This window comes from Streptomyces sp. SID13726 (genome assembly GCF_010548375.1).
Classification (GTDB): domain Bacteria; phylum Actinomycetota; class Actinomycetes; order Streptomycetales; family Streptomycetaceae; genus Streptomyces.
In genome coordinates this window covers 1-57322 of the sequence record NZ_JAAGLY010000027.1, presented here as the reverse complement: position 1 = coordinate 57322, position 57322 = coordinate 1, and the positions used below count along the sequence as shown (strand labels likewise).

The window sequence follows — 57322 nt, the reverse complement described above, 5'->3', positions numbered from 1 at the left end:
TCCGTCGCGCACGCGCCGGGCCATACCAAGGGGTCGGTGACCTTCCGGATGCCGGAGCAGGCCGACATCCCGTCGGTCTTCTTCTCCGGGGATCTGCTCTTCGCCGGCTCCATCGGACGCACCGACCTGCCCGGCGGTGACATGGCCGAGATGCTCGACTCGCTGGCCCGCGTGTGCCTGCCGCTCGACGACTCGACCGTGGTGCTGTCCGGCCACGGCCCCCAGACGACCATCGGCCAGGAGCGCGCCACCAACCCGTATCTGCGGGAGGTGGCCGCAGGCCAGGGAGCGGGTTCGCAGACCCCTCCCCGACGAGGAATGTGACGAGAGACTTCGTGAGCACCTTTCAGGCCCCCAAGGGCACGTACGACCTGATCCCGCCGGACAGTGCCACGTACCTGGCCGTCCGTGAGGCGATCGCCGCGCCGCTGCGCAACTCCGGCTACGGCTACATCGAGACGCCCGGCTTCGAGAGCGTCGAGCTGTTCGCGCGCGGTGTCGGCGAGTCGACCGACATCGTGACCAAGGAGATGTACGCCTTCGAGACCAAGGGCGGCGACAAGCTCGCCCTGCGCCCCGAGGGCACGGCCTCCGTCCTGCGCGCCGCGCTGGAGGCCAACCTGCACAAGCTGGGCAACCTCCCCGTCAAGCTCTGGTACTCCGGCTCGTACTACCGTTACGAGCGCCCCCAGAAGGGCCGTTACCGCCACTTCTCGCAGGTCGGCGCCGAGGCGATCGGTGCGGAGGACCCGGCGCTGGACGCCGAGCTGATCATCCTGGCCGACCAGGCGTACCGCTCGCTGGGCCTCAGGAACTTCCGGATCCTGCTCAACAGCCTGGGCGACAAGGAGTGCCGTCCGGTGTACCGGGAGGCGCTCCAGACCTTCCTGCGCGGCCTCGACCTCGACGAGGAGACCCTGCGCCGCGCGGACATCAACCCGCTGCGCGTCCTCGACGACAAGCGCCCGGACGTCCAGAAGCAGCTCGCCGACGCCCCGCTGCTGCGCGACTACCTCTGCGACGCCTGCAAGGCGTACCACGAGGAGGTCCGTGAGCTGATCACCGCGGCGGGCGTGGCCTTCGAGGACGACCCCAAGCTGGTGCGCGGCCTCGACTACTACACCCGTACGACCTTCGAGTTCGTCCACGACGGTCTGGGCTCCCAGTCCGCGGTGGGCGGCGGCGGCCGCTACGACGGCCTGTCGGAGATGATCGGCGGCCCCGCCCTCCCGTCCGTGGGCTGGGCCCTCGGCGTCGACCGCACGGTCCTCGCGCTGGAGGCGGAGGGAGTCGAGCTCGAACTCCCCTCCACCACCAGCGTGTTCGCGGTGCCGCTGGGCGAGGAGGCCCGCCGGATCCTGTTCGCCAAGGTCACCGAACTGCGCAAGGTCGGCATCGCGGCGGACTTCTCCTACGGCGCCAAGGGCCTCAAGGGCGCCATGAAGAACGCCAACCGCAGCGGAGCGCGCTACACCGTCGTGGCCGGTGAACGCGACCTCGCCGAGGGCGTCGTACAGCTGAAGGACATGGAGTCCGGGGAGCAGACGGCGATCGGGGTCAACGAGATCGTGGCGGAGCTGGAGTCGAGGCTGGGCTGAGGTCGGTCCAGGAGGTCGTACCGCATGGCGCTGGTGACGGCTGCCGTGCGGTCGGCCACGCTCAACTCGGCGAAGAACCGCGGGAGATGGGTATTCACCGTCGACTCCCCGATGCTGTCTCGACATGCGGCGGGTTCGGTCAGGGGTCGAGCAGGCCGTGCCGCATGGCGTGGGTCACCGCGGCGGTTCGGTCATCGACGTCGAGTTTCCCGAAGATGCGTAGCAAGTGGGTCTTGACCGTCGACTCCCCGATGAAGAGCCGACGTCCGATCTCCGCGTTGGTGCAGCCCTCGGCCACCAGCCGGAGCACCGCCGTCTCGCGGGACGACAGACGGGGCCGCTCCGGCTTGACGCGCAGCTGGTCGACCAGGCGTGCCGCGACCGACGGGGCCAGCACCGTCTCACCGCGCGCCGCCCGGCGTATCGCCTCCGCCAGCTGGCCGCGGGGCAGGTCCTTCAGGAGATAGCCCGCCGCCCCCGCCTCCACGGCCCGCAGGATGTCCCGGTCCGTCTCGTACGTCGTCAGGACGATCACCCGGCAGGGCAGGCCGGCCTCCGACATCCGCACGATCGACTCCACGCCCCCGCCACCCGGCATCCGCAGGTCCATCAGCACGATGTCCGGCCGGAGTTCGGCCGCCAGGGCCTCGGCCCGCGGGCCGTTCGACGCGTCGGCGACCACGTCGAGATCGGGCTCGGCGCTCAGCATCGCCCGCAGGCCCTCGCGTACGACGGGATGGTCGTCGGCAAGGATGATCCGGATCATGGTGGGCAGCTCCTCGGGGGTGGGACGGGCAGCCGTAGGGTGATCGTCGTGCCCTCGCCCGGCACGCTGCCGACCTCGGCCGTCCCGCCGCCCTCGGTGACGCGGGCCCGCAGCCCCGGCAGACCGTAGCCGCCGCGCACGGCCTCCGGGTCGAAGCCGCAGCCGTCGTCCTGCACGGACAGCGTGAGGGCCTGGTCGGAGTACGCGAGGGCGATGTGCACGGTCGCCGAACTCCCGGCGTGCTTACGGCAGTTGGACAGTGCCTCCTGGCAGGCGCGCAGTGCCGCCACCTCCGGCCCGGCGGGCAGCGGCCGTACCGAGCCGGTCACCTCCAGCGACGCGGACTGCCGGGCCGCCAGCCGGCGCAGCGCGTCCGGCAGCGTCGCACCGTCCAGGTCGGCGGGCGTGCCGTCGGCGACCAGGGCCCGTGCCTCGGCGAGGTTCAGGCGGGCCGTCTCGTCCATCAGGGCCAGATGACGGCGGGCCTGCGGCAGATCGTGGTCCAGCTCGGCCTCGACGGCCTGGACCAGCATCAGCAGACTGGTGAAGCCCTGCGCGAGGGTGTCGTGGATCTCCCGGGCCATCCGCTCCCGCTCCGCCAGCGCCCCGTGCGCCGCCGACAGCCGCCACACCTCGTGCCGGCTCGCGTCCAGCTCCGCGATCAACGCGGCCCGCTCCTGGCTCTGTTCGATGATCCGGACCACCCAGGTGCCCAAGGCCACCGAGAAGACGAGGGTGACGACGGCGAACATGCCGTTGAAGAAGACGTCCTGGTCGCCCGGCCGCCACAGCAGCGCCCAGCCCACGACCGGCGCCAGGTTGATCACCGCCACCGTGGTGATCGCCCAGCGCATCCGCAGGGTCATGAAGCACTGGGGCACGAGCGCGAAGGCCATCAGCCGGGTCTCGCCGACCAGGATCGCCGACGGCAGGAACAGGGCGGTCACGGTGCCGAGATAGCCGAGGGACCGGCGCTCGGGCGGCGGATCGCCCTTCAGCAGCGGACGTCCCACCCACACGAACAGCGGGATCAGCGGCACCAGCAGCGCCGCCGCGGTGACCCGGACCGGCCACCCCGGCCGGCCCGTGCCGAGCACGAACGCCAGGGTGACCAGCCAGATCAGCGCGAAGTAGGTGTCCCAGATCCGGAACGAGCGGTCCCAGGTGTAGGCGCCGCCCGCGTTGGCCGGACCGCTCATCCGTCGCGCCGGTTCTTCCACCGGAAGGTCAGCAGACACAGCAGCAATCCTCCGACGCACCACGCCCCCAGCACCAGGGCGATACGCCCGAACTCCCAGTCGCCCGCCTGCTCCAGGACCCGCGCCGAGTCCGGCAGGAACACCCCGCGCAGCCCCTGGCACATCCACTTCAGCGGGAACAGCGCGCCGATGTTCAGCATCCAGCCCGGGATGGTGTCGATCGCGATGTACACCCCGGAGATGAACTGCAGGACCAGGAACGGCAGGACGACCACGGAACTCGCGCTCTTGCTGGACTTGGGCACCGAGCTGATCGCGATGCCGAGCAGCGCGCACGCCGTCAGACCGAGCACGAAGATCCAGGCGAAGGCGAACCACTTGCCGGGCTCCGACGGCAGGTCGACGTCGTACAGGGTCGTCCCGACGAGCAGCAAGATCGCCGTCTCCATGAGCCCGGTGACCAGAACCAGCCAGATCTTCCCGAGAAAGTACGACGCCGGCGGCATCGGCGTGCCGCGCAGCCGGCGCAGCACCTTCTCGTCCCGCTCGATGGCGATCGAGATGCCGAGCGACTGGAAGCTCGTCGACATGATGCCGGCGGCCATCATCGCCGGGACGTACAGCTGCGAGGCCTTGATGCCGGCCCCCTCCACGTCGTCCCTGAAGATCGACGCGAACAGGAACAGGAAGACCACCGGGAAGGCGAAGGTGAACACCACCTGGTCGCGCTGCCGGAAGAACTGCCGGATCTCCAGGGCGCCCCGCCGCAGGCCGAGCCCCCAGGCACCGGGCAGCCGCTCGGCGCGGGCGCCGGTCCGGGTCCGTACCGCGGTCGTCGTCATCGCGCGTCCTCCTGTCCGGTGAGCCGGAGGTAGACGTCCTCCAGCGTGGGGCGGGTGACCTGGAGCCCCGGGATCTCGCCGTCGAAGCGGCGCATCAGCTCGGCGACCGTCCTGGTCGGGGTGTCCGTGTGCTCCGCGCGCGGGGCGCCGTCCGGCTCGGTCCACTCGACGGTGGCGCCCGTGCCGTACCGCTCCCGCAGCGCGGCCGGCTCGTCCTCGGCGACGACGCGGCCCCGGGAGATCACGGCGAGCCGGTCGGCCAGCGCCTCGGCCTCCTCCAGGTAGTGCGTGGTGAGCAGGATCGTCGTGCCCTCGTCGGACAGCTTGCGGATCAGGTCCCAGAACTGGCGCCGGGCCGCCGGGTCGAAACCGGTCGTCGGCTCGTCCAGGAGCAGCAGCTCGGGGCCGCCGATCACCCCTAGCGCCACGTCCAGACGCCGTCGCTGACCGCCCGAGAGCGCCTTGATCCGGCTGTCCTTCTTGGCCCGGAGACCCACCAGGCCGATGACCTCCTCCGGGTCCCGCGGCCTCGGGTAGTAGCGGGCGAAATGACGTACGGTCTCCGCGACCGTCAACTCCGCGGGCGCGGATTCGTCCTGCCAGACGATCCCTACACGGGATCGCCACGCGCGCGTGCCCTTCGCCGGGTCCGAACCGAGCACGGACACCTCGCCCGCGTCCCGGTCGCGGTTGCCCTGGAGGATCTCCACGGTGGTGCTCTTGCCCGCGCCATTGGGCCCGAGCAGGCCGAAGACCTCGCCCCGGCGGATTCCGAGATCGATTCCGTCGACCGCGGTCACGTCCCCGTACTGCTTGCGCAGCCCTCGAACGTCCACCGCGAGTTCGTTCGCGTGTGTGGTCATGCCCCCGAGCCTCGGCCGGAACCGAACGCTCAGGGACGACCGTGCGTACTTCCTTATGTCCACCGAACGGTGGACAGACCCCGGTGTACGGCACAATGGCCCTGCCCGAAGAAGGTCCAACTCTCAAGCAGACGGAATCGGCGTGATGAGCAAGACCACTGTCAAAGACGTCTCCACCGAACCCGAGTCCTCGTCGGCGGATGCCGGCGGCGCTCCCCGGTCGGTGGGAGGCAGCCGTGCCTTCGCCCTGATGCTGGTGATCACCGGCGCGGCCGGACTGCTCGCCGCGTGGGTCATCACGATCGACAAGTTCAAGATCCTCGAGGGCAAGGTGAGCGGCAAGACGTTCACCCCGAGCTGCTCCCTCAACCCGATCGTCTCCTGCGGCAGCGTGATGGAGAGCAAGCAGGCCGCCGCCTTCGGGTTCCCCAACCCGATGCTCGGTCTCGTCTGCTACGGCATCGTCATCTGCGTCGGCATGAGCCTGCTGACCCGCGCCACCTTCCCGCGCTGGTACTGGCTCACCTTCAACTTCGGCACGCTCTTCGGCGTGTGCTTCGTCACCTGGCTGCAGTTCCAGTCGCTGTACCGGATCAACGCGCTGTGCCTGTGGTGCTCGCTGGCCTGGGTCGCCACGATCACCATGTTCTGGTACGTCACCTCGTTCAACATCCGCAACGACTTCCTGCCGTCGCCGGGCTGGCTCAAGCGGTTCCTCTCCGAGTTCACCTGGGTCCTGCCGGTCACCCACTGCGGTGTCATCGCGATGCTGATCCTGACCCGCTGGGGCTCCAGCCTCTGGGCCTGACGGCGTTGTCAGTGCCGTGAACTAGGGTTTCCACCGTGGAGCCCGATCTGTTCACCGCCGCGGCGGAAGAGCGCCAGGAGAAGGACCCGGCCGGCAGCCCCCTGGCGGTCCGGATGCGCCCGCGCACCCTCGACGAGGTGGTGGGCCAGCAGCACCTGCTCAAACCGGGCTCGCCGCTGCGCCGACTGGTCGGCGAGGGCAGCGGCGGCCCCGCCGGGCCCTCCTCGGTGATCCTCTGGGGCCCGCCCGGCACCGGCAAGACCACCCTGGCGTACGTCGTCTCCAAGGCGACGAACAAGCGCTTCGTGGAGCTCTCCGCGATCACCGCGGGCGTCAAGGAGGTCCGCGCGGTCATCGACGGCGCCCGCCGCGCCACCGGAGGCTTCGGCAAGGAGACCGTCCTCTTCCTCGACGAGATCCACCGCTTCAGCAAGGCCCAGCAGGACTCCCTGCTGCCCGCGGTCGAGAACCGCTGGGTGACCCTGATCGCGGCCACCACCGAGAACCCGTACTTCTCGGTGATCTCCCCGCTGCTGTCCCGCTCCCTGCTGCTGACCCTGGAACCCCTCACGGACGACGACCTCAGAGGGCTCCTGAAGCGGGCGCTGAGCGACGAGCGCGGCCTGAAGGACGCCGTCACCCTCCCCGAGGACACCGAGGCCCACCTCCTGCGGATCGCCGGCGGAGACGCCCGCCGCGCCCTGACCGCCCTGGAGGCCGCCGCCGGGGCCGCGCTCGACAAGGGCGAGTCGGAGATCTCCCTCACCACCCTGGAGGAGACGGTCGACCGCGCGGCCGTGAAGTACGACCGCGACGGCGACCAGCACTACGACGTCGCCAGCGCCCTCATCAAGTCGATCAGGGGCTCGGACGTCGACGCGGCCCTGCACTACCTGGCCCGCATGATCGAGGCCGGCGAGGACCCCCGCTTCATCGCCCGCCGCCTGATGATCTCCGCCAGCGAGGACATCGGCCTCGCGGACCCGAACGCGCTGCCCATAGCCGTCGCCGCCGCCCAGGCCGTCGCCATGATCGGCTTCCCCGAGGCCGCGCTGACGCTCAGCCACGCCACCATCGCCCTCGCCCTGGCACCGAAGTCCAACGCCGCGACCACGGCGATCGGCGCCGCCATGGAGGACGTACGCAAGGGACACGCGGGACCCGTGCCGATGCACCTGCGGGACGGGCACTACAAGGGCGCGGCCAAGCTCGGGCACGCACAGGGGTACGTCTACCCGCACGACCTGCCCGAAGGCATCGCCGCCCAGCAGTACGCCCCGGAGGAGCTCAAGGACCGGGAGTACTACACACCCACCCGGCACGGCGCCGAGGCGCGGTACGCGGACGCGGTGGAGTGGACCCGGCAGCACCTCGGTCGTAAGCGGTCCTGAGCAGCCTGTAGAATCCCTCGAAGTGCTGTGTCCCGTGCAGTCAGAACGGGACGGTCAGCCGGAACCCCTCAGGGGGTTCCAGGAGCGTCGCGCACCGTTCGCACGGTGTCGCGGGCAACCCACCACCACTCGCCCCAGGGGGAGACCGGTCGGTGGGTCACTCGCGTGCTGCACATATGTGCCCAGACCAGGGGAGCGGCTGCCCACCAGGTCCCTCGCGGACCCGGAGGGTTTCCCCGGCTGCGGATGCGACCTCCCTCAACACCCTGACGAGCCGACAACCAGGAAATGAGAAGCAGTGGCGAACCAGTCCCGCCCCAAGGTCAAGAAGTCGCGTGCCCTCGGCATCGCGCTGACCCCGAAGGCCGTCAAGTACTTCGAGGCCCGTCCCTACCCGCCGGGTGAGCACGGCCGTGGCCGCAAGCAGAACTCGGACTACAAGGTCCGTCTGCTCGAGAAGCAGCGTCTGCGTGCGCAGTACGACGTGTCCGAGCGTCAGCTCGTCCGCGCCTACGAGCGTGCCTCCAAGGTCCAGGGCAAGACCGGTGAGGCCCTGATCATCGAGCTCGAGCGCCGTCTCGACGCGCTGGTCCTGCGTTCGGGCATCGCCCGCACGATCTACCAGGCCCGCCAGATGGTCGTCCACGGCCACATCGAGGTCAACGGCCAGAAGGTCGACAAGCCGTCCTTCCGCGTCAAGCCCGACGACGTCGTGATGGTCCGCGAGCGCAGCCGCAGCAAGCCGCTGTTCGAGGTCTCCCGCGCCGGTGGCTTCGCCCCCGACGGCGAGACCCCGCGCTACCTCCAGGTGAACCTCGGCGCCCTGGCGTTCCGCCTGGACCGTGAGCCGAACCGCAAGGAGATCCCGGTGATCTGCGACGAGCAGCTCGTCGTCGAGTACTACGCCCGCTGATCACCAGCAGGCGGTAGCACCACTCAGCCCGCCGTCTCCCCGCCCTTCCGGGTGGGCGAGGCGGCGGGTTCGTGCATGTCAGGGGGCAGACTCGCGGTCGTGCGCCGCACCGGCCCCCGCGGCGCGGGCAGCGCCTCAGGAGCCTGCGTCCGCCCCGCCCGCCCCGGCGCCCGGGACACCGCCGCGTCCCGGCCCAGCCGGGCCCCGTGTCGTACGGCGTCCTCGTACCGCTCGTCGCCCAGCCGCTCCCGGGCCCGCTCCTCGCACCGCTCGTGCGGGGCGTTGTAGTACGCCGAGCCGAACAGCGGCAGACCCACCGAGGGCCACATCGAGGCCGCCGCGCCCTGGAGCACCGCCGCCTCGTCCGCGTCCCCCTCGGTCACCGTGACCAGGGCGAGCAACTCGATCGACAGGACCGAGCCGAGCAGGTCGTGGAAGGCGTGCGCGCAGGTCAGCGCGTCGGTGAGGAGAACGCGCGCGCGTGCCGGATCGCCCTCGCTCCAGGCCGCGTAGGCAAGGACGTACAGCGCGTACGAGCGGGCCCAGCGCTCGCCGTGGTCCTCGCACACCCGGCGCACGTCCTCGCACAGCCGCACCGCGTCCGGCAGTTCGCCGAGGAACGCCCGGGCCATCGCCAGCTCGACCTGGCCCATCAGCACATTGCTGTTGAGCTCGCCGATCTCCTGGTAGCGCGACAGTGCCGAGCGCAGCAGTCTCTCCGCGCGGGGCATGTCGTCCGAGACGAGCGCGAGACAGCCGGTGCGGTGCTCGGCGTAGGCCACCGCCGTCGGGTTCGCGGACCGCTCCGCCTCCTCCCGGCACTCCTGGAGCGCCGCCAGCGCGGGCACCGTGTCGCCCTGGAGGACCGCCACATAGCCGAGCACCCACAGGGCCTTGAGCCGCGAGTGCTCGTCGCCGGGCTCCAGCTCCACACTGCGCTCCAGCCAGTGCCGGCCCTCGGCGAGACGCCCGCAGCCGACCCAGCAGAACCAGAGGGAGCCCGCGAGATGCCGGGCGAGGTCGGCGCCGTCCGGTTCGGTGAGGCAGTACTCCAGGGCGCAGCGCAGGTTCGGCAGCTCGGCCTCCACGCGTGCGGCCACCTCGTTCTGGCGCGGCGAGAACCAGTCCAGCTCGCACCAGGTCGCCAGGCCGACGTACCAGTCGCGGTGCCGTCGGCGCAGCCGGACCGCGTCGCCGGCCGCCTCCAGCCAGTCGGCGCCGTACGCCCGGACCGTGTCGAGCATCCGGTAGCGCACACCGGTCGCGGTCTCCTCGCGGGCCACCACGGACTGGGCGAGCAGCGCGGACAGCACGTCGAGGACGTCGTCGGAGTGCAGCCCCTCGCCGCCGCACACGTATTCGGCGGCCTCCAGGTCGAACGGCCCGGCGAACACGGACAGCCGTGCCCACAGCAACCGCTCCTCGGGCGTGCACAGTTCATGGCTCCAGCCGATCGCCGTGCGCAGCGTCCGGTGCCGGGGGAGCGCGTCCCGCCCGCCGCCGGTCAGCAGCCGGAACCGGTCGTCGAGCCGCTCCAGCAGCTGCCCGGGCGACAGCGCCCCCAGCCGCCCCGCGGCCAGCTCGATCGCCAGCGGGATGCCGTCCAGGCGCCGGCACAACTCCCGTACGTGCGGATCGTCCCCGAGCGTCACCCCGTGCCGCCCGGCCCGCTCCTCGAACAGTTCCACGGCCTCGCCCTCACCGAGCGGCCCCAGCGCGAACACCCGCTCGCCCGCCACGGACAGCGCCCTGCGCCCGACCGCCAGCACCACGAGACCCGGAACCCGCCCCAGCAGGTCGACGACCAGCGGAGCGCACGCGTCCACCAGGTGCTCGAAACCGTCGAGCACCAACAGCGTCCGGCGCCCGGCGAGACGCGCGAGCAGTGTCTCGCGCGGCGGCCTCGCGGTGTGGTCCGTCAGCCCCAGCGACTCCACCAGCGCGTGGTCGACGAACTCCGGATCGCGTACGGCGGCCAGCTCCACGCGCCACACCCCGTCGGGCGGCGCGCACCGGCCGCCGGCCACCCGTGCCGCCAGCCGCGACTTGCCGATCCCGCCGGGCCCGGTCACCGTCACCAGCCGCGCGGTGTCCAGCGCCCGCGCGAGGCCGGAGAGTTCGGCGCGGCGACCCACGAACCCGTCGAGTTCCAGGGGGAGATTGCCGTTCGCCTCGGTGCCGCCCGGCTGATGACTGCGCATGGGACACGGAGCGTACTGAAGCGTGTTCAGTCCGTACAATCGGAGCGGACGGCCCGGGTGCGCGCGGGGCTAATCCGGTGCGGAGCGCCGTCCCCGGCGCGATAGGCTCGGCACCGATATCAACAGGTGTTTATGAGAGCAGGTGTCAGGTGTCCGGTGGAGAGGTTGCCGGGATCCTGGTGGCCGTCTTCTGGGCGATCCTGGTCTCCTTCCTCGCCGTCGCGCTGGCGAGGCTGGCCCAGACGCTCAAGGCGACCACCAAGCTCGTCGCGGACGTGACCGACCAGGCCGTGCCGCTGCTGGCCGACGCCTCCACCGCGGTGCGCTCGGCGCAGACGCAGATCGAGCGGGTCGACGCGATCGCCTCGGACGTCCAGGAGGTCACGTCGAACGCCTCCGCGCTGTCCACGACCGTCGCCTCCACCTTCGGCGGCCCCCTGGTCAAGGTCGCGGCCTTCGGCTACGGCGTGCGCCGCGCACTCGGCGGCCGCAAGGACGACGTGCCCGCGAAGGCCTCCCGACGTACCGTGATCGTGGGCCGGGCGGTTTCCCGGGGCCGCGGGAAGAGGGACTGAGGCTCACAGATGTTCCGCCGTACTTTCTGGTTCAGCACGGGCGTGGCCGCCGGTGTCTGGGCCACCACCAAGGTCAATCGCAAGCTCAGGCAGCTGACCCCCGAGAACCTCGCCGTCGCCGCGGCCAACAAGGCGATCGAGTCGGGTGCCCGCCTGAAGGACCGCGCGGTCGGCTTCGCGCTCGACGTCCGCGACAACATGGCCCAGCGGGAGGCCGAGCTGACGGACGCCCTCGGTATCGACGAGAGCCCCGAACTGCCCGCACCCCGGCGCATCGCCGCCATCGAGAACACGACGTACACGACGAAGTCGTACAAGACGCACCCGTACAACCGGAATGAGGACCACTGATGGAGTCGGCCGAGATTCGCCGCCGCTGGCTGAGCTTCTTCGAGGAGCGCGGGCACACCGTCGTCCCTTCGGCGTCGCTCATCGCGGACGACCCGACTCTGCTCCTGGTCCCGGCCGGCATGGTGCCCTTCAAGCCCTACTTCCTGGGTGAGGTCAAGCCGCCCTTCGACCGCGCCACCAGCGTCCAGAAGTGCGTGCGCACGCCGGACATCGAAGAGGTCGGCAAGACCACGCGGCACGGCACGTTCTTCCAGATGTGCGGCAACTTCTCCTTCGGCGACTACTTCAAGGAAGGCGCCATCAAATACGCCTGGGAGCTGCTCACCAGCCCCCAGGACAAGGGCGGTTACGGCCTGGAGGCCGACCGTCTGTGGATCACCGTCTACAAGGACGACGACGAGGCCGAGCGCATCTGGCACGACGTCGTCGGCGTGCCGAAGGAGCGCATCCAGCGCCTCGGCATGAAGGACAACTACTGGTCCATGGGCGTCCCCGGACCCTGCGGCCCCTGTTCCGAGATCAACTACGACCGCGGCCCCGAGTTCGGTGTCGAGGGCGGCCCCGCCGTCAACGACGAGCGGTACGTGGAGATCTGGAACCTCGTCTTCATGCAGTACGAGCGCGGCGAGGGCATCGGCAAGGACAACTTCGAGATCCTCGGCGAGCTCCCCAGCAAGAACATCGACACCGGCCTCGGTCTCGAGCGCCTCGCGATGATCCTGCAGGGCGTGCAGAACATGTACGAGATCGACACCTCGATGGCCGTCATCAAGAAGGCCACCGAGCTGACCGGGGTCCACTACGGCGCGGCCCACGGCTCGGATGTCTCGCTGCGGGTCGTCACCGACCACATGCGCACCTCGGTGATGCTCATCGGTGACGGCGTCACCCCCGGCAACGAGGGCCGCGGTTATGTCCTGCGCCGCATCATGCGCCGCGCCATCCGCAACATGCGCCTGCTCGGTGCCACCGGTCCGGTCGTCCTCGACCTGATCGACACCGTGATCGCGATGATGGGCCAGCAGTACCCGGAGCTGGTCACCGACCGCGAGCGCATCGAGAAGGTCGCCGTCGCCGAGGAGAACGCCTTCCTCAAGGCCCTCAAGGGCGGCACCAACATCCTCGACACCGCCGTCACCGAGACCAAGGCCGCCGGTGGCACGGTCCTCGCCGGCGACAAGGCGTTCCTGCTCCACGACACCTGGGGCTTCCCGATCGACCTCACCCTGGAGATGGCCGCCGAGCAGGGCCTCTCCGTGGACGAGGACGGCTTCCGCCGTCTGATGAAGGAGCAGCGGGAGCGCGCCAAGGCGGACGCCCAGGCCAAGAAGACCGGGCACGCCGGCGCCGGTGCCTACCGGGAGATCGCCGACCGGACCGGCGAGACCGAGTTCATCGGCTACAGCGACACCGAGGGCGAGTCCACGATCGTCGGCATCCTCGTCGACGGCGCCTCATCCCCGGCCGCCACCGAGGGCGACGAGGTAGAGATCGTCCTGGACCGCACGCCGTTCTACGCCGAGGGCGGCGGCCAGATCGGCGACACCGGCAAGATCAAGGTCGACTCCGGTGCCGTCATCGAGATCCGCGACTGCCAGAAGCCGGTCCCGGGCGTCTACGTCCACAAGGGCGTCGTCCAGTTCGGCGAGGTGACGGTCGGGGCCAAGGCCCACGCCTCGATCGACGGCCGCCGACGCACCGCCATCGCCCGCGCCCACTCGGCCACCCACCTCACCCACCAGGCGCTGCGGGACGCGCTCGGCCCGACGGCGGCCCAGGCCGGTTCCGAGAACCAGCCCGGCCGGTTCCGCTTCGACTTCGGCTCCCCGTCCGCCGTTCCCACGGCCGTGATGACCGACGTCGAGCAGAAGATCAACGAGGTGCTCGCCCGCGACCTCGACGTCCGCGCCGATGTCATGGGCATCGACGAGGCCAAGAAGCAGGGCGCCATCGCCGAGTTCGGCGAGAAGTACGGCGAGCGGGTCCGCGTGGTGACCATCGGCGACTTCTCCAAGGAGCTGTGCGGCGGCACCCACGTGCACAACACCTCGCAGCTCGGCCTGGTCAAGCTGCTCGGCGAGTCGTCGATCGGCTCCGGTGTCCGCCGTATCGAGGCGCTCGTCGGTGTCGACGCCTACAACTTCCTCGCCCGTGAGCACACCGTGGTCGCCCAGCTCCAGGAGCTGATCAAGGGCCGCCCCGAGGAGCTTCCGGAGAAGGTCTCCGCCATGCTCGGCAAGCTGAAGGACGCCGAGAAGGAGATCGAGAAGTTCCGTGCGGAGAAGGTCCTGCAGGCTGCCGCCGGTCTGGTGGAGTCCGCCAAGGACGTCCGCGGTGTCGCCGTCGTCACCGGTCAGGTGCCGGACGGTACGACCCCGGACGACCTGCGCAAGCTGGTCCTCGACGTGCGCGGCCGGATCCAGGGCGGGCGCGCCGCCGTGGTCGCCCTCTTCACCGTCAACAACGGCAAGCCGCTGACGGTCATCGCCACCAACGAGGCCGCCCGCGAGCGCGGTCTCAAGGCGGGCGACCTGGTTCGCACCGCCGCCAAGACCCTCGGCGGCGGCGGTGGCGGCAAGCCGGACGTCGCCCAGGGCGGCGGCCAGAACCCGGCCGCGGTCGGCGAGGCCGTGGACGCGGTGGAGCGCCTGGTCGGGGAGACGGCAAAGTAATGCGCAGAGGCCGTCGACTCGCGATCGACGTCGGGGACGCCCGGATCGGGGTCGCCTCGTGCGACCCCGACGGGATCCTCGCCACTCCGGTGGAGACGGTTCCTGGACGGGACGTTCCCGCAGCTCAGCGCCGGTTGAAGCAGCTGGTCGAGGAGTACGAACCGATCGAGGTCGTCGTCGGCCTCCCGCGCTCCCTCAAGGGGGGCGAGGGGCCGGCCGCGGTCAAGGTCCGCGGTTTCGCCCAGGAACTCGCCCGGGGGATCGCACCGGTACCGGTCCGGCTCGTCGACGAACGGATGACGACGGTGACGGCCAGTCAGGGACTGCGCGCGTCGGGAGTGAAATCAAAAAAGGGCAGATCGGTCATTGACCAGGCAGCCGCTGTGATCATCCTTCAGCAGGCACTGGAATCCGAACGGGTGTCAGGTAAAGCACCCGGCGAGGGCGTCGAAGTGGTCATCTGATCGCGATACGGTAACGTTCCGCGCGATGCGGCGACATTCGAACAGTCACCGCACAGAAAGAGGCGGACCGGAAGCCGGGTCGTGAACATGGCGACCACCACCTCGCGGCTCTAGGGGATCGATGACTGAGTATGGCCGGGGCCAAGGCTCCGAACCGTGGCATCCCGAGGACCCGTTGTACGGGGACGGTGGATGGGAAGGACAGCAGGCCCACGCGGGCCAGCAGTCCCCCTACGGCGGCCAGCCGCAGCACTATCCGCAGCAGCCGCAGCAGCAGTACGACAACGGCGGCTGGGGCGACGGCCAGCAGGTCGCCTATGGCCAGGGCCAGCAGCAGTACCCCCAGCACGACGGTCAGTACGACCAGCACCAGCAGTACAACCACCAGTACGACCAGCAGCAGCAACAGCAGTACGACCAGCAGGCCTACCAAGGCCAGCCGCAGCAGTCGTACGACAACAACGGCTGGGCGAACGGCGCGCAGGCCCAGTACCCCGTCGACCCGTCGGACCCCTACGGTCAGCAGGCCGCCGCGTACGGCGCCGGGCAGGCGGACTACTACGGTGCCCCGGACGCCTACCCGCCACCGGAGCCGCCGAGCCGGCGGCGCGCCGAACCCGAGCCGCAGACCGACTGGGATCCCGGCCCCGACCAGGGCGAACACGCCTTCTTCGCGAGCGGTGACGACGCCGAGGACGAGTCGGACGATCCTCAGGGCGGCCGTGGCGACCGGCGGGGGCGCGGTGGCAAAGGCGCCAAGAAACGCCGGAGCGGATGTGCCTGCCTGGTCGTGGTGCTGGTGTTCGGCGGCGGTATCGCCGGGGTCGGCTACTTCGGCTACCAGTTCTACCAAAATCGTTTCGGCACAGCCCCGGACTATGCCGGGGAGGGCACCGGCCAGACGGTCACCGTCCAGGTCCCCAAGGGCGCGGGCGGGTACGCGATCGGGCGGCTGCTGAAGGACGCGGGGGTCGTCAAGAGCGTCGACGCGTTCGTCTCCGCCCAGCAGCAGAACTCCAAGGGGAACACCATCCAGGCCGGCGCCTATCTCCTGAAGAAGGAGATGTCCGCCGAGAGCGCCGTCGCGATGATGCTCGACCCGAAGAGCCAGAACAACGTCCTGGTGTCACCGGGTCTGCGGAACCTCGCCGTCTACAAGAGGATCGACGAGAAACTCGATCTCAGTTCCGGCACCACCAAGAAGGTCGCCAAGGAGAAATACAAGAGTCTCGGACTGCCGAGCTGGGCGAACGACAACAGCAAGATCAAGGATCCGCTGGAAGGCTTCCTTCTGCCCGGCACCTATCCCGCGGCCAAGGGAATGAAGCCCGAGACGGTGCTCAAGGCCATGGTCACCCAGGCCGCCCAGCAGTACGGTCAGTACGACCTGGAGGCGAAGGCCAAGGCACTCAAGCTGGACGGTCCGTTGCAGGTCATCACGGTCGCGAGCCTTGTTCAGGCCGAAGGCAAGACCGAGGACGACTACCGCAAGATGGCCGAAGTCGTCTACAACCGCCTCGACCTCGCCAACCCCCAGACCTATGGAGCCCTCCAGTTCGACTCGACCTTCAACTACGCGGTGGGCCAGAGCAACATCAGGATCAGCGAGTCGGAGATCAAGAGCAACAAGGACCCGTACAACACGTACACCAACAAGGGTCTGCCGCCCGGCCCGATCGACAATCCGGGCCCGGTCGCACTGAAGGCGGCCCTGAATCCGACGGACGACGGCTGGTACTACTTCGTCGCGACCGACGGTGTGAACAAGACCGAATTCGCCAAGACCCACGACGAATTCCTGCGGCTCAAGGACAAGTTCAATGAGAGCACGGGCAACTGAAGCCCGCCGGGCCGCCGTCCTCGGCAAGCCCATCGCCCACTCCCTCTCCCCGGTGCTGCACCGCGCCGCCTACGAGGAGCTGGGACTCACGGACTGGTCGTACGACCGGTTCGAGCTCGACGAGCCGGCCCTTGCCGGGTTCGTCGAAGGGCTCGGCCCCGAATGGGCCGGGCTGTCGCTGACGATGCCGCTCAAGCGGGCCGTCATACCGCTGCTCGACGAGATCAGCGAGACGGCCGCCTCCGTCGAGGCGGTCAACACCGTGGTGTTCACCGAGGACGGCCGCCGACTCGGCGACAACACCGACATCCCCGGAATGGTCGCCGCCCTCCGCGAACGCGGCATCGAACAGGTCGACTCGGCGGCGGTCCTCGGCGCCGGCGCCACCGCCTCCTCCGCGCTCGCCGCCCTCGCCCGGATCTGCACCGGCGAGGTCGTCGCCTACGTCCGCAGCGCGGCCCGGGCCGCCGAGATGCGGCAGTGGGGCGAGCGCCTGGACATCGAGGTCCGTACGGCGGACTGGGCGGACGCGGCCGACGCGCTGCGCGCCCCCCTCGTGATCGCGACCACCCCCGCCGGAGCGACGGACGCCCTCGCCCACGCCGTACCCGAGCGCCCCGCCGCCCTCTTCGACGTGCTCTACGACCCCTGGCCCACCGAACTCGCGGCCCGCTGGTCGATGATCGGCGGAGCCGTCGTCAGCGGCCTCGACCTGCTGGTGCACCAGGCGGTGCTCCAGGTCGAGCAGATGACCGGGCTGCGGCCCGCGCCCGTGGAGGCCATGCGCAAGGCGGGCGAGCACGCGCTGGCGGCCCGCTGAGGTTTCCGGCCGCGTTCGGAGGCACGGCGGGCGTCCGTCTGCTGGACCTGTGACCGGCTCTCATCGCCGGACGTGGGAGGATCGGAGGCGGCGGGCCGGGGCCGCGCACCTGGTCGCGCCGTTGCCGTACGCGAGGACGCGCGTAAGCAGGGCAGTACCAGGGCGCGAGCACTGAGGAGCACCGTTGAGCAGGTTGCGCTGGCTGACCGCGGGGGAGTCCCACGGTCCCGCACTCGTGGCGACGCTGGAGGGCCTTCCGGCCGGCGTGCCGATCACCACGGAGATGGTGGCGGACCACCTGGCGAGGCGCCGGCTGGGCTATGGCCGCGGTGCGCGGATGAAGTTCGAGCGTGACGAGATCACCTTCCTCGGCGGTGTGCGGCACGGTCTGTCCCTGGGCTCCCCGGTCGCGATCATGGTGGGGAACACCGAGTGGCCCAAGTGGGAGCAGGTCATGGCGGCCGACCCCATCGACCCTGAGGTCCTCGCCGGCCTCGCGCGCAACGCCCCGCTGACCCGCCCGCGTCCCGGCCACGCCGATCTCGCGGGCATGCAGAAGTACGGCTTCGACGAGGCCCGGCCGATCCTGGAGCGTGCCTCCGCGCGGGAGACCGCGGCCCGGGTGGCGCTCGGTGCGGTCGCGCGGTCGTACCTGAAGGAGACGGCCGGGATCGAGATCGTCTCGCACGTCGTCGAGCTGTGCTCCGTGAAGGCCCCGGCCGGGGTGTACCCGACGCCGGCCGACGTGGAGAAGCTGGACGCGGACCCGCTGCGCTGCCTGGACGCGGACACGTCGAAGGCGATGGTCGCCGAGGTCGACCAGGCGCACAAGGACGGCGACACGCTGGGCGGGGTCGTCGAGATCCTGGCCTACGGCGTGCCGGTGGGCCTGGGCTCGCACGTGCACTGGGACCGCAAGCTGGACGCCCGTCTCGCCGGTGCGCTGATGGGCATCCAGGCGATCAAGGGCGTCGAGCTCGGCGACGGCTTCGAGCTGGCGCGGGTGCCGGGCTCCAAGGCGCACGACGAGATCGTGAACACCCCCGAGGGCATCCGGCGCGTCTCCGGCCGCTCGGGCGGCACCGAGGGCGGGCTGTCCACCGGTGAGCTGCTGCGGGTGCGGGCGGCGATGAAGCCGATCGCGACCGTGCCGCGCGCGTTGCAGACCGTGGACGTGACCACCGGCGAGGCCACGCAGGCCCACCACCAGCGCTCGGACGTGTCCGCGGTCCCGGCCGCCGGCATCGTGGCCGAGGCCATGGTCGCGCTGGTGCTGGCGGACGCGGTGGCCGAGAAGTTCGGCGGCGACAATGTCGTGGAGACCCGCCGCAACGTCCGGTCCTACCTCGACAACCTGGCCATCCGATGAGCCCGGTGGTCGTCCTCGTCGGGCCGATGGGCGTGGGCAAGTCCACCGTCGGGCAGCTGCTGGCGGACCGGCTCGGCGTGGGCTACCGGGACACCGACGACGACATCGTCGCCGAGCAGGGCCGCAGCATCGCCGAGATCTTCGTCGACGAGGGCGAGCCCGTCTTCCGGGCCGTCGAGAAGGCCGCCGTGGAGCGGGCGCTCGCCGAGCACGACGGTGTTCTCGCGCTGGGCGGCGGCTCGATCCTGGACGAGGACACCCGCGCGTCGCTGGCGGGGCAGCGGGTCGTCTACCTCTCGATGGACGTCGAGGAGGCCGTCAAGCGCACCGGGCTGAACACCGCGCGTCCGCTGCTCGCGGTCAACCCGCGCAAGCAGTGGCGCGAGCTGATGGAGGCGCGCCGGCACCTGTACGAGTCGATCGCCACGGCGGTGGTGGCCACCGACGGCCGCAGCCCCGAAGAAGTCACCGAGATCGCGCTGGACGCACTGGAGTTGAAGCAAGCATGAGCGAGGCAGTGACGCGGATCCAGGTCGGCGGCAGTGCGGGCAGCGAGCCGTACGAGGTCCTGGTGGGCCGTCAGCTCCTCGGCGAACTGGCCGGGCTGGTCGGTGAGAAGGCCCAGCGGGTCGCCGTGATCCATCCCGAGGCGCTCGCGGACACCGGGGACGCGCTGCGCGCCGACCTCGCGGGGCAGGGCTACGAAGCCGTCGCCATCCAGGTGCCGAACGCGGAGGAGGCCAAGACCGCCGAGGTCGCCGCCTACTGCTGGAAGGCGCTCGGCCAGTCCGGCTTCACCCGCTCCGACGTCGTGATCGGTGTCGGCGGCGGCGCGACCACCGACCTCGCCGGGTTCGTGGCGGCGACCTGGCTGCGCGGGGTGCGCTGGATCGCCGTCCCGACCACCGTGCTCGCCATGGTCGACGCGGCCGTCGGCGGCAAGACCGGCATCAACACCGCCGAGGGCAAGAACCTCGTCGGCGCCTTCCACCCGCCCGCCGGTGTCCTGTGCGACCTGGCCGCGCTGGACTCCCTGCCGGTCAACGACTACGTCTCCGGGCTCGCCGAGATCATCAAGGCCGGATTCATCGCCGACCCGCAGATCCTGGAGCTCATCGAGTCCGACCCGCAGGCCGCGCGCACCCCGGCGGGACCGCACACCGCCGAGCTCATCGAGCGCTCGATCCGGGTCAAGGCCGAGGTCGTCTCCTCCGACCTCAAGGAGTCGGGCCTGCGGGAGATCCTCAACTACGGCCACACGCTCGCCCACGCCATCGAGAAGAACGAGCGGTACAAGTGGCGCCACGGCGCCGCCGTCGCCGTAGGCATGCACTTCGCCGCCGAACTGGGCCGGCTCGCGGGCCGTCTGGACGACGCGACCGCCGACCGTCACCGCACGGTCCTGGAGGCGGTCGGCCTGCCGCTGCACTACCGCTACGACCAGTGGCCCAAGCTGTTGGAGACCATGAAGGTCGACAAGAAGTCCCGCGGCAGTCTGCTGCGCTTCATCGTCCTGGACGGACTGGGCAAGCCCACCGTCCTGGAGGGCCCGGACCCGGCCGTGCTGCTCGCCGCGTACGGCGAGGTGGGGCAGTAGATCCCTTCCGTCGGATTCGCCTTGCGACAGGGGCACTTCGGGCCGCCCCCGGCCGTTTCACCAAACGACGGCCGGGGGCGGTACCGTTCGGTAGGGAGCGGGGTATGTGCCCCGCGGCCAGCGCCAATTGCCTGTAGCGAGGGAGCCTGAGGGGCGCGTCGGGGACGAGAGGACGAGCGCGCGGGCCCGAGGGCCGAGCACGGTCGGGCTCCCGGCCGACGCGAGCGCCCCGGCGGCGATCGAGCCGAAGAAGACGAGACGGAGTGGCACCGGATGCAGCACGCAGTGGGTTCTCCGCTGCCGCCGCCCCATCAGCCGGGGCACGGACCGGCCAACGGCTGGACGCCGGCCGCACACCACCCGGGTCCGCACCAGGGCTCAGCCCCGGTGCCCCCGCCGCCCCCGGCACCGGGCTTCGCCCCGCCTCCGGTCCCGCCCGCGCCGCAGCACTCACCGGCGCCGGTACCGGACACCACCGGCCATGTGCCGCTGCCGCCCGGCGCCCCCGTCGCACCGGCCGCCACCACCACGCCCGACCCCGCGGGCACCACCCTCGCCGTGCTGCTCATCGGTCCGGCGGGCGCCGGTAAGACCAGCGTCGCCAAGTACTGGGCCGACCACCGCCGGGTCCCCACCGCCCACATCAGCCTGGACGACGTGCGCGAGTGGGTCCGCTCGGGCTTCGCCGACCCGCAGTCCGGCTGGAACGACCACTCCGAGGCCCAGTACCGCCTCGCCCGCCGCACCTGCGGATTCGCCGCCCGCAACTTCCTCGCCAACGGCATCTCCTGCATCCTCGACGACGCGGTCTTCCCCGACCGCCCGGTCGTCGGCCTCGGCGGCTGGAAGCGGCACGTGGGCCCGGGACTGCTGCCGGTGGTGCTGCTGCCGGGCCTGGAGATCGTCCTGGAGCGCAACGCCGAACGCTCGGGCAACCGCCGGCTGACCGACGAGGAGGTCGCGCGGATCCACGGGCGGATGGCGGGCTGGTACGGCTCAGGACTGCCGATCATCGACAACTCCCAGCTCGACGTCCCACAGACGGCGAGGGTCCTGGACGACGTCCTGGCGAGGTCGATCGCCAGCCCGCCTAGCTGGTAGCGGGCTGGGCGGGGGCCCGGTAGGCGGTGGGCTCAGTGGGGGAGCGGCGGTCCTGGTGGGTGGTGGGCTCAGCGGGGAAGTGGGCTTGTCGGGTGGTGGGCTCAGCAGGGGGGAGCGGTCTTGACGGGTGGTGGGCTCAGCGAGGGAAGCGGTCTCGGTGGGTGGTGGGCTCAGCGAGGCAAGCCGTCCTGGTGGGTGGCGTGCTCAGCGGATGCGCCGCCGCCGCTGACCCCCACTCGGCCTTCCCCGAACGGCGCCGCACCCGCGGGGCTCCTACGCTCAAGTCATGTCAGAGGTGTACGCCACCCGCAGAGCCCGCCTGAGAGACCGCTGCCAGGCCGGCGGCAGCGAAGCCGCGCTGATCGCGCGCCCCGCCAACGTCCGCTACCTCGCGGGCGCGGCCCCGAGCGGCTCGGTGCTGCTGCTGGGTCCGCGCCAGGACCTGGTGGTCTGCTCCGGCCCACCGGACGACCGCACCTCCCCGTGGCGGCCCGACGAGGCACTCGCACTGCACAACCTGGCCGCGCCGGGCGGTGATCCGGCCGTCGCCGCGGCCGATCTCGCCACCGGGCAGGGCATCGGCTCGCTGGCCGTGGAGGAGCACCACCTCACCGTGGCCCGGCACCGCGCGCTCGCGTCCGTCGCGCCCCGGCTGCGCGTCGCCGACCTCGGCGGCGCCGCCGAGCAGCTCAGAGTGATCAAGGACGAGGAGGAGATCTCCTGCCTCCGCATCGGTGCCGAGATCGCCGACCAGGCCCTGGGCGAACTCCTGGAGTCCATCCTCGTCGGCCGCACCGAGCGGCACCTCGCCCTCGAACTGGAGCGCCGGCTCGTCGACCACGGGGCCGACGGCCCGGCCTTCACGACCTCCGTGGGCACCGGACCGAACTCCGGCCGCCCGGGCCACCGCCCCACCGACCGCCGGGTCGAGGAGGGCGATTTCCTCTCCGTCTGCCTGGGCGCCGCCTACCGCGGCTACCGCTGCGAGATCGGCCGCACCTTCGTCATCGGTACGTCCCCCGCCGACTGGCAGATCGAGCTGTACGACCTCGTCTTCGCCGCCCAGCGCGCCGGACGGGAGTCGCTGGCACCCGGCGCCGCCTACCGTGACGTGGACCGGGCGGCACGTCAGGTGCTGGAGTCCGCGGGCCACCACGAGGGCCTCCCGCCCCGCACCGGACACGGTGTCGGACTCGAAATCGACGAGGACCCGCAGTTGGCCCCCGCGGCCATGGGTAAACTGGACGCTTGCGTGCCGGTCACCGTCGAACCGGGGGTCCACCTCCCGGGACGGGGCGGCGTCCGGATCGATGACACGCTCGTCGTACGCCCCGAGGCGGACGGCGGACCCGAGCTACTCACCATCACGACCAAGGAGCTGCTCGCCCTCTAGGAAGAGGCGTGCGCCGGGGTCGTCCACGTCAGTCCAGGAGATTCCGCAACCGTGGCTTCCACGAACGACCTCAAGAACGGCCTTGTGCTCAAGCTCGAAGGCGGCCAGCTCTGGTCCGTCGTCGAGTTCCAGCACGTCAAGCCCGGCAAGGGCCCGGCCTTCGTGCGCACCAAGCTCAAGAACGTGCTCTCCGGCAAGGTCGTCGACAAGACGTTCAACGCCGGCGTCAAGGTCGAGACGGCCACTGTCGACAAGCGCGACATGCAGTTCTCGTACATGGACGGCGAGTACTTCGTCTTCATGGACATGGAGACCTACGACCAGCTCATGGTCGACCGCAAGGCCGTCGGCGACGCCGCCAACTTCCTGATCGAGGGCTTCACGGCCACCGTCGCGCAGCACGAGGGCGAGGTGCTCTTCGTCGAGCTGCCGGCCGCCGTCGAGCTCGTCATCCAGGAGACCGAGCCGGGCGTCCAGGGCGACCGCTCCACCGGCGGCACCAAGCCCGCCACCCTGGAGACCGGTCACCAGATCCAGGTCCCGCTCTTCATCACCACCGGTGAGAAGATCAAGGTCGACACCCGCACGAGCGACTACCTCGGCCGGGTGAACAGCTAACCGTGGCTGCCCGCAACACGGCCCGCAAGCGCGCCTTCCAGATCCTCTTCGAGGGCGACCAGCGCGGAGTCGACGTCCTGACGGTCCTCGCGGACTGGATCCGGCTGTCCCGGGAGGACACCCGCCAGCCGCCGGTCAGCGAGTACACGATGCAGCTGGTCGAGGGCTACGCCGAGCACGTCAAGCGCATCGACGAGCTGATCGCGCAGTACGCGGTCGGCTGGACGCTGGACCGGATGCCGGTCGTCGACCGCAACATCCTGCGGCTGGGCGCCTACGAGCTGATCTGGGTCGACGAGACCCCGGACGCCGTGGTGCTCGACGAGATGGTGCAGCTGGCCAAGGAGTTCTCCACGGACGATTCGCCGGCGTTCGTCAACGGCCTGCTGGGCCGGTTCAAGGAACTCAAGCCGTCGCTGCGCCGGGACGAGGCGTAGGTCCGCGTCACGACGACGCGCGTTCGCGTCACGACGAGGTACGACCGCGTCATGACGAGGCGCGAGAGACGCGAAACGCCTGAGGGCCCGCAGCGAGAGTGCTGCGGGCCCTCAGGCGTATCCGTACGGCTCGGACCCCTCAGGCCCGCAGAAAGCCGCCGGGGTGGCCGGAACCGTGAAGTTCCGGCCACCCCGGCGGCACGTTTCTGCTGAGACTGGGAGCGGTTCAGCTCTCCTCGTGGGACACCGCGCGACGCGCGTCCGCGTCCAGCACACCCCAGCTGATCAGCTGCTCGGTGAGGACCGAGGGGGACTGGTCGTAGATGACGGCGAGTGTGCGCAGGTCGTCCTGGCGGATCGAGAGCACCTTGCCATTGTAGTCGCCGCGCTGGGACTGGATCGTCGCGGCATAGCGCTGGAGGGGGCCCGCCTTCTCGGCCGGGACGTGGGCCAGCCGCTCCAGGTCCAGGACCAGCTTCGGCGGCGGCTCGGCGGCCCCGCCCGGAGTGGTGCCCGGCAGCAGCTCCTGCACCGGTACGCCGTAGAAATCGGCCAGCTCGGCAAGGCGCTGCACGGTCACCGCGCGGTCGCCACGCTCGTACGAACCGACCACGACCGCCTTCCAGCGTCCCTGGGACTTCTCCTCGACACCGTGGAGGGAAAGGCCCTGCTGGGTGCGGATGGCCCGGAGCTTGGCCCCGAGCTGTTTGGCGTATTCGCTGGACATATAGCTCCCCGGACACTGGATCGACGCGGCCGAGTGGTCCCGAGCCGCGCGTCTGGTAACTCACTGTGAGGTTACGCAGCGTGACTCTTGTGCGTCAAGCCGAATGGTCCACACCGACTCTTCCGTGGCAGCGGTGGCCGATTACGCCAAGGGGGTGATCAGGGACGTCGTCCCGGCCTGCTACGGTGGATGGCGCAAATCCGACGTCCTTTAAGGTCCGTCCCGTGAGGCGGAGAAGGAGGTCCGTTTCGTATGGACAAAGAGCAGGAACCGCAAGCCACGGATGCCCGGCCCGTACTCGAGGGCCCCGACATCGCACGTGTGCTGACCCGTATCGCCCACGAGATCGTCGAGCGCGCCAAGGGCGCCGACGACGTGGTGCTCCTCGGCATCCCGACCCGAGGCGTCTTCCTCGCGCAGCGGCTCGCCGCCAAGCTGGAGGAGATCACCGACCGCAAGATCCCGGTCGGCTCGCTCGACATCACCATGTACCGCGACGACCTGCGCATGCATCCGCCGCGTGCGCTGGCCCGCACCGAGATCCCCGGTGACGGCATCGACGGCCGCCTGGTCGTCCTCGTCGACGACGTGCTCTTCTCCGGCCGGACCATCCGCGCCGCCCTGGACGCCCTGAACGACATCGGGCGCCCGCGCGCGGTGCAGCTCGCGGTCCTCGTCGACCGAGGCCACCGCGAACTGCCCATCCGCGCCGACTACGTCGGCAAGAACCTCCCCACGTCGTTGCGGGAGACGGTCAAGGTCCAGCTCGCCGAGGAGGACGGTCGCGACACCGTGCTGCTCGGTGTGAAGCAGACCCAGTAGCGAGCCCCGGGGCACGCCTCGCGCAGGCGTGCCCACGCTTGCCCGGAATCTCCCTCTGAACTGCCTTACGGAGCCTGACAGATGCAGCGTCATCTCATCTCGGCCGCCGACCTCACCCGCGACGACGCCGTCCTGATCCTCGACACCGCCGAGGAGATGGCCCGGGTCGCCGACCGGCCGATCAAGAAGCTGCCGACCCTGCGCGGCCGCACGATCGTCAACCTCTTCTTCGAGGACTCCACGCGTACGCGTATCTCCTTCGAAGCCGCCGAGAAGCGCCTCTCGGCGGACGTCATCAACTTCACCGCCAAGGGCTCCTCGGTCTCCAAGGGCGAGTCCCTGAAGGACACCGCCCAGACCCTGGAGGCCATGGGCGTCGACGCCGTCGTCATCCGCCACGGTGCCTCCGGGGCGCCGTACCGCCTCGCCACCTCCGGCTGGATCGACGCGGCCGTCATCAACGCCGGAGACGGCACCCACCAGCACCCCACCCAGGCCCTGCTGGACGCCTTCACCATGCGCCGCCGGCTCGTCGGCAGGGACGCCGGGATCGGCCAGGACCTCGCCGGCAAGCGGATCACGCTCGTCGGGGACGTCCTGCACAGCCGGGTCGCGCGCTCCAACGTCGACCTGCTGCACACCCTGGGCGCCGAGGTCACTCTCGTCGCCCCGCCCACCCTGGTGCCGGTCGGTGTCGAGACCTGGCCCTGCGAGGTGTCGTACGACCTCGACAGCACGCTCGCCAAGTCCGACGCGGTGATGATGCTGCGCGTGCAGCGCGAGCGGATGAACGCCGCGTTCTTCCCGACCGAGCGCGAGTACTCCCGGCGCTACGGCCTCGACGGCGACCGCATGGCGCGGATGCCGGAGCACGCCATCGTGATGCACCCCGGCCCGATGGTCCGCGGCATGGAGATCACCGCCGAGGTGGCCGACTCCGACCGCTGCACCGTCGTCGAGCAGGTCGCGAACGGGGTCTCCATCCGGATGGCCGTCCTGTACCTGCTGCTCGGAGGCAACGAGCCCGCCGTCAGCCACACCCGTACCGAGGAGAAGTAAGTCACATGAGCAAGATCCTGATCCGTGGTGCGAAGGTGCTCGGCGGCGAGCCGCAGGACGTCCTGATCGACGGCCCGGTCGTCGAGGCGGTCGGCACCGGCCTCCCGGCGGAGGGCGCCGAGGTCGTCGAGGCGGCCGGCAAGGTGCTCCTGCCGGGCCTGGTCGACCTGCACACGCACCTGCGCGAGCCCGGCCGCGAGGACTCCGAGACCGTACTGACCGGCACGCGCGCGGCGGCCTCCGGTGGCTACACCGCCGTGTTCGCCATGGCCAACACCTTCCCCGTCGCCGACACCGCCGGTGTGGTCGAGCAGGTCTACCGGCTCGGGCAGGAGCACGGCTACTGCGACGTGCAGCCCATCGGGGCCGTCACCGTCGGCCTGGAGGGCAGGAAGCTCGCCGAGCTCGGTGCCATGCACGAGTCCGCGGCCGGGGTGACCGTCTTCTCCGACGACGGCAAGTGCGTCGACGACGCCGTGATCATGCGCCGCGCCCTGGAGTACGTGAAGGCCTTCGGAGGGGTCGTCGCCCAGCACGCGCAGGAGCCGCGGCTGACCGAGGGCGCCCAGATGAACGAGGGGATCGTCTCCGCCGAGCTGGGGCTCGGGGGCTGGCCCGCGGTCGCCGAGGAGTCGATCATCGCCCGGGACGTCCTGCTCGCCGAGCACGTCGGCTCCCGGGTGCACATCTGCCACCTCTCGACCGCAGGGTCCGTCGAGATCGTCCGCTGGGCCAAGTCCCGCGGCATCGACGTCACCGCCGAGGTCACCCCGCACCACCTGCTCCTCACCGACGAGCTGGTGCGGTCGTACAACCCGGTCTACAAGGTGAACCCGCCGCTGCGCACCGAGCGGGACGTGCTCGCCCTGCGCGAGGCGCTCGCCGACGGCACGATCGACATCGTCGCCACCGACCACGCCCCGCACCCGCACGAGGACAAGGACTGCGAGTGGGCCGCGGCCGCCATGGGGATGGTCGGCCTGGAGACCGCGTTGTCAGTGGTGCAGGAGACCATGGTGGAGACGGGCCTGCTGGACTGGGCCGGGGTCGCCGAGCGCATGTCCGCCAAGCCCGCCGAGATCGGGCGGGCGACGGGGCACGGCCGCCCCGTCTCGGCTGGTGAGCCCGCCAACCTCACGCTGGTCGACACGGAATACCGTGGGTCGGTGGACCCCGCGGGCTTCGCCTCGCGCAGCCGCAACACTCCGTACGAGGGGCGTGAGCTGCCGGGCCGTGTCACGCACACCTGGCTCCGGGGCAAGGCCACGCTCGTCGACGGGAAGCTCACGTGACATCTCTGCAGCATCTGACGTACCTCGCCGCCGAGAAGAAGTCGGCCGAGGTCACCGACTGGGCCGCCCGCGTCGGCTGGCTCGTGGGCCTCGCCCTCTTCGTCGCGCTCGTCTACTGGCTGATGCGCGAGGGCTGGAAGTGGCGCGGCACGCTCCAGGGCGACCTGCCCGAGCTGCCCACCGCGCCGGACGACCCCGGCCCGGCGAGACTGGGCATGAGCGGCCGCTACCACGGCTCCACCACCGCCGGGCAGTGGCTCGACCGGATCGTGGCGCACGGCCTCGGCACCCGCAGCCGGGTCGAGCTCACGCTGACGGACGCGGGACTGGACGTCGTGCGCCCCGGCGCGACGGACTTCTTCATCCCGGCCGACGCCCTGCGCGAGGCCGTGCTCGGCAAGGGCATCGCCGGCAAGGTGCTGACCGAGGGCGGGCTCCTCCTCGTGACCTGGGCGCACGGCGAGCGGCTCATCGACTCGGGGTTCCGCTCGGACCACGCGGCCGAGCACACCGAGTGGGTCGACGCCATTAACTCCATGATCAACAAGACGGAAACGGAAGGCGCACGATGACGACCTCCACAAGGGGAGCCACCAAGGCTCCCGCGGTACTCGTCCTGGAGGACGGCCGGATCTTCCGCGGCCGTGCCTACGGGGCCGTGGGGGAGACCTTCGGCGAGGCCGTGTTCTCCACCGGCATGACCGGCTACCAGGAGACCCTGACCGACCCGTCGTACGACCGTCAGATCGTTGTCGCGACCGCCCCGCAGATCGGCAACACCGGCTGGAACGACGAGGACGACGAGTCCCGCCGCATCTGGGTCTCCGGCTACGTGGTGCGCGACCCCGCGCGCGTGCCGTCCAACTGGCGGGCCAAGCGCTCCCTGGACGACGAGCTGGTCGCGCAGGACATCGTCGGGATCTCCGGCATCGACACCCGCGCCCTCACCCGCCATCTGCGCGAGCGTGGCTCGATGCGCTCCGGGATCTTCTCCGGCGAGTCGATCGCCCCCGACACCGAACTCGTCGCGCGCGTGCAGGCTCAGCCGCACATGAAGGGCGCCTCGCTCTACGAAGAGGTCGCCACCAAGGAGACGTACGTCGTCCCCGCGGTCGGCACCAAGAAGTTCACCGTCGCCGCCATCGACCTCGGCATCAAGGGCATGACCCCGCACCGCATGGCCGAGCGCGGCATCGAGGTGCACGTGCTGCCGGCCACGGCCACCGCGGAGGACGTCTACGCGGTCGCCCCCGACGGAGTCTTCTTCTCCAACGGACCCGGTGACCCCGCCACCGCAGACGGCCCGGTCGCGCTGATGACCGCCGTCCTGGAGCGGAAGACGCCCCTGTTCGGCATCTGCTTCGGCAACCAGATCCTCGGCCGCGCGCTCGGCTTCGGCACCTACAAGCTGAAGTACGGCCACCGGGGCATCAACCAGCCCGTGCAGGACCGCACGACCGGCAAGGTCGAGGTCACCGCGCACAACCACGGATTCGCCGTGGACGCACCGCTCGACAAGGTCAGCGAGACGAAGTTCGGCCGCGCCGAGGTCTCCCACGTCTGCCTGAACGACGACGTCGTGGAGGGGCTCCAGCTGCTCGACCAGCCGGCCTTCTCCGTCCAGTACCACCCCGAAGCGGCAGCGGGCCCGCACGACGCCGCCTACCTGTTCGACCGCTTCGTAGCTCTGATGGAGGGCCAGCGTGCCTAAGCGCACCGATATCCAGTCCGTCCTGGTCATCGGCTCCGGCCCGATCGTCATCGGCCAGGCCGCCGAGTTCGACTACTCCGGCACCCAGGCGTGCCGCGTCCTCAAGGCCGAGGGCCTGAGGGTCATCCTGGTCAACTCCAACCCGGCGACGATCATGACCGACCCGGAGATCGCCGACGCGACCTACGTCGAGCCGATCACCCCGGAGTTCGTCGAGAAGATCATCGCCAAGGAGCGGCCCGACGCCCTGCTGCCCACCCTGGGCGGCCAGACGGCCCTCAACACCGCGATCTCGCTGCACGAGGCCGGCACCCTCGACAAGTACGGCGTCGAGCTGATCGGCGCCAACGTCGAGGCCATCAACAAGGGCGAGGACCGCGACCTCTTCAAGGACGTCGTCGAGGAGGTCCGCAAGAAGATCGGGCACGGCGAGTCCGCCCGCTCGGTCATCTGCCACACCATGGAGGACGTCCTCGCCGGCGTCGACACGCTCGGCGGCTACCCGGTCGTCGTGCGCCCCTCCTTCACCATGGGCGGCGCCGGCTCCGGCTTCGCGCACGACGAGGAGGAACTGCGCCGCATCGCCGGACAGGGCCTCACACTCTCGCCGACCACCGAGGTGCTCCTGGAGGAGTCCATCCTCGGCTGGAAGGAGTACGAACTGGAGCTGATGCGCGACAAGCACGACAACGTCGTGGTCGTCTGCTCCATCGAGAACTTCGACCCCATGGGAGTCCACACCGGCGACTCGATCACCGTCGCCCCGTCGATGACGCTCACCGACCGCGAGTACCAGATCCTGCGGGACATCGGCATCGCCGTGATCCGCGAGGTCGGCGTCGACACCGGCGGCTGCAACATCCAGTTCGCGGTCAACCCCGAGGACGGTCGCGTGATCGTCATCGAGATGAACCCGCGCGTCTCCCGGTCCTCGGCACTCGCCTCCAAGGCGACCGGCTTCCCGATCGCCAAGATCGCCGCGAAGCTCGCCGTCGGCTACACGCTCGACGAGATCCCGAACGACATCACCGAGCAGACCCCGGCCTCCTTCGAGCCGACGCTCGACTACGTGGTCGTGAAGGCCCCCCGGTTCGCCTTCGAGAAGTTCCCCTCGGCCGACTCGACGCTCACGACCACCATGAAGTCGGTCGGCGAGGCCATGGCCATCGGCCGCAACTTCACCGAGGCCTTCCAGAAGGCGCTGCGCTCCCTGGAGAAGAAGGGCAGCCAGTTCACCTTCGTGGGTGAGCCCGGTGACAAGACGGCCCTCCTGGAGGAGTCGGTGCGGCCCACCGACGGCCGTATCAACGCCGTCATGCAGGCCATCCGCGCGGGCGCCACGCCCGAGGAGGTCTTCGAGTACACCAAGATCGACCCCTGGTTCGTCGACCAGCTCTTCCTGATCAAGGAGGTCGCCGACGGACTGGCCGCCGCCGAGCGCCTGGACGCCGACCTGCTCGCCGAGGCCAAGCGGCACGGCTTCTCCGACCAGCAGATCGGCGAGATCCGGGGCCTGCGCGAGGACGTGGTGCGCGAGGTGCGGCACGCGCTCGGCGTGCGCCCGGTCTACAAGACCGTCGACACCTGCGCCGCCGAGTTCGCCGCGAAGACGCCGTACTTCTACTCCTCCTACGACGAGGAGAACGAGGTCGCGTCCCGGACCAAGCCCGCGGTGATCATCCTGGGCTCCGGTCCCAACCGCATCGGCCAGGGCATCGAGTTCGACTACTCCTGCGTGCACGCGTCCTTCGCGCTGTCGGACGCCGGGTACGAGACGGTGATGGTCAACTGCAACCCCGAGACCGTCTCCACCGACTACGACACCTCCGACCGGCTCTACTTCGAGCCGCTCACCCTGGAGGACGTCCTGGAGATCGTCCACGCCGAGCAGCAGGCCGGGCCGGTCGCGGGCGTGATCGTGCAGCTCGGCGGGCAGACCCCGCTGGGCCTGTCGCAGGCGCTCAAGGACAACGGCGTCCCGGTCGTCGGCACCCCGCCCGAGGCGATCCACGCCGCCGAGGACCGCGGCGCCTTCGGCCAGGTCCTCGCCGAGGCGGGCCTCCCGGCCCCCAAGCACGGCACCGCGACCACCTTCGCCAGCGCCAAGGCCATCGCGGACGAGATCGGCTACCCGGTCCTCGTCCGGCCCTCGTACGTCCTCGGCGGGCGCGGCATGGAGATCGTCTACGACGAGACCCGGCTGGAGTCCTACATCGCCGAGTCGACCGAGATCAGCCCCTCCCGGCCGGTCCTCGTCGACCGCTTCCTGGACGACGCGATCGAGATCGACGTGGACGCGCTCTACGACGGCCAGGAGCTGTACCTCGGCGGTGTGATGGAGCACATCGAGGAGGCCGGCATCCACTCCGGCGACTCGGCGTGCGCGCTGCCGCCGATCACCCTCGGCGGCCACGACATCAAGCGGCTGCGGGCCTCCACCGAGGCCATCGCGCGCGGGGTGGGCGTCCGGGGCCTGATCAACATCCAGTTCGCGATGGCCGGCGACATCCTCTACGTCCTGGAGGCCAACCCGCGCGCGTCCCGCACCGTCCCCTTCACCTCGAAGGCGACCGCAGTGCCGCTCGCCAAGGCCGCCGCCCGGATCTCGCTGGGCGCGACCGTCGCCGAGCTGCGGACCGAGGGGCTGCTGCCGGCCAACGGCGACGGCGGCGAGCTGCCGTTCGACGCGCCGATCTCCGTCAAGGAGGCCGTCATGCCGTGGTCGCGCTTCCGCGACATCCACGGCCGCGGCGTCGACACCGTGCTCGGCCCGGAGATGCGCTCCACCGGCGAGGTCATGGGCATCGACTCCGTCTTCGGCACGGCGTACGCCAAGTCGCAGGCGGGCGCCTACGGCCCGCTGCCGACCAAGGGCCGCGCGTTCATCTCGGTCGCCAACCGCGACAAGCGCTCGATGATCTTCCCGGCGCGCGAGCTGGTCGCCCACGGCTTCGAGCTGCTCGCCACCTCCGGCACCGCCGAGGTCCTCAAGCGCAACGGCATCAACGCCACGATCGTGCGCAAGCTCAGCGAGGGCGAGGGCCCGGCGGGTGAGAAGACCATCGTCCAGCTCATCCACGACGGCGAGGTCGACCTCATCGTCAACACCCCGTACGGCACCGGCGGCCGCCTCGACGGCTACGAGATCCGTACGGCGGCCGTGGCGCGGTCGGTCCCGTGTCTGACGACGGTCCAGGCGCTCGCCGCCGCCGTCCAGGGCATCGACGCCCTCAACCACGGGGACGTGGGAGTCCGTTCGCTCCAGGAACACGCGGAACATCTGACCGCCGCCCGCGACTAGCAGCCCTGAGGGGGACACCGGAAACGGTGTCCCCCTCTTCGTGAGGACACCTTGTCTTCGTGAGGACACCATGTACAAGATCTTCTTCAACCTCGTCTTCAAGCGGATGGACCCGGAGCGGGCCCATCACCTGGCCTTCCGCTGGATCCGGCTCGCCGCCCGCGTCCCCGTGCTGCGCACCTTCGTCGCGGCGGCCCTGGCGCCCCGCCACAAGGAGCTGCGCACCGAGGCCTTCGGCCTGCGCATGCACGGCCCCTTCGGGCTCGCCGCGGGATTCGACAAGAACGCCGTCGCGATCGACGGCATGACCATGCTCGGCTTCGACCACGTCGAGATCGGCACGGTCACCGGGGAGGCTCAGCCGGGCAACCCCAGGAAGCGGCTCTTCCGCCTCGTGAAGGACCGTGCGCTCATCAACCGCATGGGCTTCAACAACGACGGCTCGCTGGCCGTGGCGGCCCGTCTGGCGTCCCGTGAGCCGGTCTTCAGGACGGTCGTGGGCGTCAACATCGGCAAGACCAAGGTCGTGCCGGAGGAGGAGGCCGTCGGCGACTACGTGAAGTCCGCCGAGCGGCTCGCGCCGTACGCCGACTACCTGGTCGTCAACGTCTCCTCGCCCAACACGCCCGGCCTGCGCAACCTCCAGGCGGTCGACCACCTGCGCCCGCTCCTGACCGCCGTCCGCGAGGCCGCCGACCGGATCGTCGCCCACCGCCACGTCCCGCTCCTGGTGAAGATCGCGCCCGACCTCGCCGACGAGGACATCGACTCCGTGGCCGACCTGGCCGTCGAACTCGGCCTGGACGGGATCATCGCCACGAACACCACGATCGCGCGCGAGGGCCTGGCCTCGGAGCCCTCGCTGGTGAAGGAGACGGGCGGGCTCTCCGGGGCACCCCTCAAGGAGCGCTCCCTGGAGGTCCTGAGGCGCCTGTACGCGCGCGTGGGCGACCGGATCACCCTGGTGGGCGTCGGCGGCGTCGAGAACGCCGAGGACGCCTGGCAGCGCATCCTGGCGGGTGCCACGCTGGTCCAGGGCTACAGCGCGTTCATCTACGAAGGCCCCTTCTGGTCCCGCGCCCTCCACAAGGGCCTCGCCGCGCGCCTGCGCACGAGCCCGTACGCCACCCTCGCCGACGCGGTCGGCGCCGACGTGAGGAAGACGGCATGACCTCGTACGAGCCCTTCGGCGCCCGGCTGCGGCGTGCCATGGACGAGCGCGGCCCGCTCTGCGTCGGCATCGACCCGCACGCCTCGCTGCTCACCGAGTGGGGCCTGAACGACGACGTGGCCGGTCTGGAGCGGTTCAGCCGCACGGTCGTCGAGGCGCTGTCCGACCGGGTCGCCGTCTTCAAGCCGCAGAGCGCGTTCTTCGAGCGCTTCGGCTCGCGCGGGGTCGCCGTACTGGAGAAGACCGTCGAGGAGGCGCGGTCGGCCGGTGCGCTGGTCCTCATGGACGCCAAGCGCGGTGACATCGGTTCGACCATGGCCGCGTACGCCGAGGCGTTCCTGCGCAAGGACTCCCCGCTGTTCTCGGACGCGCTGACCGTGTCGCCGTATCTCGGCTACGGCTCGCTGTCGCCGGCGATCGCCCTCGCGCGCGAGAACGGCGCGGGTCTGTTCGTGCTCGCCCTCACGTCCAACCCCGAGGGCGGTGAGGTCCAGCACGCGGTCCGCGCGGACGGGCGGAACGTCGGAGCGACGATGCTGGCCCATCTGGCCGCCGAGAACACCGGGGAGGAGCCCCTGGGGTCCTTCGGGGCCGTAGTAGGGGCCACGCTCGGCGATCTGTCGTCGTACGATCTGGACATCAACGGTCCGCTCCTCGCGCCCGGCGTGGGCGCCCAGGGGGCCACTCCGGCCGATCTTCCCGGGGTCTTCGGGGCGGCGATCCGCAATGTCGTGCCGAACGTCAGCCGGGGGGTGCTGCGGCACGGGCCCGACGTCGGCGCGCTGCGGGCGTCCGCCGAGCGGTTCGCGGAGGAGATCCGGACCGCCTCGGCGACCGGATAGGAGATCGAGCGACGCGCGTGCGACGACCGTGCGAGGTGTTCGTGACGGTCGTCATGGGTCTTCGTGACGGTCGTCGCGGGTGTTCGACGCGGTCGTTCGAGTCCTCCGACGAGTGGTTCGAGGCCCGCTTGAGTCTGAATACATCCTCAAATCCGGGGCAGTATGTCTGAAATGTCCGGCCTGACGGAGGCTGACCAGGACTTTTCCGCTGTTCTCGCTGACTCTGGCGCGCTTGGCCGCTAGTCTCCGACGCAGAGTGAACGGGCAAGCGTGTTGCTCGTAGCTCCCCAGGTGTGGGGCGACTAGGTTCCTCACCGGTCCGTATCCGACAGTTCGACATCCGAGGTGACGTAGGCGTGGCTCTTCCGCCCCTTACCCCTGAACAGCGCGCAGCCGCGCTCGAAAAGGCCGCCGCGGCTCGCCGGGAGCGGGCCGAGGTCAAGAATCGACTCAAGCACTCCGGCGCCTCCCTGCACGAGGTCATCAAGCAGGGCCAGGAGAACGACGTCATCGGCAAGATGAAGGTCTCCGCGCTGCTCGAGTCCCTGCCGGGCGTGGGCAAGGTCCGCGCCAAGCAGATCATGGAGCGACTGGGCATCTCCGAGAGCCGTCGTGTACGCGGCCTCGGTTCCAACCAGATCGCTTCCCTGGAGCGTGAGTTCGGCAGCACCGGTTCCTGAACCGGATGCTCTCCGGACGGGGAGTCCCGGGCACTCCGGGATTGCTGGAATAATCGCTGCATGGCTGCAACATTCCGGGGGACGACCCCCGAGCCCCCGGACGTACGTCCGCGGCTGACCGTGCTCTCCGGCCCCTCAGGGGTCGGCAAGAGCACGGTCGTCGCTCATATGCGCAAGGAACACCCCGAGGTCTGGCTCTCGGTGTCGGCGACGACCCGCAGGCCACGCCCCGGTGAGAAGCACGGAGTCCAGTACTTCTTCGTCACCGACGAGGAGATGGACAAGCTGATCGCCAACGGCGAGCTGCTGGAGTGGGCCGAGTTCGCCGGCAACCGCTACGGCACGCCGCGTGCGGCCGTGATCGAGCGGCTCGACCGGGGCGAGCCCGTGCTCCTTGAGATCGACCTGCAGGGCGCGCGGCTGGTCCGCGAGTCCATGCCGGAGGCGCAGCTGGTCTTCCTGGCCCCGCCGAGCTGGGAGGAGCTGGTGCGCCGGCTCACCGGTCGGGGCACCGAATCCAAGGAGGTCATCGAGCGCCGTCTCGAGGCCGCCAAGGTCGAGCTGGCCGCCGAGGCCGAGTTCGACACGACCCTGGTCAACACCTCCGTCGAGGACGTAGCACGTGAGCTGCTAGCCTTGATGGAAGTTGTCTGATCTTTTATCCCACTTCGGAAGGTAGAGCGTGTCCTCTTCCATCTCCGCGCCCGAGGGCATCATCAACCCGCCGATCGACGAGCTCCTCGAGGCCACCGACTCGAAGTACAGCCTCGTGATCTACGCGGCCAAGCGGGCCCGCCAGATCAACGCGTACTACTCGCAGCTCGGCGAGGGCCTGCTTGAGTACGTCGGTCCGCTGGTGGACACCCACGTCCACGAGAAGCCGCTCTCGATCGCCCTCCGCGAGATCAACGCGGGTCTGCTGACGTCCGAGGCCATCGAGGGTCCGGCGCAGTAGTAGTACTTTCAGCTTTTCGCTGACTTATCCACAGGCCCGGCAGCGCGACTGTCGGGCCTGTGGTGTGTGATGGAGCCGTAGCTTCGACGAGTGGGAGGAGGCCCGGTGGACAAGCCGAGGGTCGTTCTGGGGGTCAGCGGCGGCATCGCCGCGTACAAGGCGTGTGAGCTGCTGCGCAGACTGACCGAGTCGGGCCATGACGTCCGCGTGGTGCCCACCGCCTCCGCCCTCCACTTCGTCGGCGCGGCCACATGGTCCGCCCTCTCCGGCAAGCCGGTCTCGACCGAGGTCTGGGACGGCGTCCACGAGGTCCCGCACGTCCGCATCGGGCAACACGCCGACCTGGTCGTCGTCGCCCCGGCCACCGCCGACATGCTCGCCAAGGCCGCCCACGGCCTCGCGGACGACCTGCTCACCAACACCCTCCTCACCGCCCGCTGCCCGGTCCTCTTCGCGCCCGCCATGCACACGGAGATGTGGGAACACCCGGCCACCCAGGAGAACGTGGCGACGCTGCGCCGCCGCGGCGCCGTCGTCATCGAACCGGCCGTCGGCCGGCTGACCGGCGTCGACACCGGCAAGGGGCGGCTGCCTGACCCGGCGGAGATCTTCGAGGTCTGCCGCCGTGTACTGGCCAGGGGAGTACGGGAGCCCGACCTCGCCGGGCGGCACGTCGTCGTCAGCGCGGGCGGCACCCGCGAGCCCCTCGACCCGGTCCGCTTCCTCGGCAACCGCTCCTCCGGCAAGCAGGGTTACGCCCTCGCCCGCACCGCCGCCGCGCGCGGGGCCCGGGTCACGCTCGTCTCGGCGAACACCGGGCTGCCGGACCCGGCAGGCGTGGACGTCGTGCCCGTCGGGACGGCCGTACAACTGCGCGAGGCGGTTCTGAAGGCGGCCGCGGACGCCGACGCGGTCGTCATGGCCGCGGCGGTCGCGGACTTCCGCCCGCAGACGTACGCCGCCGGGAAGATCAAGAAGAAGGACGACCAGGAGCCCGAGCCCATCGCCCTGGTGCGGAATCCGGACATCCTCGCCGAGATCTCTGCCGACCGCGCCCGCGCCGGCCAGGTGATAGTCGGCTTCGCCGCCGAGACCGACGACGTCCTGGCCAACGGCCGTACGAAGCTGGCGCGCAAGGGCTGCGACCTGCTCGTCGTCAACGAGGTGGGCGAGCGTAAGACCTTCGGGTCCGAGGAGAACGAAGCGGTGGTGCTGGGCGCCGACGGCAGCGAGACGCCGGTGCCGTACGGGCCCAAGGAAGCCCTGGCCGAAATCGTCTGGGACCTGGTGACGCGGCGGCTCGACTGACTGTTTCATTCGCTTCTCGGTCACCTCGGACCTCTGCCGTGGAGGCGTGGCGCCCCTGGTCAAGCCCACCAGGAATTGGGCACAATGCCCGTGCCGCAGGTCACAGCCCTCCCGAGTGACGAGACAGGGGGGCCGGTGGCCGAGCACGACCGATAAACTGTTCTCGGACGGCGCCGGGCGCAGCCCCCGAGCCCGTCCGCCAATGATCAGCCAGCAGCCGCTGCAACCCCAGGGAGCGTTGTGTCCCGTCGTCTGTTCACCTCGGAGTCCGTGACCGAGGGCCACCCCGACAAGATCGCTGACCAGATCAGTGACACCATCCTCGACGCGCTCCTCAAGGAGGACCCGACCTCCCGGGTAGCCGTCGAGACCCTGATCACCACGGGTCTTGTGCACGTGGCCGGTGAGGTCACCACCAAGACCTACGCGCCGATCGCCCAGCTGGTGCGCGAGAAGATCCTCGAGATCGGCTACGACTCCTCCAAGAAGGGCTTCGACGGCGCCTCCTGCGGCGTCTCGGTGTCGATCGGCGCGCAGTCCCCGGACATCGCGCAGGGCGTCGACACCGCCTATGAGAAGCGGGTCGAGGGCGACGAGGACGAGCTCGACAAGCAGGGCGCGGGCGACCAGGGCCTCATGTTCGGTTACGCGACCGACGAGACCCCGACCCTGATGCCGCTGCCGATCTTCCTGGCGCACCGCCTCGCGAAGCGCCTGTCCGAGGTCCGCAAGAACGGCACCATCCCCTACCTGCGCCCCGACGGCAAGACGCAGGTCACCATCGAGTACGACGGCGACAAGGCCGTCCGTCTCGACACGGTCGTGGTCTCCTCGCAGCACGCGTCCGACATCGACCTGGAGTCCCTGCTGGCCCCCGATATCCGCGAGTTCGTCGTGGAGCCGGAGCTCAAGGCGCTCCTGGACGAGGGCATCAAGCTGGACACGGACAACTACCGTCTCCTGGTCAACCCGACCGGCCGCTTCGAGATCGGCGGCCCGATGGGCGACGCCGGCCTCACGGGTCGCAAGATCATCATCGACACCTACGGCGGCTACGCCCGCCACGGCGGCGGCGCCTTCTCCGGCAAGGACCCGTCCAAGGTGGACCGCTCGGCGGCGTACGCGATGCGCTGGGTCGCCAAGAACGTCGTCGCCGCGGGTCTCGCGTCCCGCTGCGAGGTCCAGGTCGCATACGCCATCGGCAAGGCCGAGCCGGTCGGTCTCTTCGTGGAGACCTTCGGCACGGCCAAGGTCGACACCGACCGGATCGAGAAGGCGATCGACGAGGTCTTCGACCTCCGCCCGGCCGCGATCATCCGCGACCTCGACCTGCTGCGCCCGATCTACTCCCTGACGGCGGCGTACGGCCACTTCGGCCGGGAGCTGCCCGAGTTCACGTGGGAGAAGACGGACCGGGTGGAGGCGCTGCGGAAGGCTGCGGGGCTGTAGGTCCTTCGGTTTCCCGGTGTGTGGTGAGGCCCGGTGTCCTTGGGGACGCCGGGCCTCGGCGTTTCACAGGTCCGGTGAGTCGTCCGGCTCGGGCGACTGAGGACGTTCCGGCCCGTCGCCCTCGTTCTCATCGGCGTGGTCCACGGCGAACCGGCGCCTGATCTCGTCGGCCGCCGCGGACTTGCCGTGGACCCGCGCGAGACCGACGAGCCGTTCCGCGAACAGGACGACGTCTGGGTCGTCGGCTGAGAAACCGAACCAGGTCAGCAGGGAGTCGACGGACGGCTCGGGCTCCGAGCCGTTCCCCGCGGGTGTGTGACCGGGGCCGAACGCCTGCTGCCAGTCGTACGGCTCGTGCCCCCGCGCCGCCCCGTTCATGTGCGGAGCGCTCGGCACCGACACCAGATGTTCGAACGGCGGCGCCACCTCGTCGTTGTTGGCCGCCGCGGACAGACGCGCCAGCAGACCGATCCGGTCGACCGCCCCCTCCACCTCCGTCTCGTTGCGGGACAGCCACCACACGACGGCGCTGCCGGTGTCCTTGAGGACGTCGTCGCCGAGATAGGTGCGCTTGTTGCGTTCGTAGTTGCGTTCGTGTTCCCAGACGTCCTCGTCCTTGCGGACCCCCGCGAGCTTGGCGAGCCGTTCGCGGTCGAGCTCCGGAAGGCTGAGGACGACGTCCTGGGCCATGGCCATGATCCGCCCGGTGGAGTCGGTGCGCATGGTCGCGAGAGCGCCGTCGAGCTGATGCTGCGTGAACGCGCTCCGATGAGGCGGCTGCTGGGCCGTCACCACCCGAGCCCGCTGGAGCACGGCATCGACCGCGAGACCGGCGGGATTGACGTAGGGCGCGTCCTCGGGTGCGTCCAGCACGAGCCAGCGCACCGTGGCGGAGAACGAGAAGTCGTAGTCCGCGACGGAACTGGGAAGCGCCACATGGGCGACCCGGTGCTCCTGCCGCACCGGTTCGGGCAGATCGGGTTCCGCCAGCAGGGCCCGAGGGAACGCCTCCGGTGCCGGAGCGAGGATCCTGTGGGTCACCACCCCCACCACCAGCAACAGGGCGGCCATGGTGGGCCAGGCCCAGATCGGCCAGCCGGCGCTCAGGCCGAGGATGACGAGGATCATCCCCAGGATGACGGTGACGAAGAGCGTCATCGTCCGGTGTCCAGAACTCATGAAAGCCCCCGATGATCGTTCGGTGTCAGACGGCGTGGTCGTAGGTCTCGATGCCCTGATCGCTGTTGATCCTCCGCAGCAGGTGAGCGACGGTCCGCGGGCGCTCGGCACCACCACCGGCACCCGCCCAGCGCAGAGCCACCCGGTACAGCTGCCCGGAGACCCGGACGTCCCTGGCGCAGGAGGCGGACAGGACACGCAGGACGAGGTCCCGATGGCGGACGTCCTCGGCGGCGGTCAGCCACCTGGACAAGGGGACGCACCAGGAGTCGACGGGCCGGAGCAGTACGCCGGTCCAGCAGGAGACCAGGGAGTCCCGGACGTCGCGGTAGCCGATCAGCCGTACGGGATCGGCGAGTTCCAGGAACAGGTCGCGGTCCTTGCCCCACGGACCATGGGCGATGCCGGTGCTCAGCCGGTCGAGCATCCTGCGATAGAGGCGGCGGTCCGAGCCCGTCAGCCTCAGCAGGGCCGCGCGGGCATCGGCGGCCACCTGCCCGCTGGACCGGCGGGCCAGGTGGTGCAGGCGCACCAGAGCCTGGTCGGGGTGGGAGCGGGCCATGGTCTCGGCACACACCACCACGAGCACCTGCCGGAGCCGGTCGACCGTTTCCCCGGAGGTGGCCCAGTCGTAGATCCGCTGCCGGAAGTAACGCCCGTGCCGTTCGTCGTCGAGGCCGCGGGCGAGTACCTGGGCGGCGTCCGGGATGAGACGGACCGGGGCCTGCCTCGACGTCCACTGCTCCGCCAGCCAGGTCAGGTCTTCGGGGCGGTCCGTACGAAGACTCTGCTCGGCGAAGCGGTTCACGGCCCCGGTCCGGTCGTCCGCCGACAGGGTCAGCTCGGTCAGGCAGACCTGGAACCAGTCGCGCAACTGCCGCCGGATGTCCGGGAGATAGGTCCAGAAGTGGTTCCGTACGCCCCGGTCGTACTCCGGGACGCTGAAGCTCACCCGGCCGTTCGCGCTCGTCTCGGCCGTGATGGCGGAGAGTTCGGTGTGCAGGTCGGCCCGGTCCAGGCGGGGTGTGGTGTCCGGCGGATGGCTGAGGAGACCGAGCAGGAAGTTGGCTGCCTGGAGCACCGCGCCCGGGGCCGTCTCATGGAACACGGCGAGGGAGAGCAGCAACGCCTTGTGCCGACCGCTCTGTTCGCCCGCGAGGTCCGTCGCCACTCGGGCGCTCTGGTCCTGTTGGCGGGGCAGGGCGTCGGCGAGCCAGTGCGGGAAGCCACGGTCGGCCGGCGAGGAGTCGCGGAACTTCCGGATCCCGTCGGCGAGATCGGCCACGTCGCGCATCGACGCGTGCGTGAGGAACTTGCCGAGCGCGGACTCGTTCAGCTCCGCCTTCTCGAACGGAACGCCGTCGCATCGCAGCCGGCGGGCCAGCACGCGTCGCGCGGGAGGCCGGCCGATCTCCACCGTGAGCCGCTTCAACTCGTCCTTCAGCAGATAGCCGAGCCGGTGCGGCAGGACGACCGCGAGGTGGGCTCCCCGCGTGCCGAGACCGGCACGGAAGTCGGACAGCGCGTTCTGGACGTCGATGTACCTGGCCTCCTCCACCTCCGAGAGGTCCAGGAGCAGCCGATCCCCGTCGTTGACGGCACGCGTGTCGAGCGGGGACGAGACGGTGTCGTCGTCGGAGGTGTCGGGGAGCTCGTGCAGCGTGCCGCCGGTCTCGGCCAGGTCGTGCAGCAGCATGAGAGCCGCGGTACGCCGGCCGCTGCCGGACGGGCCACTGATCAGCACGGTGTGGCTCTGCTCAAGACGGGCGCGGGCCCGCTGGAGGCCGGGAGGAGGCACGAACCGCTCGGCGAGGTGTGTGCGGTCCTCCTCGGCGATGGTGCGCCTGCGGGCCTGCTCGCGCAGCCGGGACGCGGCCTCCTGGAAGAGGAAGTTGTACTGGTTCCCGCCGCCGCTGTGCACCGAGCCGAAGGTCTGGCCGAAGAACGAGCCGACAGTCTCCGTCACCGCTCGTCGCCCCCGCGCGGGGTCCGGGTTCCGAAGCCCTGGCGTATGCCGCCGTGGTTGTCGCCCGCGATGTGGTTGGTGCCGTCCCCGTTGATCTGCGGCCCGTTGATCTGGTCGCCGGGGCCGGTGTGGAGCGGGCCACGGGCGTCATTGATGTACGTCCCCACGGAGCCGCCGACCTGGCCGATACCGCCGCTCTGGTGCTCGTTGTGGACGGAGGCGGGCCGTTCGTCGGGTACGGGGGCCTCGGCGGGGGTCCGGCTGTCCAGCGCGGCCAGCGCCGGGACCCTGCGGACGAGACGGTCGCCGAGCCGGGTCAGGTCCTCCTCGATGCGGTGCTGTTCCACACGCGTGTACTGGTAGTCGGCCAGTTCGGTGATCGACCGGGGCAGTCTCCGGGGATCGAGCTGTTCCACCTTGCGGCCGATGAAGACCGGAACGATGAGTGCGCCACCGGACAGGGCCTCCTCGATCTCCCGGCGCACCCAGTCGTCGGGATTGTCGAGCGCACGCCTGCCGGGCTCGCGCCGGTCGGGCGCGTCCAGCCACTCCGCGTCGATGAGGGCCAGCAGCACATGGCAGCGGCGAGGGGCCTGGAGAAGGACCTCCATGGTCTGTCCCGGATCGATCGAGTTGCGTGCGATGAATACGCTGTCGGGACCGAACCTGGCCGACAGATGGTGTTGGCACATGTAGGCGACGTCCTTGCCGCCCTTGGTCCGGTAGTTGAGGAAGATCTCGTGCATACGAGTGCCCTTTCTAGGCGCCGACGGAGCGGGCGAGCGTGTCGGACAGGTCGGGGATCAGCGCCCGCACCGAGCGGTGGCGGGCGTGCCGGCCGAGCGTGCGGGAGAGGCGGCGCAGATCCGCCAGGACCGTCGAGGAGTGGATGAGCCGGACCGACGGCAGCAGCTCCGTCGTGATCCGGCAGGCGTGGTCGAGCTCGCCCGCGGCCGCGTGGGCGAGGGCGCGCCGGACGCCGTAGCGGGCGCGGGTGCGGAACGCGTGGGGTGCGATCCGTGCGGTCTCCTCGTCGAGGAGCGTGGCCGCTCGCTCCGGACGGCCGAGGTCGTACAGACACCAGCCGGTGAACATCGAGACCACGTCGGGCACTTGGGAGGCACCGAGCACCGGCTGGGCCGGGTCGGCGGCGTCCTGTCCGAGCAGGTCCCGGGCGCGGTCGAGGCCGCGCATGCAGGCGTCGTAGTCGCCCTCGACCGCTCTGGCCTGCGCCAGGTGCTGGGCGGCGAGCCCGCGCACGCGTGCGGGGGCGGCGTCGCTCTCCAGGGCGTGCTCGGCCAGCCGGGCGGCGTCGGACGCGTCGCCGCGATACAGGCTGATCAGGGACCGGCGGACCTGTGCGTAGGCGGCGAGGCCGGTGTCCGAGCCCGCGGCGGCCAGCTGCACCGCCCGCTCCGTCCACCAGACGGCGGCCTTCTCGTCCCCGCATTCCTGGGCCATCCAGCCCGCGTACTCGGCGTAGCGGGCGGCGAGCAGCAGCAGTTCCCGCCTCACCCGCGGGCCACTGCGCAGAGCGAGCTGTTCCAGGCTGTGGGTCTGGGCGATCAGCGGCGGCAGAACGCTGGCCGGCCCTGACGCCTGACCGAGCCGGCGGAACTGGTCGAACAGCATGCGAGAGGCGTCCACGAGCGTCTCGGCGCCCAGGGGATCGGGCGGCAGGGAGCGCGGGTCGCCCGAGCACATGGTCAGCACCGACGCCGCTCCGGCCGCGATCAGGTCACGGCGCCGCACCGGCTGGAAGGAACTCGAACCGTCCTTGCTCAGTTGCATCAACCACACCTCGTCGTCGCTACCGGGGGCGGGCAGAGGCGGCTGGGCATGCTGGACGGGCACGAGCCGGGTCAGGGTGCCCCGGGCGTCGAGCACCGCGTCGCACAGGCGGGCCAGCTCGGGCGTGGGGCGCTTGATACCCCGTTCGACCTTGCTGAGCTGGCTCTTGCTGTAGTGCACCCGTTGTCCCAGCTGTTGCAGGGACAACCGGGCCGCCATGCGCCTGCGGCGGAGTTCCCGCCCGAAGTCGTGCGACTGCTCCAGCACTTCAACCTCCGTCGCTCCCCGGCCCGTAGCCGGTGAGCGCCGAGATTCAGCGTGCGGTGGGCTGCTGGGCCGGACAAGGTGAAACAGGCGTTTCCCGTTTCCTCATCCGGAGGGAAGCCGAGCCGGGGACACATGTCGAGAAAGCGATTTCGGCCACGGCGGTGGGAAGGGGCGCTTTCCGGGTCGGGCAACGTCGGTTGTCAGTGGGGTTTGGTAAGAATGCAAGCGTGAGCAGCGAGGATGAGGAGCCGGAGCGGGTGGCTGGGGGAGGGCCGCCGGAGCAGCTTGCGTTCATTCGGGAGAGCGTGCGGGGGGCCAAGGTGCCGCGGGCCAAACCGCGGACCTGGCGGGGGGCCGCGCTGGCGAAGGAGTTTCCGGTCGCGCGGGTGCTGGTGGACAAGGGAGTGCTGCATCTTGATCGGTACTTCGATTACGCCGTGCCCGAGGAGCTGGACGCGGAGGCGCAGCCGGGGGTGCGGGTACGGGTGCGGTTCGGGGCCGGGCGGCATCGGGTGCGGGAGGGGCGGCGTGAGGGTGGGGGGCTGATCGACGGGTTCCTGGTCGAGCGGCTCGCCGAGTCGGACTACTCGGGGCCTTTGGCGGCGCTGGCCCAGGTCGTGTCGCCCGAGCGGGTGCTCAGCGAGGAACTGCTGGGGCTGGCCCGGGCCGTCGCCGACCGGTACGCGGGGAGCCTCGCCGATGTGCTTCAGCTGGCCGTGCCGCCGCGCAGTGCGCGGGCCGAGAAGCGGCCGTCGCCGGAGCCGTTGCCGCCGCCCGGGGCGCCCGAGACGGGGTCGTGGCAGCGGTACGAGCGGGGTGGGGCGTTTCTGGAGTCGCTGGCCTCCGGGGGCTCACCGCGTGCGGTGTGGAACGCCCTGCCCGGGCCCGAGTGGAGTGCGGAGATCGCTCGGGCCGTCGCGGCGACCCTGGCCTCCGGACGGGGGGCGCTGGTCGTCGTACCGGACGGGCGGGCCGTCGCGCGGGTCGACGCCGCGCTGACCTCCGTGCTGGGCGAGGGGCGGCATGCGGTGCTGACCGCCGACGCCGGGCCCGAGAAGCGGTATCGGGAGTGGCTGGCCGTGCGGCGGGGGTCCGTGCGGGCCGTCGTCGGGACCCGGGCCGCCATGTTCGCGCCCGTGCAGGGGCTCGGGCTCGTCGCGCTCTGGGACGACGGCGACGACAGCCACAGCGAGCAGCACTCTCCTCAGCCGCATGCTCGTGAGGTGTTGTTGCTGCGGGCGGCTCAGGACAAGTGCGGTTTTCTGCTGGGGAGTTGGAGCTGCACCGTCGAGGCCGCGCAGCTCGTGGAGAGCGGGTGGGCGCGGCCGTTGGTCGCCTCGCGGGAGCAGGTGCGGGCCGTCGCGCCGCTGGTGCGGACCGTCGGCGATCAGGATCTCGCGCGGGACGAGGCCGCTCGGGCGGCTCGGCTTCCCACGTTGGCCTGGCAGGCCGTCAGGGACGGGCTGCGGCGGGGGCCGGTACTGGTGCAGGTGCCGCGGCGGGGGTACGTACCGCGGATGGCCTGCGCCAACTGCCGTGCGCCCGCGCGGTGTCGGCACTGCGCCGGGCCGCTCGAAGGGCAGGACGGCGGAGGGCTGCGGTGCGGGTGGTGCGGGCGCGAGGAAGAGGCCTGGCACTGTCCCGAGTGCGGGGGGTTCCGGCTGCGAGCGCAGGTCGTGGGGGCGCGGCGGACCGCGGAGGAGTTGGGGCGGGCGTTTCCTGCTGTGCCGGTGCGGACTTCGGGGCGGGAGCATGTGCTGGACACCGTGCCGGACGCGCCCGCGCTGGTGGTGAGTACGCCGGGGGCCGAGCCGGTGGCCGAAGGGGGGTATGCGGCGGCGTTGTTGCTGGACGGCTGGGCGATGCTCGGGCGGCCTGATCTGCGGGCCGGGGAGGACGCGTTGCGGCGGTGGATCGGGGCGGCGGGGTTGGTGCGGGCGCAGGGGGTCGGCGGGACGGTCGTGGTGGTCGCCGAGCCTACGTTGCGGCCTGTGCAGGCGTTGGTGCGGTGGGATCCGGTGGGGCATGCGGTGCGGGAGCTGGGGGAGCGGGCGGAGTTGGGGTTTCCGCCGGTGTCCCGGATGGCGTCGGTGTCGGGGGCGCCGGGGGCTCTCGCCGAGTTCCTGGCTGCCGTGGAACTGCCGGGTGAGGCTGAGGTGTTGGGGCCTGTGCCGTTGCCGGTGACGGTGGGGGGTGGGGCTCGGCGGGCGGGGGTGCCGCCGGTGGGGGAGCGGTGGGAGCGGGTGTTGGTGCGGGTGCCGCCCGGGCGGGGGGCAGCGTTGGCTGCTGCGCTGAAAGCCGCTCAGGCTTCTCGGATGGCTCGGGGTGGGGGTGGGAGCGGTGGTGGGGGTGAGGGGGCGGTTTGGGTTCGGGTTGATCCGCCTGACATTGGGTGACGGTTGGGTGCGGGTGGGTGGTGGGTCTTTGGTTCCAACCCGCACCACCCGTGCGAGGTTCGTGGTCGGGTGCGGGTGGCCCTTGTCAGGGTTGAGCGCCGCCGGCGGCTGGGCGTCTCCGGCCCTTCTCCACAGCTGCTGGACATCCAAGGCCCCCCAAAAAAGAGGCACCCCCCAAATAAACCCGCCGTACCCGCACACGCGTCTGCCCTCCCGGAGTTCTCTCGGGAGGGCAGGGGCGACGCCGGGGTCAGCCGTTGCGGGGGCCGGGGAAGGCGGGGGGTCTCGGGTCGTCTCGGAGGGCGGGGCTGCCCGCGGTGGGCTGGGTCGGCATGGAGCGGGCCGCCGGGACCGTGGGGACCGACGGGACCGCGGGGATGCCGGTGTTGACGCTGACCGTGCGGGTGCTCGTCTGCTCCGTCGCGCGCTCGGCGTCGGCCGTCGCCTGGGCCGCGGCGCGGCGGGCGCCGTAACGGCGGTGGACCGCCTGCTTGGTGACCCCGAGGGCCGAGCCCACCGCGTCCCACGAGAAGCCGAGCGAGCGGTCGAAGTCGACCGCGGCCGTCACCAGGGTCTCGACGCTGTCCCGCAGCTCCTGCGCGAGACGGACCGTGGGAGCGGGAGCGCGCCCGTAGACGACGAAGCCCGTGGAGGGGCCGGAGCGGCGCGGGCGGTAGACGTTGCCCAGCTGGGCGGTCAGGGTGCGCAGCGCGTCCACCTGCCGGCGGACCCGCTCGATGTCCCGCACCAGCAAGTGCAGGCTGGCCCGAGCCTGGGCGTCGTGGGTTGCGTGGTCGGCCATGAACAAGCCTCTCGAACCGGCGTTGAAAAGGATTGGGCCGCGATCGCGGCCCGTTGTGGTCAACTCTTTCTTGACCAACGCGTCTACGCTCCGCTGGTCACGCAGTGGGGGCGTACCGGCATATGCGTGCGCCGGGGGCGGGGGGTGTGCGCCGCGCAATAGACTTGAGTGTTGCCCGTCATGACCCTTGCCCGAGAGGCCCCGCCCACTCATGAAGCTCGTCTTCGCCGGTACCCCCGAGGTCGCCGTTCCCGCCCTGGACGCTCTGATCGCCTCCGGGCGGCATGAGGTCGCCGCCGTCGTCACGCGGCCGGACGCACCGGCCGGGCGGGGGCGCAGGCTGGTCGCGAGCCCGGTCGCGGAGCGGGCTGAGGAGGCGGGCATCGAGGTGCTGAAGCCCGTCAAGCCGCGGGACCCGGAGTTCCTGGAGCGGCTGCGCGAGATCGCCCCCGACTGCTGCCCCGTCGTCGCCTACGGCGCCCTCCTGCCCCGGGTCGCCCTCGACATCCCCGCCCACGGCTGGGTCAACCTGCACTTCTCCCTGCTGCCCGCCTGGCGCGGCGCCGCCCCCGTCCAGCACTCCATCATGGCGGGCGACGAGATGACCGGGGCCTCGACCTTCCTCATCGAGGAGGGACTCGACTCCGGGCCCGTCTACGGCACCGTCACCGAGGCGATCCGGCACACCGACACCAGCGGCGACCTGCTGACCCGGCTCGCCTTCGCCGGCTCCGGGCTGCTCGCCGCGACCATGGACGGCATCGAGGACGGCACGCTGAAGGCCGTACCGCAGCCCTCCGAGGGCATCACCGTCGCCCCGAAGATCACCGTGGAGGACGCGCGCGTCGACTGGGCCGCGCCCGCCCTGCGGGTCGACCGGGTCGTACGCGGCTGCCATCCGTCCCCCGGAGCCTGGACCACCTTCCGCGGCGAGCGGCTCAAGCTCGTCCAGGTCCAGCCCGCCCCCGACCGCACCGACCTCGCTCCCGGCGCGCTCGCCGTCGGCAAGAACAGTGTCCACGTCGGCACGGGATCGCACGCCGTCGAGCTGCTGTGGGTGCAGGCGCAGGGGAAGAAGCCGATGAAGGCCGCCGACTGGGCGCGGGGCGTGCGGATCGCGGACGGGGAGATCGTCGGCGCGTGAGGTGAGGTGAGGTGAGGGGGGGATGGGGTGAGACTCGCTCGCCGGCCGCCACCTCCCACCCCTCCTGCGATCCCGCCTCCCTGAAAAGGCGACCGCGCCCCACACGGACGTACGCTTGCCACGTACCCAGCCCTGAAATCCGGAGCACCTTTTTCGTGAACGACCAGCCCCGTCGGCCCCAGAAACCCGGCAAGCCCTACCGGCGGCCCCAGAAGGACCCCGTCCGCATCCTCGCCTTCGAGGCGCTGCGGGCCGTGGACGAGCGGGACGCGTACGCCAACCTCGTCCTGCCGCCGCTGCTGCGGAAGGCGCGGGAGAAGGGCGGCTTCGAGGCGCGGGACGCGGCGCTCGCCACCGAGCTCGTGTACGGGACACTGCGCCGCCAGGGGACGTACGACGCCGTCATCGCGGCCTGTGTCGACCGGCCGCTGCGCGAGGTCGACCCGCCGGTGCTCGACGTGCTGAGCCTCGGGACGCACCAGCTGCTCGGGACCCGTATCCCCACGCACGCGGCGGTGTCCGCCTCGGTCGAGCTCGCGCGGGTCGTGCTCGGTGACGGACGGGCCAAGTTCGTCAACGCCGTGCTGCGCAAGGTCGCGCAGGACGATCTCGACGGCTGGATCGCGAAGGTCGCGCCGCCCTACGACGACGACCCCGAGGACCACCTCGCCGTCGTGCACTCGCACCCCCGCTGGGTCGTCTCCGCGCTGTGGGACTCCCTCGGCGGCGGACGGGCCGGTATCGAGCGGCTCCTGGAGGCCGACAATGAGCGGCCCGAGGTGACCCTCGTCGCCCGCCCCGGCCGGTCCACCACCGAGGAGCTGCTGCGCGAGGAGGCCGCGGTCGCCGGGCGCTGGTCGCCGTACGCCGTGCGGCTGGCCGAGGGCGGTGAGCCCGGTGCCGTCGACGCGGTGCGCGAGGGCCGGGCCGGGGTGCAGGACGAGGGCAGTCAGCTCGTCGCACTGGCCCTGGCGAACGCGCCCCTCGAAGGGCGGGACGAGAAGTGGCTCGACGGGTGCGCGGGGCCCGGCGGCAAGGCCGCGCTGCTCGCCGCGCTGGCCGCGGAGCGGGGGGCTTGGCTGCTCGCCTCCGAGAAGCAGCCTCACCGGGCCGGTCTGGTCGCCAAGGCGCTCGACGGGAACCCGGGGCCGTACCGGGTCATCGCCGCCGACGGGACTCGGCCGCCGTGGCAACCCGGGAGTTTCGACCGGGTGTTGATGGACGTGCCCTGCACCGGGCTGGGCGCGCTGCGGCGACGGCCGGAGGCGCGGTGGCGGCGTCGGCCGGAGGATCTGGACGGGTTCGGGCCGTTGCAGCGGGAGTTGTTGAGCACGGCGCTGGACTCCGTCAGGGTGGGCGGGGTTGTCGGGTATGCGACGTGTTCTCCTCATCTGGCGGAGACTCGGGCCGTCGTTCAGGATGTGCTGAAGCAGTGGCCGGCCGCTGAACTCATTGACGCGCGGGACCTGTTGCCGGGGGTGCCGGAGCTGGGGGAAGGGCCTGACGTGCAGTTGTGGCCGCATGTGCACGGGACCGATGCGATGTATCTGGCGGTCATTCGCAGAACCGGCTAGTCGTGTGTCTGCCGCGCCGTCGTGGCTTGTCGCGCGGTTCCCCGCGCCTCTGGGCCGGTCGACTCCTCGTCGGCCAGACCGTGCGGCCACCACACCTTGGGTCCCACGTCCAGGAACAGGGACGTCACCAGGACCGACCTCACGATGAACGTGTCCAGCAGGACGCCCAACGCCACCGCGAAGCCGATCTCCGCGAAGGCGACCATCGGGAGGGTGCCGAGGGCCGCGAAGGTGCCCGCCAGGACCAGGCCGGCGGAGGTGATGACCGCGCCGGTCGCCGCGAGGCCGGTGACCACGCCGGGGCGGGTGCCGCGGTGCGCCGCCTCCTCGCGGATTCGGGTGGTCAGGAAGATGTTGTAGTCGATGCCGAGGGCCACCAGGAAGACGAAGACGAACAGCGGGAAGTCCGTCGACTCGCCCGCGTAGTCGAAGAGGTGGCGGAAGGCCAGGGCGCTGATGCCGAGGGCCGCCGCGAAGGACAGGATCACCGTCCCGATCAGCAGCAGCGGGGCGATCAGGGCGCGCAGCAGGGCGCACAGGATCAGCAGGACGACCGCGAGCACCAGCGGGATGATCAGCAGGTTGTCGTGCGTGGTCGCCCGGTCCATGTCCAGCAGGGCGGCCGTACCGCCACCGACCTGGGCGTCGGCGTCCGGGATCGCGTGGACGGCGTCCCGGACCTGCTCCACCGTCTGTTTCGCGGCCTCGCTGTCGGCCGGGGCGGTCATCGTCGCCTCGAAGAGGACCTTGCCCTCGTACGACGGTTTCGTGCCCGGAGGCAGGCCGAGTGACTCGGGCACCACGCCACGGGTGCCGGCCACCGCCTCGCCCACCTGCCGGGCCTGTGCCTGGTTGCTGACGACGACCAGGGGATCGCCGCTGCCCGCCGGGAAGTACTTCGCGGACACCTCCTGGCCGACGATGGAGTCCGGCTTGCCGGTGAAGGCGTCCGCGTTGCCGATGCCCTCGGCGCGCAGCTGGATCAGGCCGAGCGAGCAGACCGCGAGGATCAGCGCCGTGACGCCCCAGACCAGGCGCGGGCGGCGGGCGATCCGGCGGCCCATCCGGGCCCAGACGCCGCTCTCGATCCGGTCGGGCGCGCCGAAGCGCGGGATCACCGGCCAGAAGATCCAGCGGCCGAAGATCACCAGCAGGGCCGGGAACAGCGTCATCATCGCCAGCAGGGCGACCATCACGCCGATCGCGGCGACCGGGCCGAGGCCGCGGGTCGAGTTCATCTCGGCGGCGAGCAGCACCAGCATGCTCAGTACGACGGTCGCGCCGGAGGCGATCACCGCCGGTCCCGCGCGGTGCAGGGCGAGGGCCATCGCCTCGTGGCGGTCCTCGTGGCGGTGCAGTTCCTCCCGGTAGCGGGCGACCAGCAACAGGGCGTAGTCCGTCCCCGCGCCGAAGACGAGGACCGTCAGGATGCCCGCGCTCTGGCCGTTGACCGTCAGGCCCGCGTGCTGGGCGAGCAGGTAGATGAAGGCCTGCTCGGTGAACAGCGCGGCGACCACCGAGAGCAGCGGGACCAGGAGCAGGGTCGGGCTGCGGTAGGTGATGAGCAGCATGACGATGACGACGCCCATCGCGGACACCAGCAGCGTCGAGTCGATGCCCTCGAAGGCCTCGGAGAAGTCCGCGGAGGTGCCGCCGGGCCCGGTGATGTGCACGGCGAGGCCGTCGCCGCCCTTGCCGACGATGTCACGGAGGGAGTCGACGGCCGGGGCGATCTCCTCCCAGCCCTTCTCGTCCATGGTGATCGGCACCAGGATCTGGGCGGCACGCGGGTCGCTCTCCCGGTCGTAGACCGGGCCCTGGGTCTCCGCACCGCGGATGCCGTGCGCCGTGAGCTGCTTGATCTCGGCCGCGTCCCGGGCGATCGAGGCCCGCTCCTGTGCCGTGAGGCCGCTCTCGCGGGCGTAGACGACCACCGCGGGGATCTGCTCGGGCCTGAAGTCCTCGGAGATCTTGAGGACTTGGGTCGACTCGGCGGACCCCGGCAACCAGGAGGCCGCGTCGTTGTCCTGGGCGTCGGTGAGCTTGGAGGCGAGCGGAGCCGTAAGAAAGAGCACCACCAGCCACAGCGCCAGCACCAGCCACTTGGCACGGCGTCCGCAGACGAGATGCGCGATGCCTCGGTTTCCAGCCATGACTACCCCCGCAGCGGCGCCCCGGAAGGGGCGCGGGGAACTGCGCGAGCAACCACATTCAGCCCGCACCGGACAAATGACCGTATCCACCCGGGACCGATGCCGCCATCCCCTGGGAGACATGGGAGGCTTGGAACATGGCCGCGCAGATCAACCCCAGCATCCTGTCCGCCGACTTCGCCCGCCTCGCGGACGAGGCGAAGGCGGTGGAGGGAGCCGACTGGCTCCACGTCGACGTCATGGACAACCATTTCGTCCCGAACCTCACGCTCGGTGTGCCGGTCGTAGAGTCGCTGGCCCGTGCGACGGACACTCCGCTGGACTGCCATCTGATGATCGAGGCCCCCGATCGCTGGGCGCCCCAGTACGTAGAGGCGGGGGCCTCTTCCGTCACCTTCCACGTCGAGGCGGCCGCCGCCCCGGTCCGGCTCGCCCGGGAGATCCGGGCCAAGGGCGCCCGCGCCTCTATGGCGCTGAGGCCCGCGACGCCCATCGAGCCGTACGAGGATCTGCTCCCCGAGCTCGACATGCTGCTGATCATGACGGTCGAGCCCGGTTTCGGGGGACAGGCGTTCCTCGACATCATGCTCCCCAAGATTCGCCGGACCCGCGAGTTGATCTCCAAGCACGGTCTCGAACTGTGGCTCCAGGTCGACGGCGGCGTCTCGGCCTCCACCATCGAGCGCTGCGCCGACGCGGGCGCCGATGTCTTCGTCGCCGGATCGGCGGTGTACGGGGCGTCCGACCCGGCCGAGGCGGTACGTGCATTGCGCAACCAGGCGGAGGGGGCGACGGCCAAGGCATCGTGGGCGTGCGACCACTGAGCGTCAGGAACGTGAACGGCTCTGATCAGGGCTGATCAAGTGCGCCGGATCTGCAAGGATGAACGGCGAATCCAGAGTGTGAACAGCAGTGAGGAGATCGCCGTGTCGGGTATGTCGGCTGGCCGGTCAGCCATGCGGATGGGACCCGCTGAGCTGGTGCAGGCGGCGGCCATGGCCCGCCGCTTCTACCTCGAGGGCAAGTCCAAGATCCAGATCGCGGAGGAGTTCGGCGTCAGCCGCTTCAAGGTGGCCCGGGTCCTGGAGACCGCCCTCGAACGGGACCTCGTACGCATCGAGATCCGCGTGCCGGCCGAACTGGACGCCGAGCGCTCCGACGCGCTCCGCGCCCGTTACGGCCTCAGGCACGCCGTCGTGGTCGAGTCCCCGGCCGACGTCGAGGAGTCCCCCGACCCCGAGAACCTGGGAGAAGTGGCCGCCGACCTGCTCGGCGAGCTGGTCGACGAAGGGGACGTCCTGGGCCTGGCCTGGGGCCGTTCCACCATCCACATGGCGGCCGCCCTCGACCGGCTCCCGCCGTGCACGGTGGTGCAGTTGACGGGTGTGTACGACGCCGGGACCGCCGAGCGCGGTTCGGTGGAGGCGGTGCGGCGCGCCGCCCAGGTGTCCGGCGGGGACGCCCACCCCATCTACGCGCCGATGCTGCTGCCGGACGCGGCCACCGCGGCGGCGCTGCGCAACCAGACCGGGATCGCCCGGGCCTTCGAGTACTTCGACAAGGTCACGGTCGCCTGTGTCTCCATCGGCTCCTGGGAGCCCGGCATCTCGACGGTGCACGACATGCTCAGCGACGAGGAGCGCGGCCACTACGCCTCGCTCGGCGTCGCCGCCGAGATGTCCGCGCACCTCTTCGACGCCGAGGGCCGCCGGGTCGGGCGGGACCTGGGCGAGCGGTGCATCACCGTCAAGGCCGACCAGCTCCGCCGTGTCCCCGAGGTCGTCGCGATCGCGGGCGGGCAGCGCAAGGCGGCCGCGATCGACGCGGTGCTGCGGTCCGGCCTCGTCACCAGCCTGGTGACCGACACGTCCGCCGCGGACTACCTGATGACGGCCGGGACCACGCCGAAGCCGGCGCTCAACAGGAGCGACCCGGACGGCGTCTGACGGAAGGTCATGAGGAGACGGCCGTGGCAGCATCGGACGCATGCTGCTGCGGTTCGTCTCCCGAGTCCTTCTGTGCCTGCTGGTCCTGACGGGGTGTTCGGCCACCGGCACCGGTCCCTCGACGGACGGCGGCGGCCTGGCCACCGTCCAGGAGTCGAGGCTTCCGGCCGAGGCCCGGCGGACCCTCGAACTCATCGACGAGGGCGGTCCGTTCCCGTATGCCAAGGACGGCACCGTCTTCGGCAACTTCGAGGGCCTGCTGCCTGCCGAGAAGCGTGGCTACTACCACGAGTACACCGTCCCGACACCGGGCTCGCGCGACCGCGGGGCCCGGCGCATCGTCACCGGGCAGGGCGGGGAGATCTACTACACCGATGATCACTACGACTCCTTCAGGACGGTACTGAGATGACGGCACGCGTGGTCACGCTGGACCTCGACGGGGTCACGGACAAGGCGGACCTCATGGACCGCTGCGCCCGCGACCTGCCGCTGCCGGACTATTTCGGCCGCAACTGGGACGCGCTGGCCGATGTGCTCTCCGATCCGGGCGTGTGGTCGGGGGACTCCGAGGACTTCGGGGGTTCCGGGGACTCCGGGGACGGCGTCGACAAGGAGACCGTCGTGGTCGTACGGCACTGGGAGCGGTACGCCCGGACGCGCCCCGACGAGTGGGAGACCGCTCGTGAGGTGTTCGCGCAGGCCTCCGCGATTACCGTGGCGCTTGCTCTCGGCTGACGTCCTGTCAACTCCGGTTTCCGGATAGCCTCGTGAGTGATCGACACGCACGACTGTGATCGACATGCACGACTGTGATCGACACGGACGATGGGGGAGCAGGAGCGCATGGTCTACCAGATTCCGCCGGAACCGGCGCACTTCGTGGACCGCGACGCGGCCCAGGAGCGGGTCCTTCGAGCACTTGACCAGCATGCCCCGCGCAACCGGCCCTTCTGTGTCGTCCTGAGCGGCTACGCGGGCCTCGGCAAGACCGAGCTGGCCTTCCGGCTGGCCCGCCTGGTCGAGGAGCGTTACCCGGACGGTGTGCTCTACGCCGACCTCGACGACGTCCGCCGTGACGGCGCCGTGGAGACGGCCGACGTCCTCGGCGCCCTGTTGCGCGCCCTGGAGACGGAGGCCGTCGAGCCCACTCACGCCGGCCGGGCCCGCCAGTACTGGTCGCGCACCCGCGGCAAACGGCTCGTGCTCGTCCTCGACAACGCCCGCTACGGCGGCACCGAGGTCGAGGCGCTGCTGCCCGCCTCGGGCGACAGCCTGGTGATCGTCACCAGCCACGGCCCGCTGTACGACCTCCAGGCCGGGGCCGCCGTGGAACTGCCGCTGGATCCGCTGACCGAGCCGGACGCGCTGGACCTGCTGGAGCGGATCACCCGGGACGCCCGGCTCGCCGACGACCCCGAACCGGTCCGTGAGCTGCTGTCCCTGTGCGGTGGGCTGCCCGCCGCCCTGCACGTCGCCGGGCGCTGGATGCGCCGGCACGCGTACCGGCCGCTGCACCGACTGACCGGAGAGTTGCGGGCGGGCGGCACCCCCGAGGTCGAGCAGGTCTGGGACGCGGCCTACCGCACCCTGACCCCCGAGGCCGCCCGCCTCTACCGGCTGCTCGCCGACCTCACCGGCCCCACCGTGACCCTCGCCTCCGCCGACGCGCTGCTCGGGAAGGGCACGCATGCCGCCGGGAGCGCGCTGGAGGAACTGCACGAGGCCGGACTGCTCGACGACCGGGACCAGGAACCCGGCCGGTCCCGGCTGCCCGGGCTGCTGCGGGCCCACGCCCGCCGGCGTGCCGAGGCGGACGAGGATCCCGCCGAGCGGGACACGGCCCGACGGCGCGTCGTCGGCTGGTATCTGCGCCAGGCCCAGAACGCCGACCTGATCGCGGCCGGCCCCCGGCTCAGGTTCCACCCCGGCGCCGACGAGGTGCCCGGCACCCGGGACGTGCTCTTCGACCGGGGCGACGGCGAACAGGCCGCCAAGCGCCGGGCCCACGGCTGGCTGGAGGCCGAGCGGCACGCCCTGTTCGCCTGCGTCCGGCTCGCCGACGAGGCGGGCGCCTGCTCGGAATGGGGAACCTCCGAGGCCTGGGCGCTGTGCGAGCCGCTGTGGACGCACTTCCTGGACCACCCGCACTACGCCGACCACATCGACGCCTTCCGCATCGGCGTGGCCGCCGCGCAGCGCGCCGGTGAGGTGCGGGCGCTCGTCCGGATGCGCTGCCAGCTCGCTCGACCGCTGTGGGAACAGGGGGAGTTCGAGGCGGCGGACCGTGAACTCACCCAGGCCTGGAGCGCGGTGCGAGCCGGGTTCGGGACCTCGCCGGAGGAGCGGAAACTCGCCGCGTCCACACGGGAGTTCCACGGGATGCTGCGCTCGGCGCAGGGCGACTGGGCGGATGCGGCGGGCGAGTTCGAGGCGTCGGGTCTCGTGCACGAGGAGATCGGCAACGCCTACGGTGCCACGCTCATGCGGTACCGGCTGGGCGAGGCTCTGGCGCATCTGGGCCAACTGGAGCGTGCCGCCGACCTGTTGACGCGGGCGCGGGACGAGTTCGCCGAGGGCGGGCGGGCCCGGCTGGTCTCCAGGGCCTCGTTCGCGCTGGGCGGTGTGCTGTATCGCCTCGAACGGGCCGACGAGGCACGGGAGTTGTACGCCGTCGCGCTCTCCGGGGCGCGAGGCCGAGGCGGCATCCGGGACGAGATCCGGGTACTGGACGCTCTGGCCGAGCTGGAGAGCGCTCAGGGGCGGACGACGGAGGCCACGGAACACCGGGACGCCGCGCGGGTGCTGCGCGAGCGGTGCGGGCTGGAGTGACCTGCGGGGGCTAGTGAGCTGGTCCGGAGATTCGTGTGCAGTAGTGGCAGATGCGGTCGATGATCTGGTCGGCGGTCTTGGTCCAGTGGAAGGGCCGGGCGTCGGTGTTCCAGGTCTTGATCCAGGCTTCGAGTGCG

Annotated in this window: 51 protein-coding genes and 1 pseudogene (1 of these 52 cut by a window edge); 39 read left to right on the top strand and 13 right to left on the bottom strand. The window is 70.9% G+C overall.

Features of this window, described 5'->3' with window-relative positions; genetic code table 11:
• Both G3I78_RS40300 and hisS read left to right on the top strand, forming a co-directional pair.
• Positions 1–324, top strand: the 3' end of a protein-coding gene (locus G3I78_RS40300) for an MBL fold metallo-hydrolase (RefSeq protein WP_164434256.1). The gene continues 390 nt to the left of window position 1, outside the view; only the last 324 of its 714 coding nucleotides appear in the window; its start codon lies off the left edge, out of view; the stop codon is at positions 322–324.
• Positions 325–335: 11 nt separating this feature from the next.
• Positions 336–1598: a histidine--tRNA ligase gene (hisS, locus tag G3I78_RS40295; protein WP_164434254.1), complete on the top strand. Its 1263-nt coding sequence runs from the start codon at positions 336–338 to the stop codon at positions 1596–1598.
• 5 nt (positions 1599–1603) lie between these two features.
• Here the strand turns inward: hisS and G3I78_RS52425 are convergent.
• From G3I78_RS52425 to G3I78_RS40275, 5 genes and pseudogenes are all read right to left on the bottom strand, one after another.
• Positions 1604–1711 (bottom strand): annotated as a pseudogene (locus G3I78_RS52425) (DNA-binding response regulator); the annotation flags it as partial.
• Between the two features lie 26 nt (positions 1712–1737).
• Complete coding sequence (locus G3I78_RS40290; RefSeq protein ID WP_164434252.1) at positions 1738–2364, bottom strand: response regulator transcription factor; 627 nt, start codon at positions 2362–2364, stop codon at positions 1738–1740.
• Positions 2361–3563 (bottom strand): sensor histidine kinase, encoded by a 1203-nt coding sequence (locus G3I78_RS40285; RefSeq protein ID WP_164434249.1) that lies wholly within the window; start codon positions 3561–3563, stop codon positions 2361–2363. Before G3I78_RS40285 ends, G3I78_RS40290 begins: the two co-directional genes overlap by 4 nt.
• The gene (locus tag G3I78_RS40280) at positions 3560–4405 is read right to left on the bottom strand and encodes an ABC transporter permease (protein WP_164434247.1); all 846 of its coding nucleotides are present in this window, start codon (positions 4403–4405) and stop codon (positions 3560–3562) included. Before G3I78_RS40280 ends, G3I78_RS40285 begins: the two co-directional genes overlap by 4 nt.
• Positions 4402–5268 carry an ABC transporter ATP-binding protein gene (locus G3I78_RS40275; RefSeq protein WP_164434245.1) on the bottom strand — a complete coding sequence of 289 codons (867 nt, stop codon included), beginning with the start codon at positions 5266–5268 and terminating at the stop codon, positions 4402–4404. The genes G3I78_RS40280 and G3I78_RS40275 overlap by 4 nt, the downstream gene beginning before the upstream one ends.
• A 145-nt stretch (positions 5269–5413) precedes the next feature.
• Here G3I78_RS40275 and G3I78_RS40270 point away from each other — a divergent pair, with 145 nt between their 5' ends.
• The 3 genes from G3I78_RS40270 (at position 5414) to rpsD (ending at position 8380) form a co-directional block, all read left to right on the top strand.
• Positions 5414–6076, top strand: coding sequence for a vitamin K epoxide reductase family protein (locus G3I78_RS40270; protein WP_164434243.1), 663 nt, complete (start codon positions 5414–5416; stop codon positions 6074–6076).
• A 35-nt stretch (positions 6077–6111) separates the two neighbouring features.
• Positions 6112–7467 carry a replication-associated recombination protein A gene (locus G3I78_RS40265; protein WP_164434241.1) on the top strand — a complete coding sequence of 452 codons (1356 nt, stop codon included), beginning with the start codon at positions 6112–6114 and terminating at the stop codon, positions 7465–7467.
• Positions 7468–7765: 298 nt separating this feature from the next.
• Positions 7766–8380 carry a 30S ribosomal protein S4 gene (rpsD, locus tag G3I78_RS40260; protein ID WP_164434238.1) on the top strand — a complete coding sequence of 205 codons (615 nt, stop codon included), beginning with the start codon at positions 7766–7768 and terminating at the stop codon, positions 8378–8380.
• A gap of 23 nt (positions 8381–8403) precedes the next feature.
• Here rpsD and G3I78_RS40255 read toward each other — a convergent pair whose 3' ends face one another.
• On the bottom strand, positions 8404–10581 hold the full coding sequence (locus G3I78_RS40255; protein ID WP_164434230.1) for an AAA family ATPase: 2178 nt from the start codon (positions 10579–10581) through the stop codon (positions 8404–8406).
• 149 nt (positions 10582–10730) lie between these two features.
• Between G3I78_RS40255 and G3I78_RS40250 the strand changes: the two genes are divergently transcribed.
• From G3I78_RS40250 to nusB, 13 genes are all read left to right on the top strand, one after another.
• Positions 10731–11156, top strand: coding sequence for a DUF948 domain-containing protein (locus G3I78_RS40250; protein WP_164434227.1), 426 nt, complete (start codon positions 10731–10733; stop codon positions 11154–11156).
• Between the two features lie 9 nt (positions 11157–11165).
• Positions 11166–11507 carry a hypothetical protein gene (locus G3I78_RS40245; RefSeq protein WP_164434225.1) on the top strand — a complete coding sequence of 114 codons (342 nt, stop codon included), beginning with the start codon at positions 11166–11168 and terminating at the stop codon, positions 11505–11507.
• A complete protein-coding gene (gene alaS, locus G3I78_RS40240) occupies positions 11507–14179 on the top strand; it encodes an alanine--tRNA ligase (RefSeq protein ID WP_164434223.1) in 2673 nt (890 codons plus the stop codon). The genes G3I78_RS40245 and alaS overlap by 1 nt, the downstream gene beginning before the upstream one ends.
• A complete protein-coding gene (ruvX, locus tag G3I78_RS40235; protein ID WP_164434221.1) occupies positions 14179–14643 on the top strand; it encodes a Holliday junction resolvase RuvX in 465 nt (154 codons plus the stop codon). Before alaS ends, ruvX begins: the two co-directional genes overlap by 1 nt.
• 121 nt (positions 14644–14764) lie before the next feature.
• The gene (gene mltG / locus G3I78_RS40230; RefSeq protein WP_164434219.1) at positions 14765–16483 is read left to right on the top strand and encodes an endolytic transglycosylase MltG; all 1719 of its coding nucleotides are present in this window, start codon (positions 14765–14767) and stop codon (positions 16481–16483) included.
• The gene (locus G3I78_RS40225) at positions 16464–17303 is read left to right on the top strand and encodes a shikimate dehydrogenase (RefSeq protein WP_164434217.1); all 840 of its coding nucleotides are present in this window, start codon (positions 16464–16466) and stop codon (positions 17301–17303) included. Before mltG ends, G3I78_RS40225 begins: the two co-directional genes overlap by 20 nt.
• A 184-nt stretch (positions 17304–17487) precedes the next feature.
• A complete protein-coding gene (gene aroC / locus G3I78_RS40220; protein WP_164434215.1) occupies positions 17488–18672 on the top strand; it encodes a chorismate synthase in 1185 nt (394 codons plus the stop codon).
• A complete protein-coding gene (locus G3I78_RS40215) occupies positions 18669–19181 on the top strand; it encodes a shikimate kinase (RefSeq protein ID WP_164434213.1) in 513 nt (170 codons plus the stop codon). The genes aroC and G3I78_RS40215 overlap by 4 nt, the downstream gene beginning before the upstream one ends.
• Complete coding sequence (aroB, locus tag G3I78_RS40210; RefSeq protein WP_164434211.1) at positions 19178–20269, top strand: 3-dehydroquinate synthase; 1092 nt, start codon at positions 19178–19180, stop codon at positions 20267–20269. Before G3I78_RS40215 ends, aroB begins: the two co-directional genes overlap by 4 nt.
• 273 nt (positions 20270–20542) lie before the next feature.
• The gene (locus tag G3I78_RS40205) at positions 20543–21370 is read left to right on the top strand and encodes a Pro-rich N-terminal domain-containing protein (RefSeq protein ID WP_164434209.1); all 828 of its coding nucleotides are present in this window, start codon (positions 20543–20545) and stop codon (positions 21368–21370) included.
• Positions 21371–21656: 286 nt separating this feature from the next.
• Positions 21657–22763 carry an aminopeptidase P family protein gene (locus G3I78_RS40200; protein WP_164434207.1) on the top strand — a complete coding sequence of 369 codons (1107 nt, stop codon included), beginning with the start codon at positions 21657–21659 and terminating at the stop codon, positions 22761–22763.
• A gap of 51 nt (positions 22764–22814) precedes the next feature.
• Positions 22815–23381: an elongation factor P gene (gene efp, locus G3I78_RS40195; protein ID WP_033532566.1), complete on the top strand. Its 567-nt coding sequence runs from the start codon at positions 22815–22817 to the stop codon at positions 23379–23381.
• 2 nt (positions 23382–23383) lie between these two features.
• Positions 23384–23818 (top strand): transcription antitermination factor NusB, encoded by a 435-nt coding sequence (gene nusB / locus G3I78_RS40190; protein ID WP_164434205.1) that lies wholly within the window; start codon positions 23384–23386, stop codon positions 23816–23818.
• A gap of 226 nt (positions 23819–24044) precedes the next feature.
• On the opposite strand, the gene bldD is transcribed toward nusB, so the two are convergent.
• On the bottom strand, positions 24045–24545 hold the full coding sequence (gene bldD, locus G3I78_RS40185; protein WP_003956405.1) for a transcriptional regulator BldD: 501 nt from the start codon (positions 24543–24545) through the stop codon (positions 24045–24047).
• Positions 24546–24797: 252 nt separating this feature from the next.
• Here bldD and pyrR point away from each other — a divergent pair, with 252 nt between their 5' ends.
• From pyrR to metK, 13 genes are all read left to right on the top strand, one after another.
• Positions 24798–25367 (top strand): bifunctional pyr operon transcriptional regulator/uracil phosphoribosyltransferase PyrR, encoded by a 570-nt coding sequence (pyrR, locus tag G3I78_RS40180; protein ID WP_164434203.1) that lies wholly within the window; start codon positions 24798–24800, stop codon positions 25365–25367.
• Positions 25368–25448: 81 nt separating this feature from the next.
• Positions 25449–26426 (top strand): aspartate carbamoyltransferase catalytic subunit, encoded by a 978-nt coding sequence (locus G3I78_RS40175; protein ID WP_164434201.1) that lies wholly within the window; start codon positions 25449–25451, stop codon positions 26424–26426.
• Between the two features lie 5 nt (positions 26427–26431).
• Positions 26432–27718, top strand: a complete 1287-nt coding sequence (locus G3I78_RS40170) for a dihydroorotase (RefSeq protein WP_164434199.1) — start codon at positions 26432–26434, stop codon at positions 27716–27718.
• On the top strand, positions 27715–28290 hold the full coding sequence (locus G3I78_RS40165; protein WP_164434197.1) for a hypothetical protein: 576 nt from the start codon (positions 27715–27717) through the stop codon (positions 28288–28290). Before G3I78_RS40170 ends, G3I78_RS40165 begins: the two co-directional genes overlap by 4 nt.
• A complete protein-coding gene (gene carA / locus G3I78_RS40160; protein ID WP_164434194.1) occupies positions 28287–29429 on the top strand; it encodes a glutamine-hydrolyzing carbamoyl-phosphate synthase small subunit in 1143 nt (380 codons plus the stop codon). Before G3I78_RS40165 ends, carA begins: the two co-directional genes overlap by 4 nt.
• Positions 29422–32730 carry a carbamoyl-phosphate synthase large subunit gene (gene carB / locus G3I78_RS40155; protein WP_164434192.1) on the top strand — a complete coding sequence of 1103 codons (3309 nt, stop codon included), beginning with the start codon at positions 29422–29424 and terminating at the stop codon, positions 32728–32730. Before carA ends, carB begins: the two co-directional genes overlap by 8 nt.
• Positions 32731–32800: 70 nt before the next feature.
• Positions 32801–33901, top strand: coding sequence for a quinone-dependent dihydroorotate dehydrogenase (locus G3I78_RS40150; protein WP_164434184.1), 1101 nt, complete (start codon positions 32801–32803; stop codon positions 33899–33901).
• Positions 33898–34743 (top strand): orotidine-5'-phosphate decarboxylase, encoded by an 846-nt coding sequence (pyrF, locus tag G3I78_RS40145; RefSeq protein ID WP_164434182.1) that lies wholly within the window; start codon positions 33898–33900, stop codon positions 34741–34743. Before G3I78_RS40150 ends, pyrF begins: the two co-directional genes overlap by 4 nt.
• A 356-nt stretch (positions 34744–35099) precedes the next feature.
• Positions 35100–35423, top strand: a complete 324-nt coding sequence (locus G3I78_RS40140; protein WP_003977346.1) for an integration host factor — start codon at positions 35100–35102, stop codon at positions 35421–35423.
• A gap of 60 nt (positions 35424–35483) precedes the next feature.
• Positions 35484–36077, top strand: coding sequence for a guanylate kinase (gene gmk, locus G3I78_RS40135; RefSeq protein WP_164434180.1), 594 nt, complete (start codon positions 35484–35486; stop codon positions 36075–36077).
• Positions 36078–36105: 28 nt separating this feature from the next.
• On the top strand, positions 36106–36378 hold the full coding sequence (gene rpoZ / locus G3I78_RS40130; protein WP_003977348.1) for a DNA-directed RNA polymerase subunit omega: 273 nt from the start codon (positions 36106–36108) through the stop codon (positions 36376–36378).
• Positions 36379–36483: 105 nt separating this feature from the next.
• Positions 36484–37686 (top strand): bifunctional phosphopantothenoylcysteine decarboxylase/phosphopantothenate--cysteine ligase CoaBC, encoded by a 1203-nt coding sequence (gene coaBC, locus G3I78_RS40125; RefSeq protein WP_164434178.1) that lies wholly within the window; start codon positions 36484–36486, stop codon positions 37684–37686.
• 240 nt (positions 37687–37926) lie between these two features.
• Positions 37927–39135: a methionine adenosyltransferase gene (gene metK / locus G3I78_RS40120; protein ID WP_164434176.1), complete on the top strand. Its 1209-nt coding sequence runs from the start codon at positions 37927–37929 to the stop codon at positions 39133–39135.
• Between the two features lie 63 nt (positions 39136–39198).
• Here the strand turns inward: metK and G3I78_RS40115 are convergent, their stop codons facing one another.
• The 4 genes from G3I78_RS40115 to G3I78_RS40100 are packed head-to-tail and all read right to left on the bottom strand — an operon-like array spanning position 39199 to position 44338.
• Complete coding sequence (locus tag G3I78_RS40115; protein ID WP_164434174.1) at positions 39199–40314, bottom strand: hypothetical protein; 1116 nt, start codon at positions 40312–40314, stop codon at positions 39199–39201.
• A gap of 25 nt (positions 40315–40339) precedes the next feature.
• Entirely contained in the window at positions 40340–42280 is a 1941-nt protein-coding gene (locus G3I78_RS40110; protein ID WP_164434172.1) for an ABC transporter substrate-binding protein, read from the bottom strand.
• Entirely contained in the window at positions 42277–43026 is a 750-nt protein-coding gene (locus tag G3I78_RS40105; RefSeq protein WP_164434170.1) for a TIR domain-containing protein, read from the bottom strand. The genes G3I78_RS40110 and G3I78_RS40105 overlap by 4 nt, the downstream gene beginning before the upstream one ends.
• Positions 43027–43039: 13 nt before the next feature.
• Complete coding sequence (locus G3I78_RS40100) at positions 43040–44338, bottom strand: helix-turn-helix transcriptional regulator (RefSeq protein ID WP_164434168.1); 1299 nt, start codon at positions 44336–44338, stop codon at positions 43040–43042.
• A gap of 227 nt (positions 44339–44565) precedes the next feature.
• Here G3I78_RS40100 and G3I78_RS40095 point away from each other — a divergent pair, with 227 nt between their 5' ends.
• A complete protein-coding gene (locus G3I78_RS40095; protein WP_164434166.1) occupies positions 44566–46734 on the top strand; it encodes a primosomal protein N' in 2169 nt (722 codons plus the stop codon).
• A 250-nt stretch (positions 46735–46984) separates the two neighbouring features.
• Here G3I78_RS40095 and G3I78_RS40090 read toward each other — a convergent pair whose 3' ends face one another.
• Positions 46985–47536: a hypothetical protein gene (locus G3I78_RS40090; RefSeq protein WP_164434164.1), complete on the bottom strand. Its 552-nt coding sequence runs from the start codon at positions 47534–47536 to the stop codon at positions 46985–46987.
• A gap of 211 nt (positions 47537–47747) precedes the next feature.
• Here G3I78_RS40090 and fmt point away from each other — a divergent pair, with 211 nt between their 5' ends.
• On the top strand, positions 47748–48680 hold the full coding sequence (gene fmt, locus G3I78_RS40085; protein ID WP_164434162.1) for a methionyl-tRNA formyltransferase: 933 nt from the start codon (positions 47748–47750) through the stop codon (positions 48678–48680).
• Positions 48681–48835: 155 nt separating this feature from the next.
• Positions 48836–50254, top strand: coding sequence for a transcription antitermination factor NusB (locus G3I78_RS40080; RefSeq protein WP_164434160.1), 1419 nt, complete (start codon positions 48836–48838; stop codon positions 50252–50254).
• Here the strand turns inward: G3I78_RS40080 and G3I78_RS40075 are convergent.
• Positions 50251–52407 (bottom strand): MMPL family transporter, encoded by a 2157-nt coding sequence (locus G3I78_RS40075; protein ID WP_164434158.1) that lies wholly within the window; start codon positions 52405–52407, stop codon positions 50251–50253. The genes G3I78_RS40080 and G3I78_RS40075 overlap by 4 nt on opposite strands.
• Before the next feature lie 137 nt (positions 52408–52544).
• Here G3I78_RS40075 and rpe point away from each other — a divergent pair, with 137 nt between their 5' ends.
• The 5 genes from rpe to G3I78_RS40050 all read left to right on the top strand — a co-directional run bounded on the left by rpe (position 52545) and on the right by G3I78_RS40050 (position 57185).
• Positions 52545–53231 (top strand): ribulose-phosphate 3-epimerase, encoded by a 687-nt coding sequence (gene rpe / locus G3I78_RS40070; protein ID WP_164434156.1) that lies wholly within the window; start codon positions 52545–52547, stop codon positions 53229–53231.
• 78 nt (positions 53232–53309) lie between these two features.
• The gene (locus G3I78_RS40065) at positions 53310–54353 is read left to right on the top strand and encodes a sugar-binding domain-containing protein (protein WP_164434154.1); all 1044 of its coding nucleotides are present in this window, start codon (positions 53310–53312) and stop codon (positions 54351–54353) included.
• A 40-nt stretch (positions 54354–54393) separates the two neighbouring features.
• Positions 54394–54765 (top strand): ribonuclease domain-containing protein, encoded by a 372-nt coding sequence (locus G3I78_RS40060; RefSeq protein WP_164434152.1) that lies wholly within the window; start codon positions 54394–54396, stop codon positions 54763–54765.
• Positions 54762–55091 (top strand): barstar family protein, encoded by a 330-nt coding sequence (locus tag G3I78_RS40055; protein ID WP_164434150.1) that lies wholly within the window; start codon positions 54762–54764, stop codon positions 55089–55091. Before G3I78_RS40060 ends, G3I78_RS40055 begins: the two co-directional genes overlap by 4 nt.
• A 90-nt stretch (positions 55092–55181) precedes the next feature.
• Positions 55182–57185, top strand: coding sequence for a tetratricopeptide repeat protein (locus G3I78_RS40050; protein ID WP_239158348.1), 2004 nt, complete (start codon positions 55182–55184; stop codon positions 57183–57185).
• Positions 57186–57322: the final 137 nt, after the last annotated feature.

What these genes read in the sequence shown, in the direction of transcription:
- G3I78_RS40275 (WP_164434245.1), bottom strand. Translation starts at nt 5,268, where the DNA reads ATGACCACACACGCGAACGAACTCGCGGTGGACGTTCGAGGGCTGCGC.
- G3I78_RS40290 (WP_164434252.1), bottom strand. Translation starts at nt 2,364, where the DNA reads ATGATCCGGATCATCCTTGCCGACGACCATCCCGTCGTACGCGAGGGC.
- G3I78_RS40285 (WP_164434249.1), bottom strand. Translation starts at nt 3,563, where the DNA reads ATGAGCGGTCCGGCCAACGCGGGCGGCGCCTACACCTGGGACCGCTCG.
- bldD (WP_003956405.1), bottom strand. Translation starts at nt 24,545, where the DNA reads ATGTCCAGCGAATACGCCAAACAGCTCGGGGCCAAGCTCCGGGCCATC.
- gmk (WP_164434180.1), top strand. Translation starts at nt 35,484, where the DNA reads ATGGCTGCAACATTCCGGGGGACGACCCCCGAGCCCCCGGACGTACGT.
- G3I78_RS40055 (WP_164434150.1), top strand. Translation starts at nt 54,762, where the DNA reads ATGACGGCACGCGTGGTCACGCTGGACCTCGACGGGGTCACGGACAAG.
- pyrF (WP_164434182.1), top strand. Translation starts at nt 33,898, where the DNA reads ATGACCTCGTACGAGCCCTTCGGCGCCCGGCTGCGGCGTGCCATGGAC.
- G3I78_RS40175 (WP_164434201.1), top strand. Translation starts at nt 25,449, where the DNA reads ATGCAGCGTCATCTCATCTCGGCCGCCGACCTCACCCGCGACGACGCC.
- G3I78_RS40270 (WP_164434243.1), top strand. Translation starts at nt 5,414, where the DNA reads ATGAGCAAGACCACTGTCAAAGACGTCTCCACCGAACCCGAGTCCTCG.
- G3I78_RS40215 (WP_164434213.1), top strand. Translation starts at nt 18,669, where the DNA reads ATGAGCCCGGTGGTCGTCCTCGTCGGGCCGATGGGCGTGGGCAAGTCC.
- G3I78_RS40200 (WP_164434207.1), top strand. Translation starts at nt 21,657, where the DNA reads ATGTCAGAGGTGTACGCCACCCGCAGAGCCCGCCTGAGAGACCGCTGC.
- G3I78_RS40225 (WP_164434217.1), top strand. Translation starts at nt 16,464, where the DNA reads ATGAGAGCACGGGCAACTGAAGCCCGCCGGGCCGCCGTCCTCGGCAAG.
- G3I78_RS40280 (WP_164434247.1), bottom strand. Translation starts at nt 4,405, where the DNA reads ATGACGACGACCGCGGTACGGACCCGGACCGGCGCCCGCGCCGAGCGG.
- G3I78_RS40205 (WP_164434209.1), top strand. Translation starts at nt 20,543, where the DNA reads ATGCAGCACGCAGTGGGTTCTCCGCTGCCGCCGCCCCATCAGCCGGGG.
- aroB (WP_164434211.1), top strand. Translation starts at nt 19,178, where the DNA reads ATGAGCGAGGCAGTGACGCGGATCCAGGTCGGCGGCAGTGCGGGCAGC.
- G3I78_RS40050 (WP_239158348.1), top strand. Translation starts at nt 55,182, where the DNA reads ATGGGGGAGCAGGAGCGCATGGTCTACCAGATTCCGCCGGAACCGGCG.
- G3I78_RS40115 (WP_164434174.1), bottom strand. Translation starts at nt 40,314, where the DNA reads ATGAGTTCTGGACACCGGACGATGACGCTCTTCGTCACCGTCATCCTG.
- G3I78_RS40105 (WP_164434170.1), bottom strand. Translation starts at nt 43,026, where the DNA reads ATGCACGAGATCTTCCTCAACTACCGGACCAAGGGCGGCAAGGACGTC.
- G3I78_RS40170 (WP_164434199.1), top strand. Translation starts at nt 26,432, where the DNA reads ATGAGCAAGATCCTGATCCGTGGTGCGAAGGTGCTCGGCGGCGAGCCG.
- mltG (WP_164434219.1), top strand. Translation starts at nt 14,765, where the DNA reads ATGACTGAGTATGGCCGGGGCCAAGGCTCCGAACCGTGGCATCCCGAG.
- G3I78_RS40090 (WP_164434164.1), bottom strand. Translation starts at nt 47,536, where the DNA reads ATGGCCGACCACGCAACCCACGACGCCCAGGCTCGGGCCAGCCTGCAC.
- rpe (WP_164434156.1), top strand. Translation starts at nt 52,545, where the DNA reads ATGGCCGCGCAGATCAACCCCAGCATCCTGTCCGCCGACTTCGCCCGC.
- pyrR (WP_164434203.1), top strand. Translation starts at nt 24,798, where the DNA reads ATGGACAAAGAGCAGGAACCGCAAGCCACGGATGCCCGGCCCGTACTC.
- G3I78_RS40150 (WP_164434184.1), top strand. Translation starts at nt 32,801, where the DNA reads ATGTACAAGATCTTCTTCAACCTCGTCTTCAAGCGGATGGACCCGGAG.
- G3I78_RS40075 (WP_164434158.1), bottom strand. Translation starts at nt 52,407, where the DNA reads ATGGCTGGAAACCGAGGCATCGCGCATCTCGTCTGCGGACGCCGTGCC.
- carA (WP_164434194.1), top strand. Translation starts at nt 28,287, where the DNA reads ATGACGACCTCCACAAGGGGAGCCACCAAGGCTCCCGCGGTACTCGTC.
- G3I78_RS40060 (WP_164434152.1), top strand. Translation starts at nt 54,394, where the DNA reads ATGCTGCTGCGGTTCGTCTCCCGAGTCCTTCTGTGCCTGCTGGTCCTG.
- alaS (WP_164434223.1), top strand. Translation starts at nt 11,507, where the DNA reads ATGGAGTCGGCCGAGATTCGCCGCCGCTGGCTGAGCTTCTTCGAGGAG.
- fmt (WP_164434162.1), top strand. Translation starts at nt 47,748, where the DNA reads ATGAAGCTCGTCTTCGCCGGTACCCCCGAGGTCGCCGTTCCCGCCCTG.
- ruvX (WP_164434221.1), top strand. Translation starts at nt 14,179, where the DNA reads ATGCGCAGAGGCCGTCGACTCGCGATCGACGTCGGGGACGCCCGGATC.
- G3I78_RS40245 (WP_164434225.1), top strand. Translation starts at nt 11,166, where the DNA reads ATGTTCCGCCGTACTTTCTGGTTCAGCACGGGCGTGGCCGCCGGTGTC.
- G3I78_RS40255 (WP_164434230.1), bottom strand. Translation starts at nt 10,581, where the DNA reads ATGCGCAGTCATCAGCCGGGCGGCACCGAGGCGAACGGCAATCTCCCC.